Below are 56,623 nucleotides of genomic sequence, written 5' to 3'. Positions count from 1 at the left end.
CTGCTCGCAGGCATGGAGGGCCGCGGCCGAGAAGAAGGCAAAGCGCTCGCCATTATCCGGATAGGCCTGATTGTGCTCGGCGTAGAGCTGGGGACGATCGAAATATTGTGGGCAGTCGAGCAGATAGACGCAGACGCCATCCAGCTCCATCTGGTAGATGCGATAACCGATATCCGGCAGCCCGGGGTGGGTTGGCAACCAGCGTGATGCCACCAGTCTGGCCTCATCCCGTCGCTTTATCGTCTTGTAGAAGGGCAGCATGATCCTGACATCATGTCCCTTCTGGGCCAGGTACATCGGCAGGGCTCTGGCGACATCGGCCAGGCCCCCGGTCTTGACCAGCCCCTCAACTTCCGAGGCAACAAACAGGATTTTCAGTGGGTTAATAGCCAACTCTTGCTCCCTTAGGTACCACCACGATACCGCCTTCGGATACGGTAAATCGCTCTCTATCGTGGTCCAGATTTTCACCGATAACAGTGCCGGGCGCAATTTCAACGTTTTTATCAATGATGGCGCGCCGGATGGAGCACCCCTCACCAATCTTCACATCCCCCAGCAGCACGGATTCACTGATATGGCTGCACGCGCCGATATTGCAGCGGAAACCAAGGATGGATCGCTGGATCTGGCTGCCCTGAATGAAGCAACCGGCGGAGATCAGCGAGTTGGCGATCTTCACCTTGCACTCGTCGCTGTCGATGAAGGTGGCCGGTGGCAGCGCCGGATAGTGGGTGTGCAGGGGCCACTTGCGGTTATAGAGGGAGAAGGGGGGATTGTCGGCCACCAGGTCCATGTGCGCTTGCCAATAAGAGTCGAGGGTGCCCACATCCCGCCAGTAGACGTGCGGTTTCTCGCCGGGGATGACGTTGGTGCTGTAGTCGTAGACATAGACGGGGGCGCGCGGGTAGAGGCTCGGGATCACATCCTTGCCAAAGTCGTGGCTGGAGTTCTCCTCGGCGGCATCCCGCTTCAACTCGCGGCAAAGAGCATCGGTCTCGAAGATGTAGTTGCCCATGGAGACCAGCGCCTGGGTCGGATCGCCGGGAATGTGCTTGGGCTGCTTTGGCTTTTCCTGAAAGCCGATCATCCGCCCTTCGGTGTCGACCTCGATCACCCCGAAGGCACTGGCCTCTTCGATGGGCATGCGCAGGGCCGCGACCGTCATGGCGGCGTTCTTCTGCTTGTGGAAGGTGACCATCTGGCTCACATCCATCTTGTAGATGTGGTCGGAGCCGAAGATGCAGACGTGATCCGGTTCGGCCCGCTCGATAAAGCCGAGGTTCTGGTAAATGGCGTCGGCGGTGCCGTCATACCAGCGTTTGCCCATCCGCATCTGGGCCGGGATGGGATCGATAAAGCGGTCGGTGATGCCGACGATATTCCAGCCCTTCTTCATGTGCAGGTAGAGGGACTGGGATTTGAATTGGGTCAGTACATAGATGCGCAGAAAGTCGGCGTTGACGAAGTTGTTGAGGACAAAGTCGATCAGCCGGTAGCTGCCACCGAAGGGGACGGAAGGCTTGCTGCGGGTGGTGGTCAGAGGCTGCAGGCGAGTACCTTCGCCACCAGCCAGGATCATGGTCAATATGCCTGCCATCGTATTTCTCTCCCTGAATTAACAACATGAAAAGGTTTTCAATGTTCGGTATAAAAACACCCCTAAAGGGGTGGTTTTTATCGTGTGCTTAATACCTTATCAGATGCCGGATGGCGCTCTCTAGCTGTTTTATTGTGCTGTTTACACTTATTTACATTTTGCTCAGATAGACCTTGAATTTGGCATCACTGCTGATCACTTCAGTCCGTTTGAAGTGTGTCTCCAGTATAGGCTGGTAGCGCAAGAAGGCGTTGGCAACAATGGTCAGCGAACCATTTGGCAGTAAAAATTCCGGCGCCTTGGCCAGGAACTGCTCGGTTGCCGCATAGAAGGTTTTGAGACCCGCATGGAATGGCGGGTTGGAGACGATGTGCTGGAAACGGGTGGAGACATCCGAATAGACATCGGAAGCGGTGACCTTGCCCTGCAGACCGTTGATCGCCAGGGTGCGGCGGCTCGATTCGAGCGCCAGCGCGCTGATATCCACCATGTTGACCCGCAGATCCGGATTGCGCTTGGCCAGTACAGACCCAATTACCCCGGCGCCGCAGCCAAAATCGAGCAGCTCGCCCTTCATCGGTGGCACAGCAGCCAGCAGCATCTGGGTGCCGAGATCCAGCTCGGCGGCGCTGAAGACGCCGGGCAGTGCCAGCACGGTCAGCTCGGTATCACCGGCCTTGCACTGATAGCGGCCAAACCAGCTATCCAGATCGAACGGGGCGACCGGTTTGCAGAGCTCACCATGATAGAGCGAGCAGCGGCGGGCCGAGTCACGTTTGATCGGCTTTTCGCCATAGGGGGCCAGCAGCTTGTCGGCGCCATTGATGCCGCCGCGGTTTTCACCGGCGAGGAACAGATCGGCACCCGCTTCCAGCAAGGGGGTCATCATGGCCAGCAGATATTGTGCCTCGGCCTTGGCCTTGGGCATCAGCAGCAACAGGGCATCGAAGCGCGGGGCTCCACCGAGCTGGTGGTCGAACAGGATAGCCTCGCCGAGGGCGGCCTGCTGGCTGCGGTAGTAGCAGTAATCGGTGGTAAAGACGGTCAGGGTCCGGGCCAGGCTCGCCAGCTGGCGGGGGTAGTCATCCTCCAGCGCGCCACAGACAAGTAGCCGCTTGCCGACAAAGAGGGCTTGGTTTCGTTCCAGCATCTGGCTGACGGCACTGATTGGGCTGCTCATCGGGTCTCTCCACGCAATTTTGGGCGGCCATTATACATAGCCCCTTTCGCCTTGACATTTATGCCGTGTTCCCGAAATATGCCCAGACACCATTTTTTGACCAGAGATGACGAAATGCGGTTCAACGGGTTGAAACGAAAGCACAAAAAAAGCCTGAAATTCGGGCCTGCCGACGTTCGCGCGTAACCTCTCATCCCTGAGAAGCTTCAAACCCCGGTTGCGCACATCGTACCGGGGTTTTTTATTGCCATATGCGCGTCATTTAGGAGAAGGAGATCCCATGTTTCAAGGTTCAATCGTTGCGTTGATCACCCCGTTCCGACAGGGAAAGCTGGATGAAGAGGCGCTGCTGCGTCTGGTGGAGTGGCATATCGAGCAGGGCACTCACGGCATTGTGCCGGTGGGCACCACGGGGGAAAGTCCGACCCTGACCCATGACGAGCATTGCCGGGTGGTGGAGCTGGTGGTCAAACAGGTCGCTGGCCGTATTCCGGTGATTGCCGGAGCGGGCTCCAACAATCCGGTCGAAGCAATCGAATATACCCTCCATGCAGAGCGGGTGGGCGCTGATGCCACACTGCATGTGGCCGGTTACTACAACCGCCCCAATCAGGAGGGGCTCTACCACCACTTCAAGGCGGTACACGATGCCACCGCCAAGCCGATCATCGTCTACAACATTCCGCCGCGCGCCATCGTCGACGTGCAACCGGCGACCCTGGCCCTTCTGGCCGAGCTGCCGCGCATTGCCGGGGTGAAAGATGCCACCGGCGATCTGGCGCGCCCCTGGACCGAGCGCCAGCTGATCAAAAAGCCCTTCGCCTGGCTCTCCGGTGAGGATGCCACTGCGGTTGCTTACAACATCGGCGGCGGTCAGGGCTGTATCTCGGTGACCGCCAACGTGGCGCCCAAGCTGGTGGCCGAGGTGCAGAACCTCACGCTGGCGGGCAAGTGGCAAGAAGCGCGTGAGCTGCAAGACAAGCTCATTCCGCTCCATCAGGCGATGTTTGCCGAGCCGAGCCCGGCTGGTGCCAAATATGCCGCTTCCCTGCTCGGTTTCTGTAGCGAGGAGTGCCGCCTGCCGGTGATGCCGCTGTCGGAAGCGACCCGCGAGCGCATTCGCAGCGCCATGCAGCAGCTCAACCTGCTGTAATGCAAAACGGGTGAGCCAAGGCTCACCCGTTTTGTTTTCGGCTTTTGTTTCTGGCCTTTGTATTTACGACATCGCCCTACTCAGATTGCGTGATGCAGCCAGGCGGCGATGGCCAGCTGCAACTCGACATATGCCGGATAGAGGAAGAGATCGGCCAGCTCGGCAGGCCACTCGTCATGCTCGTCCGACTGGGCTTGCAGATGGGCTTGCAGGTTGGTCAGGGCGGGTAGCCAGAGCACTGGTTGTGGCAGCGCGGCCGCACTGCGGGTGACCAGATCGATTCCCTGGTACAGGGCCGCGAGTGCCTGCTGTTGAATGCCTTCATCCTGCGGATGCTCCAGCCAGAGCTGCTCGTGATGCTGCCAGTGGCGCAGCCCTTCGCTTACCCCCGTTATGCCATCCATACCTTCATGTTCGACCAGCGCCTGCAGGGCCAGCGGTTTGCCAAGACCAGCCAGTCGATAGCCGCGCTGGGCCTTGGATTGGGCGCCGAGGCGCAGCCCGCCGATCCTGGCGAGGCGTTGGGCCAGCGCAAACAGCGCCGCGGTCGCGCCTGATTTGAGCTCCAGTTCCAGCTCGTTGATGGTGGTGCTGCCTTGACTGCCGACTATCTCTCCCTGATCCCAGGCCAGTTCAATCTCGGCCCCCTCGAAGGCGATCAGCCAATGGCGGCGTAGGAAGTCGGTACGAAACTGGGGGACCAGCTGCTGCTGAATGTGGTCACGCTCGGTCAGGGTCGGCCAAATTTCATCGGGAAAGGCCGAGAGGGTCGGCAGATCGCCGCTTACGGGAGCGTTGTACTCGGGTCTGGCATGCAGGCCGCCCACCACCTGGCCACGGCATTTGATGGTCTGCTCGGCGAAGGCGTCGCAGCGGCGAATGCGCAACCCCATATCCAGTTGGCGAAGAGCCAAGGTCGGCGTATCGAAATAGACGTTGCCGAGCTGCTGTTGTGACGATTCTTTAATCTCAAGAGAATTCAGCAGGTTGGATAACTCGGGTTGAATGTCGCGGGCGACAAAAAACTTTATCTCGATCTCAGTTTGCATAGTCATTCCGGGCTGGCAGACAACTTTGGGGGGGCAGGATTCGGGTCGCGGGGATATAATGCCCGCGAGACGACTAGATTAATTCGCGGTTTAATTGAGGGCGCAGTTCGGTTACCATGCGCGCCTCATAAAATCGTATCGAGTGTTTTTTCACCGACACAGGTTTGGCCATGCCAGTAAATACTATTTTGGGGCTTTTTGCCAAGTCCCCCATCAAGCCGCTGCAGAAGCATATCGTCAAGGTTCACCAGTGCTCCCAGCAGTTGGTTCCCTTCTTTGACGCCGTTGCCGAAGACCGTTGGGAAGATGCCGAGAAGATCCGGCAGCAGATCGCCCAACTGGAAAAAGAGGCAGATACCCTCAAGCGTGAAATCCGTCTGAAACTGCCTCGCGGCCTGTTCCTGCCGGTTGCACGTACCGACCTGCTGGAGCTGTTGACCCAGCAAGACAAGATTGCCAACCGTGCCAAGGATATCTCCGGCCGCATGCTTGGCCGCCGCATGGAGTTCCCCGCCGAAATGCGGACGGATTTCATGGCTTACCTCAAACGTTGTATTGATGCGACCGCTCAGGCCGAGAAAGCGATCGGGGAGCTCGACGAGCTGCTCGAGACCGGCTTCAAAGGACGGGAAGTGGAAATGGTTGCCGAGATGATCCACCAGCTGGATCTGATCGAGGACGATACAGACACCATGCAGATCGGACTGCGCCAACAGCTGCAAGCGGTTGAGCACAATTACAATCCGATCGATGTGATGTTCCTTTACAAGATCCTCGAATGGGTAGGTGACCTGGCAGATCAGGCTGAGCGCGTAGGCGCCCGTCTGGAACTGATGCTGGCTCGTTCGTAATCGACTGACTGGGTAAACACTACTAATGGACATTATCGCGAATTACGGCACCACTCTGGTGCTCGTGGCGGCCTTGTTCGGCTTTTTGATGGCTTGGGGCATTGGCGCGAATGACGTGGCCAACGCCATGGGGACATCGGTCGGCACCAAATCCCTGACCATTCGTCAGGCGATCATCATTGCCATGATCTTCGAATTTGCCGGTGCCTATCTGGCCGGTGGCGAAGTGACGGCCACCATCCGTAACGGCATCATCGACAGCAATGCGTTTGTCGATAGCCCGGACCTGCTGGTGCTCGGCATGATCGCCTCCCTGCTGGCGGCCGGCGCCTGGTTGATCCTCGCCTCCTACTTCGGCTGGCCTGTTTCCACCACTCACTCCATCATCGGCGCCATCGTCGGTTTTGCGGTGGTGAGCATTGGCCCGGAAGCGGTGCAGTGGAGCAAGTTTGGCGGCATCGTCGGCTCCTGGGTCATCACCCCGGCCATCTCAGGTGTTATCGCCTACTTCATGTTCATCAGCGTGCAGAAGCTTATCTTCAACACCGATGATCCCCTGAACAACGCCAAGCGCTATGTACCGTTCTACATGTTCCTGACTGCGCTGGTGATCTGTCTGGTGACCATCAAGAAGGGGCTGACCCACGTCGGTCTGCACCTGAGCGATGGCGAGGGCATTCTGCTCTCCATCGCCATCTCCATCGCAGTGGCGTTTGCCGGCTGGATCTACATTCGCGGCCAGAAGTACAACCCGCAGGATGACAGCAAGATGCACTTCGCCAACGTGGAGAAGGTGTTCGGTATCCTGATGGTGATCACTGCCTGTGCCATGGCCTTTGCCCACGGCTCCAACGATGTGGCCAACGCCATTGGCCCGCTCTCTGCGGTGGCCTCTATCGTGGCTTCCGGTGGCGAGATTTCCAGTCAGGCTGCCATTGCCTGGTGGATACTGCCGCTGGGCGGCATCGGTATCGTGATCGGTCTGGCGACCATGGGCGAGAAGGTGATGGCAACGGTCGGTACCGGCATCACTCACCTGACCCCGAGCCGCGGCTTCGCCGCCCAGCTGGCGACTGCCGCGACCGTGGTGATTGCTTCCGGCACTGGTCTGCCCATCTCCACCACCCAGACCCTGGTCGGTGCGGTCATGGGTGTTGGTCTGGCGCGCGGTATTGCGGCGTTGAATCTGGGGGTTCTGCGCAACATCGTGGTCTCCTGGATCATCACCCTGCCTGCCGGTGCCATTTTGGCTATCGCGATCTTCTATGTGCTGCAGGCCTGCTTCTCCTAATCGAAGCGCCATTCAGCAAAAAGCCCGAGTCATCGACTCGGGCTTTTTTATTGTGCGCGGAAGCTGAGCTGCTCCCTTTGCATTATCTGCCTTAGAGGCTGGCGCAGATCTGCCACAGATCGTACTGGATAGCAGCTGCGGTCACTTCGCGACCCGCCCCCGGCCCCTGGATCACCAGCGGGTTGGTGCGGTAGCTGTCGCTCTCGATGGCGAAGATGTTGTCGCACGGCAAGAGGTTGGCGAACGGGTGGTGGGGCTCCAGCGCCTCCAGTCCGACCCGCGCCTTGCCGTCATGTTCAAAACGGGCCACGTAGCGCAGCACCTTGCCGAGCCGCCTGGCCCCTTCGAAGGCGGTCTGGATCGGGCCATCCAGCTCTTTCAGCCGGTCCATGAACTGATCGGCGCTCACCTTGCGCAGCGGGACGGGCACCAGATTCTCCAGCTCGATATCGGCGGAGTCGAGCTCGAAGCCCGCCTCCCGCGCCAGAATGAGCAGCTTGCGGCGCACATCCTGACCGGAGAGATCTTCGCGGGGATCCGGCTCGGTCAGGCCATGCTGCCACGCCTCGTCCACCAGTTCGGAGAAGGGGCGGCTGCCGTCATACTGCTGGAACAGCCAGGAGAGGGTGCCGGAGAAGATGCCGGAGACACCCTGAATGCGGTCGCCGCTCTGGCGCAGCATCTGGATGCTGGACTGGATCGGCAGCCCGGCGCCCACGGTGGCGTTGTAGCGCCACTGCACCTGATGGTCGCGGCAGGTCTGCTTGATGCGCTGGTAGAACTCGCTGTCGGCGGCACCGGCAAACTTGTTGGCGGCGATGATGTGAATGCCGAGCTGGGCAAAGTCCGGGTAGTAGCGGCTCACCGTCTCGCTGGCGGTCATGTCCAGTGCAATCAGCGCATCGAAGCCGTGTTGCTCAAGCTGGGAGAGCAACTCCGGCCAGATCAGCGGTTTGGGGGCGAAGTTGTCCTGTACCTTGAGGGGGTTGAGCCCCTCTTCATCCAGCAGGCCGCCTTCCGAGCTGAACACCCCGTAGAGGGTGAGCGCCAGATTGAGTTCATGTTCCAGCCGTGACTTTTCCCGGGCGTAGAGGCTGAGCCAGTGGCCACCGATATTGCCCTTGCCGAACAGCACCAGACCGACCCGGGTCGGGCGACTGAACAGGGCGCTGTGCAGGGCGATCAGCAGCGGCTCCAGCACCACCTGACGCAGCACCGCCACCAGACTCAGGCCATCTCGGGCCACCTGGACGAACTCCAGCGGCTGATCCGCCAGCAGCTGATAGAAGCGGTGACACTGCTCGGCGTTGTCGGTGACACCGGCCCCCACCAGCGCCACCAGACTGTACCCCTCTTTCTGGATGAGACCGGTGAAGCTCCCTTGCAGCTGGAAGTCGCGCAGCAGCTCGAAGGCCCCCTGTGCCACCTCGAGGGTGTAGGCAAGGCGCAGGATCCGGCGATCCGGCTGGCGCTGCAGGGTGAGCGGGTTGAGGCGGTGACGAGCGAGATAAGCCTCAATGGTGGCCACGGTTTGCTCGTAGTTGGTCTGCGGTAGTACTTTCAGCTCGATGAGCGCAATTTGATCCACCGAGGAGACGATGCGGGCGCCGCCGGAGCGCGGTGCGCGGCGCAGAATATGGGTACAGCCCTCATCCGGGTTGTAGCTGCAGCGCAGAGTGAGGCGCTGGCGGCTGTCGGCCACCGGTTGCAGAGTTCGCGAGTGGAGTACCGAGGAGCCAAGGCGGGCCAGCTCGTTCGCTTCGGCGAGGCTCAGGCGCTCCAGCAGACGCGCCTCTTTCACCCGGCGCGGGTCGGCGCTGTACACACCGGCCACGTCGCTCCAGATGGTGGTGGATTCACCGTCCGCCAGCAGCGCCAACAGGCTGGCGCTGTAGTCGGAGCCGTTGCGGCCGAGCAGCAGGGAACGTCCCTCCATGTCGGCGGCGATAAAGCCGGTTACCACGATACGACCGGCATGCTCCGCCAGTCGCGCCTTGAGCAGCTCGCTGGAGAGGGCGGTATCCACCTTGACCAGAGCGCCATCCTCGGCGCGCAGGAAACTGCGGGCATCGAGCCAGATAGCCTTGTCGCTGCGGCTGGTGAGCAGGGCAGCCAGCAGGCGCGCCGACCACACCTCGCCAAAGGCGAGCAGGCCGTTGCGGGCGAAGCGATCAAACTGCCCCTCAAGCGTCTTGGCGATCAGCTGCATATCGTCGGCCAGCTGCTTGCTCAGATCGAGCTGCAGTTCACCCTCCAGCAAGCCGTCGATCAGGCTCTGCTGATAGGCCTGCAGGGCAGAGATGGCTTCACCGGCGGCTTCGTCCCCCGCTTCGGCCAGCTCCACCAGCTGGATCAGCCGGTTGGTGGTCTTGCCGGCGGCGGAGACTACGATCAGTTCATCCCCGCCCACCTGTTGTTCAACGATACTGGCGACCCGGCGATAACAGACCGGATCCGCCAGACTGCTGCCACCAAATTTGTGGACGTGACGTCGCTTCAATCCTGCTTCTGCTGCCACCGCGATCTCTCCTTGTTGCTGCTGTTCCATTACTTCGCTACCTGTTCTGCCTGCTGCGCCTGTTCAAAAGCCTGAGCCAGATCGGCCACCAGGTCTTCACCGTGTTCAATACCGACCGACAACCGCAGCAGCTGGGCGCTGATGCCTGCTGCCTGCGCCGCCGCCGGGGTCATGGCCCTGTGGGTCATGCTGGCCGGATGGGCCACCAGACTCTCCACCCCGCCGAGGGACTCGGCCACCGAGAAGAGGGTGAGGGCCGCGAGGAAGGCGCGAATGCCTGTCTCGCTGCAATCGAGTTCAAAACTTAGCATGGCGCCGAAGCCGGACTGTTGACGGCGCGCAATATCATGGCCCGGATGGCTCGGCAGGCTGGGGTGATAGATGCGTTTCACCAGCGGCTGCTGTTGCAGGAAGGCGAGGATGCGGTCGGTGTTCTCCTGATGGGTGCGCAATCTGGGGGCCAGAGTGCGCAGGCCGCGCAGGGTGAGGTAGGAGTCGAACGCCCCGGAGGTGAGCCCCAGACAGTTGGCCCACCACACCAGCGACTCGGCCAGTGCTGCCTCCTTGGCAATCGCCACTCCGCCCACCACGTCTGAGTGACCGTTGATGTACTTGGTGGTGGAGTGCACCACCACGTCGGCACCGAGGGCCAGCGGCTGTTGCAGCAGAGGGGAGAGGAAGGTGTTGTCCACCACCACCTGCGCACCCACCTCGTGGGCGGCGCTGGCAATGGCGCGGATATCCACCACCCGCAGCAACGGGTTGGAGGGGGTCTCGACCCATACCAGTGCAGGCTTTTGCGCCAGCGCGGCGGCCAGAGCGGCCTCGTCTCCCTGATCGACAAATTGCACCCGGTAGTGGCCCTTGGCCGCCAGATACTCGAACAGGCGCCAGGTGCCGCCGTAGCAGTCGTGGGGGGCGATCAGCAGATCCCCCGCCTTGAGCAGTGCTGTGGTGACCAGATGGATGGCGCCCATGCCGGTGCCGGTAACCACGGCGCCTGCGCCCCCTTCCAGCGCCGCCAGCGCGTCCGCCAGATTGGTGCGGGTCGGATTGCCGGAGCGGGCATAATCGTATTGACGGGGCTCGCCAAAGTCGGCAAAGGTGTAGTTGCTGGAGAGGTAGATGGGGGGCACCACGGCACCGTGTTGCTGGTCTGTCTCAATCCCGGTGCGAACCGCCAGGGTGGCCTTGTGGGTCATATCACTCTCCTTGATGTCTCTTTACACGCTGGCATCTTGCTGCCACGCGCTATCCCGCCATTGCGGGCTCATGGTCAACCACACTACGCCAGCTTAAAAAAGCCGTCAACACTTCCAGACGTCTAAATGGCTTTGCTGTTGGATTGCCATTAATTTCCTTAAGGGTTAAAATCCGCGCTCACGGCTAAATGAGAACAGGTGAGTCATGGGAACAGAGTGGAACGGCGACTACGTCAGCCCCTACGCGGAACACGGTAAGAAGAGCGAACAGGTCAAGAAGATTACCGTCTCGATCCCGCTCAAGGTGTTGAAAGTGTTGACCGATGAGCGCACCCGCCGTCAGGTGAACAATCTGCGTCATGCGACCAACAGCGAGCTGCTCTGTGAAGCCTTCCTGCACGCTTTCACTGGCCAGCCGCTCCCTTGCGACGAAGATTTGCGCAAGGATCAACCGGACAGTGTCCCGGCCGAAGCGCGCGCCATCATGGAAGCGCTGGGCAAAGAAATCGAAGATTTCGACAAGGAATAACCCCCAATGACGCGGCCCTGGCCGCGTCATTGCTATCTGCCATGTCCCGCTTCAGCCTGCGCCACTATCACCACCACGTCTGCAGCCATAGCCACGACTTTGCCCAGCTGGTGATCCCCCTCGACGGCCCCCTCGAGATCGAGGTGCAGGGCCATGGGCGCCGGCTTGCCCCCGGTTCTGCCTGCGTCATCGCCCCCGGCGAGCGACACGACTACGCCGCCGATCCTGCGCTTTCGTTTTTGGTGCAGGAGAGCGACTGGTTACCCGGCGATTTGGCGGCCCGCCCCTTTATCGAGCTGGATGAGCCCCAGCGCCACTACTTCGCTTTTCTGCACCGCATGGTGGCCGAAGGGCGGCAGGTGGCGGGCATGGAGCAGGTGTGGCTCTCCCTGCTGGCTGAAGGGCAGGGGATGCAGAGCGCTGTCACGCCGCGTCTTGCCGCCCGCATCCTCAAGGTGCAACGCCATATCGATGCCAACCTCGCCGCCCCGCTGACCAATCAGCAACTCGCCGCCATCGCCTGCCTTGGCCAGAGCCAGTTCAAGCTCGCCTTTCGCCAGCAGTTGGGGGTGAGCGTCTCCCACTACATTCGCAGTCGGCGCATGGCGCTGGCGCGCACCCTGCTTGCCGGTACGCAACTGCCCGTCGGCGAGATTGCCAGCCGCTGCGGTTACCAGAATCAGGGGGCTTTCGGCGAGCGCTTCCTGAGTGAGACCGGGCTCACTCCGTCCCTCTGGCGCCAGCAAAACGGCCGCCTGCCGCAACGAAACGGCTGATCGCCGAAGACGAGATGCTCTCTTTGGGCCATGCTGTGGGTCATGCAAGGTGCACGATAAACAGGAGCAGAAATGGAGACGATTAGCTGGCAGGATTTCGAGATGGTGGAGCTCCGGGTGGGCACCCTGGTGCGGGTCGAGCCGTTCCCCGAGGCGCGTAAACCGGCCTACAAGGTGTGGGCGGATTTTGGCCCTGAACTGGGGGTTCGCAAGAGCAGTGCCCAGATCACCGCTCTCTACCAGCCAGAGCAGCTGGTGGGCCGCCAGATCATCGCCGTAGTCAACTTCCCGACCAAGCAGATCGGCCCGTTTCAGTCTGAATTTCTGCTGACCGGTTTCTATCGGCCGGATGGCGCTGTAGTGATGGCTATCCCCGAGCAGGCGGTGGAGAACGGCGCCAGGCTGGGCTGAGCGCACACCCGAACAAAGAGAAGAGAGGCGACCCCGGGGTCGCCTCTCTTTTTGTTATCTGCTGCGAGTCGTTACTTCAACAGGCTGAAGATCAGCGCCGATACCGCCAGCGACCCGGTCAGCAGGATAAAGCCGTTGGTCCAGCCGTGACGGAAGCGGGCCAGCGCCTCTACCTTGTAGATGGCAATCACCGGCATGATGAACAGGATCATGGCGATGACCGGGCCGGAGAGGGTCTCCATCAGTCCCAGAATGCCCGGGTTGATGACGGCGGCACCCCAGATGGCGAAGAACATCAGGGCGATACCCAGCTTGTCCGCCTTGGCCAACGGCAGACCGGTGGGCTTGGCGATCAGGCTTTTCAGGCTTTCGCGGGCACCGAGGAAGTGGCCGAGGAAGGAGGAGCTGATGGCGATAAAGGCGATGAGCGGCCCCAGAGTCACGATCACCGGGTTGTCGGTGATGTTGGCGAGATAGGAGAGCACAGAGACGTTCTGGGCCTTGGCTTCAGCCAGCTGGGCTGGCGAGAGGCTCAGCACGCAGGAGAAGACGAAGAAGAGCACGAAGCCCACCAGCATTACTGTGGTGTTGCGCAGGATCAGGCCGCTCTTGGCTTCTGCCTGCTCGCCATATTCACGGCGCTGCACGTTGGCAAAGCCGGAGATGGCGGCGGCGTGGCTGAAGGCGAACACGGTCACCGGCAGCGCCAGCCAGACAGTGTTGAGGAAGCTGACTCCTTCAAACGCGGTCACTTCCGGCCATTGCCACTGGGTAATGAGGTAGCAGGAGAGGGCCGCCAGAATGGCCGCCAGCGGATAGACCATAAAGGCGAAGGCGCGCAGCATCGCTTTCTCACCCGCCAGCATCACGGCGATCATGGCGAACACCAGCACGCCGGAGAGCATCACCCGATCCGGGGTCGCCATGCCGAGCTGGTTGACCATGAAGCTCTCTACCGTATTGGTCAGCCCGACCCCGTAGATGAGCAGGATCGGGAAGATGGAGAGGAAATAGAGCGCCGAGATAAGGCGGCCGGCCATTTTGCCGAAGTGCTCCTCCGCAACTTCGGTGAAGTCGGCGTGGGGGCGTGACGAGGAAAGCACGAAGCGCGCCAGCCCGCGGTGGGCGAGGAAGGTCATGGGACCCGCCAGTACCGCGACGATGACGAGGGGCCAGATCCCGCCCAGACCCAGATTGATGGGCAGGAACAGGATGCCTGCGCCAACGGCGGTGCCAAACAGGCTGATGACCCAGTGGGTGTCGTGACGGCGCCAGCGAGTGGTGCTGGCCGTGGTGGAGCAGGAACCGGATAGCTCCTTGGTAGCCTCTACAGATAAACTCATTACTAATTCACTTTTTGTCAGTGTTTTAATCTGAGTTTATTGTGGTTTATCGGGATTTAATTCTCAAAAAGCGAGACTGAAACATATCACTGCCATTGCGGGGTTTAGCCAGCGAGATTGGGAATGGAATCTGGGTCACAGAATGCAACAAAACTGATAATGATGATTTTTGTGAAATATAAAACCAAAATTTGATCTTCACTCGTTTTTTTATTTTGGCTAATCAGGCGTTTTCAGAATTACGTGAAAAATCGCACCATTTCTCGCCGACCGATTGTGATGTTTCACTATCATTTTGCCGCTTTGCCAGCGTATCACGCTGTTCAAGAGTGCCTTGACCAGCGGATCACGCCGGCCATCACTCGGGGAAACTTCCCTGAAAAAGCAGGCGGCCATCGGGCCGCCTGCTTGTCTGGTGTGATGACATCGCTATCCGCCTAGTGGGCCAGAATGCTACCCCAGGCGAGATCCGGATCCCCCATCACGATAAAGTCCGGGTTCTCCAGCGACTCGGTTTCGTTGTAACTGAGCGGCTGCAACGCCAGGCTGAGGATGCGGCCACCGGCTGCTTCGACGATGCACTGGGCGGCGGCGGTATCCCACTCGCCGGTGGGGCCGAGCCGCACGTAGCAATCGGCCGCACCTTCCGCCACCAGACAGGATTTGAGGGAGCTGGAACCGAGCGGGATCAGCTCGTAGTTGATGGCCGGGTTGAGGCGGCGGGTGAGGTTCTCCAGCTTCTGGCGGCGGCTGATGGCTACCACCAGCGAGTCGGGCTGGTCATGCTCGTGGTGCATGGCACTGATGGGCAGTACCTCGCCATTCACCTCCTTGAAGGCGCCGTAGCCGCGTACCGCCCAGTAGAGTACGTTGGACTCGGGGGCGTAGATGACCCCGAGCACCGGCACATTGTCCCGCACCAGGGCGATCAGGGTGGCGAAATCGCCGCTACCGGCGATAAATTCGCCGGTGCCATCGAGGGGATCCACCAGCCAGTACTGGCGCCAGTTGGCGCGCTGACTGAAGGGGATGTCGGCCGCCTCTTCGGTCAGCACCGGCACATGGGGGGTGAGCGCCGAGAGCGCCTGTTTGAGGTAGGCATCGGCAGCAAGATCGGCACTGGTGACCGGGGTCGCATCCTCCTTCAGCTGACGCTCGAACTGACCGCCGTGATAGATGTCGTGAAGGATCCTTCCGGCTTCGCGGGCAATCTCCTTGACCCCCGGCACCCAGGCCAACAACTCCTGCATCTCGTTATCCTCTGTCTGTTAACTGCCCGTCTGCGGGCTACTCTGCCTGCTCCGCGAGCCACTTTTGGGCCAGGAGCAGGGCACTGATGCTGCGCGACTCGGTGAAGTCGGGTCGCGCCAGCAATTCGTCGATCCGGTTGAGTGGCCAGGGGATCACCTCCAGCGGTTCGGGTTCATCGCCGATCCGCTGTTCGGGGAAGAGATCCCGCGCCAGTAAAATGTCCATCCGGCTGGAGAAGTAACCGGGGGCCAGCGACACCTGTTTGAGCAGGGTCAGGCTGTTGGCGCCAAACCCCGCCTCCTCCATCAGCTCCCGGTTGCCCGCCTCGAAGGCATCTTCGCCCGGGTCGATCAGCCCCTTGGGAAAGCCCAGCTCGTAGGAGTGGGTGCCGGCGGCATATTCGCGCACCAGCAGCAGGGTGTGGGCATCGAACAGCGGCACCACCATGACGGCGCCCCGGTTGCCGCCGCGCATCCGCTCGTAGACCCGCTCTTCGCCGTTGGAGAATTTGAGGTGGAGGGACTCCACTCTGAACAGCCGACTCTCGGCCACAATATCGGCCTTGAGGATCTCCGGTTTGCTTTTCTCCTGCTCCAGCTGGTCGATCGAAATCTGTTCGGGGGGGCTTTTGTGGTGCTCACTCATCAGGGGTGACGGCTCGTTAAAAAATCGTGCTTCAAGAGTAAACGACTCCCACACCGAACACCACGGGGCAGGGAGGGGAAAGGGGGAGGAAAAATCCGTTATACTGCCGCCCCGTTTTCCGAGATCCGCGATCAAGAGGCCCGATGCCACACTCCCGCTCCACCACCTTGCCATGGCACCAGATAGATACCGTCTTGCTCGATATGGATGGCACCCTGATCGATCTGCATTTTGACAACCACCTCTGGCAGCAGCTGGTGCCGGAGCGTTACGCCGAGCGGCTCGGTCTGCCGCTGGATGAAGCCAACGCGCAGATCGATGTCCACTATCACGCCGTCAACGGCACCCTCAACTGGTACTGCGTGGATTACTGGAGCGAGACCCTGGGGCTCGACATCCGTGCCCTCAAGCAGGAGCTGCTGGCGAAGATCCAGTGGCGTCCCCACGCCATCCCCTTTCTGGCCGCGCTGCGCGCCGCGGGCAAGCAGCTGGTGCTTTTCACCAATGCCCACCCTGCCAGTCTGTCGGTGAAGGATGCGCAGCTGGGGCTCCGCGACCATCTGGATCTGATGGTGAGTACCCACGAGCTGGGCTGGTCGAAGGAGAGCCAACACTGCTGGCAGGCACTGGCCGAGCGGCTGGCGTTCGATCCTGCCCGCACCCTGTTTGTGGATGATAGCGAGCGGATCCTGCGGGCTGCCGCCGACTATGGCATCGGCTATCAGCTGGCGATCCAGAATCCGGATAGCTGCAAGCCGGAGCAGAGCATTACCGCTTTTCCGACGATTCGCGACTATGCCGAGTTGCTGCCGCTGGCAATCTGAATCAGTTCAAACAAGAGAGGGCTGCATCATGCAGCCCTCTCTGTATCTGAAACCTGGCGGTGAAACATCACAGCTCCCGGAACGGGCGCCGTTTCTCCTCTTCGATGACGATCGCCTCCAGATTGGCGATCCGCTCCTGCAACTCTCTGATGATCATATCTTGCCTGCCGAGGCGGTCGGTGATGCGGGCATCCCCCATCTGATAGCGGGCCCGCTTGCCGAGATATCCGAACAATACGCTGATAAATACGATCAGGACTATGCCTGTCCACATGGTCATGTCACGACTCCTTGTCGTCTATAGACGGCGAAAACGCTGATGAGATCTGCTCTGTTTTCTCACAGCCGCCGGGCGGCCGCAATGGGGCCCATTGTCCCTTTGTGACGCAGACAGCTATTGCTGCCAGAGGGGCCGCCCGACCCAGAGCGCCCATAGGGTGAGGTGCAGCAGCACGATAAACCAGAAGACTAGCCGGTAGCTGCGCTTCTGGGTCTTGTGACGTAGCCACTGGCGGGCCACCAGTGCCCCCGGCCAGCCGCCGCACAGCTCCAGCAGGTGCAGGCGGGATTCGGGAATGCGCCACTCGCCCCGCACCGCCTGCCGCTTGTCCCAGGCGTATGCCGCCAGCGTCAGCAGACTCATGGTCAGCAGTGCGGCCAGTGGCCACCACTGCTGGCTGTCGAGGCCGAGCCAGAGGGTCCAGCCCAGTGGCAGCAGCGCCAGCGCCATCATTGGGCCAGCTCCCAGCAGCGCTCCTCATCCTGCTTGAGAGTGCGGATCACCCTGGCCGGATTGCCCACCGCCACCGAGTCGGCCGGGATGTCGCGGGTGACCACGGCACCGGCGCCAATGATGGAGCGCGGCCCTATGGTGACGCCGGGGCAGATGATGGCGCCGCCGCCAATCCAGCAGTCATCGCCGATCCGCACCGGCTTGTTGTAGGCAGTCCAGTTGCGTCGTTCCAGATAGTTCATGGTGTGGGTGGCGGTGTAGATCTGCACGTTGGGGGCCAGCAGCACATGGCTGCCGATGTGTACCTCGCCCACGTCGAGAATGGTGACGTTGAAGTTGAAGAAGGTCTTCTCGCCGATATGAATGTTGCGACCAAACTCGCAGGTGAACGGCGTGCTGATCCAGCAGGAGTCGGGGCAGTGGCCGAACAGCTCGCGGCAGATCTGCTGGCGCAGAGGGCCATCGCCCGCCGGTGAACCATTGAGCTGGGCCAGCAGCGCCTGACCGCGGATCCGGTCGTTGGCTATCTCCTCGCTCTGGCCATCCAGCGCCCCGCCTGCCAGTACCTTGTCCCAGTCGCTCGCCATTGCTACCTCCTCATGCTGCAAGAGGGGGCAGTATACGTGACAAGCGCGAGAGGCGTCAGTCTGTCACTTCTGGCAGGTGATCCCCGTTATCCTGCCGGCCAGACGAGGGGCAGGATCAACAGGGCGGAGACGAAGTAGGGGAGCAGCACCCGCAGCCCCAGACTGCGACCGCCGATGCCGAGGGCCAGCAACCCCTTCACCAGCGAGTTGATCAAACCGGCGAGCAGGATGCCGCGGGCCGCCACCTCCAGCGCCAGCTCTTTATGGGAGAGTTGGGAGAGCGACAGCGTGATGGCGTCCACGTCGGTGATCCCCGACACCAGCGACAGCAGATAGACCCCGGAGTTGCCTACCTTGTCTTGCAGCAAAGTTGCCATAAAGCCGATCAGCGCCAGCAGCAGGCCGAACTTGATAGCGGTGGCAAGATCGAGCGGGTTGCTGGTTTCCGGTTGCACCGGGCCGTCGGTCAGCTCCTCGCGCTGACGCCAGAACCAGAAGGCAAAGCCGTAGACTGTGGTGGCCAGCAGCAACAGGGGGGCGATGAGGCGCATCGCCAGCTCGCTGTGAATGAGCAGCACCAGCACCAGCAGCCGCAGCCACATGGTGGCCCCCGCCAGCAGGATGCCGGTGGCCAGCAGCCGTTCCAGCCCCCCCTGCTCCTTGTTGAGACGGGCGAACTGCAGGGTAAGGGCGGTGGAGGAGGCCAATCCCGCCAGTATGCTGGTGAGCACCAGCCCGGCGCGGGTGCCGAGCAGCCGCACCGCGAAGTGGCCACAAAACGAGATGCCGGCGATCACCACCACCATCAGCCAGATCTTGAAGGGGTTAAAGGCATCGAGGGGGCCCATCTCCTCGTTGGGCAGCACCGGCAGCAGCACCAGCGAGATGAGCAGAAAACGCAGGGTGGCGTGGAATTCGGTTTCGCTCAGAAACAGCATCCCCTGCTGGATCTTGCCCTTGAGCCCCATCAGCAGGGCCGCCAGCACGGCGCAGGCGACCGCCTCGCTCGGGCTCAGCAGTACCGACATCAGCCCCAGCAGATAGGTGAGCAGCATAGCCACCGAGCTGGTGAGGCCGAACTCTCCCTGCCAGCGCTGGGCCAGCCAGACCGAGAGGCCGCAGCCGGTCACCACCGCCAGCAGGCCGAGCAGCGGCAGCCAGGGGCCAAGAGTCGGTAGCAGCAAACCGCACACCCCGCCGAGCAGGCCGATGAGGCCGTAGGTCCGCATTCCGGCGATGCGCTGGTTGTCCCCCAGCTGGCGCACCTGCCAGCCCCGCTCCAGTCCGATGATAAGGCCGATGGCCAGCGAGACCAGGGCTCCGTTGACGGGTTCGGCATTGATCCACATGGCGGCTTCCTTTTCGCGTTGTTGCTGCCTGATCCCATGATGGCACAGGGCGTAAGGAGGCAGAGGGGCATGGCTCACAGAGTCTGCGTCCGGCTCCCGGTGCGCGGGTGGCTGAGCTGATATGAGCAAAAGAGATAAGCAAAGAGTTATTTCTTTCTTCTGGGCATAACAACTCCACGGCATGCTGTTCTCAACCCAACAAGATATGGAGTATCACCATGAAATGCGAATGACCGCCCTGACCCTGCTCTCTCTGTTGGCATTGGGCCAGGCCAATGCCGCCGAGATCCGCCTGCTCAACGTCTCTTACGATCCGACCCGCGAGCTGTTTCAGGAGTACAACGCCGCCTTTGCCAAGGAGTGGAAGGCCAAAACCGGCGACGACGTGGTGGTGAGCCAGTCTCACGGTGGCTCCGGCAAGCAGGCCCGCGCTGTGGTGGATGGACTGGAGGCCGACGTGGTATCGCTGGCGCTCGCCTACGATGTCAACGCCATCGCCAAGGCGGGGCTGACCGCTGCCGACTGGCAGAGTCGCCTCGGCAACAACGCCTCGCCCTATACCTCCACCATTGTCTTCCTGGTGCGCAAGGGCAATCCCAAGCAGATCAAGGATTGGGATGATCTGGTGCGCAAGGATGTCGCCATCGTGACTCCCAACCCCAAGACCTCTGGTGGGGCACGCTGGAACTATCTGGCCGCCTGGGGCTATGCCCTGAAGAAGAGCGGCAGTGAAGAGGGGGCCAAGCAGTTTGTTGGCGATCTATTCAAGAACGTGAAGGTGCTGGACTCAGGCGCCCGCGGTGCCACCACAAGCTTTACCGAGCGCGGTCTTGGTGACGTGCTGCTGGCGTGGGAGAACGAAGCCCTGCTGGTGCTTGGTCAGGCGGGTGCCAGCGACAAGTTCGAGTTGGTGGTGCCTTCGGTCTCCATTCTGGCGGAGCCGCCGGTCGCGGTGGTGGACAAGGTGGCCAGGAAGCACGGTACCGACGCGGTGGCCAAGGCCTATCTCGATTATCTCTACTCTGACGAGGGGCAGCATATCGTCGCCAAACATCACTATCGCCCCAGCAACCCGGCGATCCTGAAGGAGACGGCAGCCCAGTTCCCACAGCTTGCCTTCTTTACCGTCAAGGATCTGGAAGGGGATTGGGAGAAAGCCCAGAAGAAACACTTCGCCCAGGGCGGTCTGTTTGACCAGATCTATCAGCCGGGTCGTTGATAGCTTCGTTATCCATCACTGAACTGGCCCCTGTGCCAGCCGATAGGAGCACCAAGATGAACAAGATCCTCCTGGTTCCCGGTCTGCACAACAGTGGGCCGGATCACTGGCAGAGCCGCTGGCACGATCATTTTCCCCAATGGCAGCGGATGACCGGGCTACCGTGGGACAAGCCGGACCTCAGGGTCTGGAGTGCCAAGCTGGCGAGCAAGCTGAAACGTCGCCGCAGCCGGGTCCATCTGGTGGCTCACTCCTTCGGCGCCCTGACCGCCATCGCGGCGGCCCGCTTGCAGCCGGAGAAGGTGGCCTCGATCTTTCTGGTGGCGCCCGCCGATCCGGCCCGTTTTGGCATTGCGGATGAGGCCTTGGCCGGGCCGCTGCAGGTATCGGCCCAGCTGGTGGCCAGCCGCAATGATCCCTGGATGAGCTTTGAACGGGCTGAGTACTGGAGCCGCCTGTGGCAGGTACCGCTGTTCGATGCCGGTGAGGCGGGCCATATCAATGCCCAGTCCGGTCATGGGGATTGGCATCAAGGGCTGCATTTGCTGGGGGCTCTCTATCGCCGTGGTGAGCTGGTGGTGGCACCGGTCAAGATCGCATCGCCCCGGCCGGTCGTATTGGGCTTTCGCTAGGTATCTGTGAAGTGGTTGGAGGGTTGGCGAGCGCGCTGTTCGCTGGCTACTCCATGCCCCCGTTCTTTGAATGCTCCGCTCCGTATTGCTCCATTTCTTAGGTCTTTTATTTATATAAAAGACCTTTTTTTATTTGGAGTGCGCCAAGAGCCTTGTGACTCTGCGGTTAGACAAAAAAGTGATTAGCAAAGTCGCAATTGATGTTTGTTGCCGATGAGGGGAGTGCGCAGAATCACCATATCGAAAATTCTTCATAACAGATGGATGTGTTATGCGATTTGGTTCTTATTCTGTCCTGCCCGGTTTTGGCCCCACCCTGGGGTTCAGCCTGCTCTATCTGGGCCTGCTGGTGCTGTTGCCGCTCTCGGCCCTGGTGCTGTTTGCGATCAACAACCTGACCGCCGCCGAGTTCTGGCAGGTGATCGGTTCACCCCGGGTGCTCGCCTCCTTTCGCCTGAGCTTCGGTGCGGCCTTTGTCGCGGCGCTGCTCAACAGCCTGTTTGGCCTGATCCTGGCCTGGATCCTGGTGCGTTACACCTTCCCCGGTCGTCGTCTGGTGGATGCGCTGATCGACCTGCCATTTGCCATGCCGACCGCCGTGTCCGGCATCGCCCTGTGCGCCATCTTCGCCCCCAACGGCTGGATCGGCCAGTTGCTGGCGCCGCTCGGCATTCAGCTCGCCTACAACCCTATCGGGGTGGTCATCGCACTCACCTTTATCGGATTGCCGTTTGTGGTGCGTACCCTGCAGCCGGTGCTGCGGGAGGCTGAAACCGAGCAAGAGGAGGCGGCCGCCAGCCTCGGCGCCGATCGCTGGCAGACCTTTCTGCGGGTGCTCTGGCCGACCCTGGTGCCTGCCCTGCTCACCGGTTTTGCGCTGGCGTTTGCCCGTGGGGTGGGGGAGTACGGCTCCGTCATCTTCATCGCCGGCAACCTGCCGATGGTCTCGGAAATCGCGCCGCTGATGATCATGAGCCACCTGGAAGAGTATGACTACGCAGGTGCCTCCGCCATCGCCGTGGTGATGCTGCTGATTTCGTTCATTTTGTTACTGCTAATCAACAAGTTGCAGGCCTGGAGCTGGTCTCGCATCGGAGGGAGCCGGATATGAGTTCATCTGCTATCGCCATTGAGGCGGCCTCTGTGGAGGCGACCCCCGCTCGCAAGGCACCGGTCGTGATCCGTGAACCCCAGTGGGTCAAGTGGCTGCTCATCACGGTCGGTTTGGGCTGGTTTGCCGCCCTGTTGCTGCTGCCGTTGGCCACCGTCTTTATTCAGGCGCTGACGCCGGGGCTCGCCTTCTTCTGGCACGCCATCAGCGAGCCGGATGCCTTGAGCGCCCTCGGTCTCACCGCGTTGGTGACCCTCTGTGCGGTTCCACTCAATCTGCTGTTCGGGATTGCGGCGGCCTGGGCTATCGCCCGTTTCCGCTTCCCCGGTCGGCAGCTGCTCATCACCATCATCGATCTGCCCTTCTCGGTGTCGCCGGTGATCGCCGGTCTGATGCTGGTGTTGATGTTCGGCAGCCGCGGCTGGTTTGGTGACTGGCTGAGCGAGCACGACATCAAGATCATCTTCGCCACCCCGGGGATCATCCTGGCCACCACCTTCATTACCGTGCCCTTCGTGGTGCGCGAGCTGCTGCCCCAGATGGAGGCGCGCGGCCCGGAAGAGGAAGAGGCGGCCATCATGCTGGGGGCGAGCGGTCTGCAGATGTTCTGGCGCGTCACCCTGCCCGGCATTCGCTGGAGCCTGATGTATGGCCTGCTGCTCTGTACCGCCCGCGCGGTCGGGGAGTTTGGCGCGGTGTCGGTGGTTTCCGGTCATATTCGCGGCCAAACCAATACCCTGCCGCTGCATATCGAGATCCTCTACAACGAGTACCAGACCGGCGCCGCCTTTGCGGTGGCAAGCCTCTTGGCTCTGTTCGGGATCTTTACCCTGCTGGGTGAAACCCTGTTGGCCCGGCTGCGTGCCCAGCCCACCAAATCTCACTGATCACCGTTTTAAAGAGGCAGCCATGAGCATTCAGGTTCAACAACTCAACAAGCATTTCAATCAGTACGCGGCGCTGGCAGACATCAACCTCGACTTTCACGACGGTGAGCTGGTGGCGCTGCTCGGCCCCTCCGGTTGCGGCAAGACCACTCTGCTGCGGATCATCGCCGGGCTGGAGCAGGCCGACAGTGGCAGCGTCATCATCCGTGGCGAGGACGCCTCGGATCTCCATGTGCGCGAGCGCAACGTCGGCTTCGTGTTCCAGCACTATGCCCTGTTTCGCCATATGACAGTCTTCGAGAACGTGGCGTTTGGCCTGCGGGTCAAACCGCGCAGCGAGCGCCCGGCCGAGGCGGCCATTCGCGCCCGGGTCAAGGAGCTGCTGGATCTGGTGCAACTCAGCCACGTGGCCGAGCGCTATCCGACCCAGCTCTCCGGCGGTCAGCGTCAGCGGGTTGCGTTGGCCCGCGCGCTGGCGGTGCAGCCCAAGGTGTTGCTCTTGGACGAGCCCTTCGGCGCCCTCGATGCGCAGGTGCGCAAGGAGCTGCGCCGCTGGCTGCGCGAGTTGCACGACGAGCTGCACGTCACCAGCCTGTTCGTCACCCACGATCAGGAGGAGGCGCTGGAGGTAGCAGATCGGGTGGTGCTGATGAACGCCGGACGGGTCGAGCAGATTGGCACCCCGGCCGAGGTCTATGACCAGCCCGCCAGCTCCTTCGTCCACAGCTTCCTTGGCAGCGTGAACCAGTTCCGCGGTCGGGTGGCGGAGCAGGGATTCGGTGTCGGCGAGCAGCTGCTCGGCGGGCCGTCGGCTTCTCATCTGGCCCACGGCAGTGCCGCCATCGCCTATGTTCGTCCCCATGAACTGGAGATTCTGCCAGCCGATGCGCCGGGCGGGATCCGTGCCACCATCACCCGTCTGCTGCCCATGGGGCCACGCATTCGGGTGGAGCTGCGTGGCGATGGCGAAACCAAAGGGGCCCACTATGAGGCGGAGCTGAGCAAGGAGGCGGCCAAGCAGTTTGCCCCGGGACAGGGGGTGCGGCTGGTGGCCAGACAGGCGCAGTTCTATCCCGATTACCAGATTTGATGTTGTGTTGCGGGTGGCATGGCTACCCGGGTTCAGGCGCTCTGCCGGGGCATGATCCGGCCAAATAACAAAAATGAGGGGGTGACCAGCTTGTGTCACCCACTCTTCGCAGGAGGCGACAAGGTGAATTTTCAGCAGTTACGCATTATCCGGGAGGCGGCGCGGCGGGATTACAACCTGACCGAGGTGGCCAACGCCCTTTTTACCTCGCAATCCGGGGTGAGTCGCCATATCCGCGAGCTGGAAGAGGAGCTGGGGATCGAGTTGTTCATCCGCTACGGCAAGCGGCTGCTCGGTATGACCGAGCCTGGCAAGGAACTGCTGGTGATTGCCGAGCGCATTCTCAATGACGCCAACAACATCCGCAAACTGGCCAGTACCTTTGCCAACCGCGACTCGGGCCGTTTGCTGGTGGCGACCACCCATACCCAGGCGCGCTATGCCCTGCCGCGGGTGGTGAAGGCGTTTCGCGAGCAGTTCCCGCTGGTGCAGCTGGAGTTGCGTCAGGGCAGCCCGGAGGAGATAGTGCGGCTGGTGCAGACCGGCGAGGTGGATATCGGCATCAGCAGCGAGCAGCTCGACAAGAGCGAAGGGGTGGTGGCATTCCCCTACTACCGTTGGCACCACAACATCGTGGTGCCCGGGCAACATCCGCTGACAGGCGAGCGGGATCTGACGCTGGCGGCGCTGGCCAACTGGCCCATCGTCACCTATCAAGCCGGGTTGACCGGGCGGGTGCGGGTGGATGAGGCGTTTGCTGCGGCTGGCATCGAGCCGCAGATCCTGCTGACGGCGCAGGACTCCGATGTCATCAAGACCTATGTCGAGCTGGAGATGGGGGTCGGCATACTGGCCGACATGGCGTTCGACGCACAGCGCGATCAGGGGCTGGTACAGCTTGATGGCAGCCATCTGTTTGCCCCCCATACCGCCTGGATTGGCCTCAAGCAGGGGCAGTTCCAGCACAACTTTGCCTGGCAGTTTATCCAGCTCTGCAACCCCGAACTGGCGCTGGCGGATATTCAGGCCCGCGCCATGGGCAGCGAGCCTGCCATCGACTTCCAGATTTGAATGAGAAGAGATAGCAAAAGGGGAGCAAATGGCCCCCCTTTTGCTATCCGGTGGCGAGTTACTTCACTTCATCCCACGCCATCTGCCAGTGGGAGCCGATGCCCGGCTCGTACTGGGTGGTGGTGGTGGTCCACTGCTGGCAGTAGCCGCTGTAGGGGAAGGGCTTGCACTGATAGACCTTGCCATTTTTCGGCTGCTGCACCTTGGTATCGGCGGCATAGGATTTGAGCGAGTCCGGGAAGACGAAGTCGTATTCGCCGCTGCTCTGCTCCTTGAACATCAGATCCATGGTCTGCTGGATGGTCTCGCCGCCCGCTTTCGGGGTGGCCTTGATCACCAGCTGGTGGTGACCTGCCTTGAGACCTTCCAGCGCCATGGTGAAGGTGTGGCTGCTGTCCTTGATGTCGGCACTGCTTTCCCCCTTGGCGACGCCGCCGTGGTCATAGAGGGTGTTGGTGACGGCCAGATCGCCCTGTGCGGTGACGGTGAAATCGAGGGTTGCCTTGCCGTTGTCCAGCACATAGTCGCTGGCCAGACCGCTGACGCTGATACTGTCCACCACCGGCGGTTGCTGCTGTTGCAGGTCAATCTCGACTCGCTTCAACTCGCTGTTTCGCTTCAGATAAATGGGGTTCATACCGTAGACCGGATTGAACTGGCCATCGGCTCCTTGCTGGCCGGCGCGGATCAGGCTCTGCTCGGCGTTGATCTTGCTGGCGAGGGCATGAGCCCAGTTGTTCTTCTGGCCCTGCTCGGCAGTGGTGATGGTCAGCACGGTCTGCAGATCGGGGCGCTCGCCGTTGGCATCGAATACCCGGGTCATTGCCTTGTCACCTGCCGCGAGGTCGATGGAGGGGTAGATGGTGCCGGCCTGACTCCACTCCAGCGGCGGCTGGCTGCCATCTTTGAACTTGGCGTCGATGATGTTGTAGAAGCTGTTGCTGGTGTCGCCCACTTCCCACACGCCGAGGATCAACTGATAACCGGTGCGCTCCGGCAGGATGCAGTTGTGGGTTACCTGCTTGGGCGGCTGCACCATGTTGCCGTCGATGACGCAGAAGGGGGTCAGATCGAACGAGGCGCGGGTGAGCGGCTGGTTGGGGTTCCAGTCCTGCTTGGTGAGGTAGTAGCGCCAGTTGCGGGTGACGTGGTTTGCGGTGAAGGTCCAGCTGATGGCGAAGGGGCCGGGCTGTACTTCACGCTTGGTCCAGCGGTCGCTGGTCTGGATGTTCAGCTCGCTCCAGCGCGGGCTGCCCGCCGAGGCGATTTGACCATCCTGCGGGCCGCTCTGCGGGAAGCCGGAAGGGCCCTCCACGCTCTGGGGTTCCCACTGCACGCCACCACACTGGCTGTTGCCGCCGGTTTTGCACAGATAGTTGCGGCTCTCTGGCTGGCTGATGTAGCCATGAGCCAGGGCGCTGCCGCTGGCCAGCAGAGCCAGCACCGCTGCGATGTGATTGAGTTGGATTTTTGCTGCCATACATTCCTCTGTTCGACAGATGTGGGCAGTCAGTTGGCCTGGGAATTCCCCGATACACACTTGCGTGTGGCGACCCCGCTATCCTGGACAAAACGTCTGTAGACCGGAGGCTTTGCGTCCCGACCTTTCGGTCAGTTTGCCAAATGACTAGATGATTAGTGATGGGCCAAATGTTCGGCCATCAGCATTGTGCACTGCATTGATTCGTTATTTGAAGTTGAATGTTTAAACGCATCATCCAATGGCGTGCAAATCATTCTAACTGGCTGTTTTTAAATTGTTCTCTTATTTGTGAACGGTGTCGAATGCCGTTGAATATGCCAATAAGATGCATGCTTGCTGCGTGTTTTGCTGCGTAAAAAAACCTGCCAGCTGAGCTGGCAGGTCGGGTGACAAGGCGACACAGATTGACGCCATCAATGGCGGGCGTGCTGCTCGCCGGAGGGGGGAGATTGGGGCGCCATCATCGGCGCCGCGGCGGACTCTTTGCCCAGTTTGAATACCGCAAGCCGCTCATCCAGACTGCGGGAGAGACCGGCCAGCAGCTCGCTCTCCTGCGCCAGTTGCGAGGCGGACTGGGACATCTCCAGCGCCGAGTCGTTGATGCCGCTGACATTGCGGTTCATATCCTCGGCCACCATGCTCTGCTGCTCGGCGGCGGTAGCGATCTGGGTTGCCATGTCGCTTACATGCTGGATGTGGTTGACGATCAGGGTGAGATCCTGCCCCGCCTGTTGGGATTGATTGACGCTGCTCTCTGCCAGTTTGCGGCTGGTGTCCATGGCATTGGCGGCGGTGACGGCCCGTTGCTGTAGTTGGGCAATGGTGCTCTGGATCTCTTCGGTGGATTGGCGAGTCCGGCTGGCCAGCTGGCGCACCTCGTCGGCCACCACGGCAAAGCCGCGGCCCTGCTCGCCAGCCCGTGCTGCCTCGATGGCGGCGTTGAGGGCCAGCAGGTTGGTCTGCTCCGAAATGGCGCTGATGACGGCGGTCACTTCGCTGATCTGCATCACTCCCTCTTTGAGCTGGTTGACCTGCTGGGTGGCCTGCTCCACCTCGGTGGCCAGCGCCTTGATGCCGTGCACGCTGGCATGAACGTCACGGTTGCCGAGGCCCGCTTCACCGGTCGCTTCCTGGGTATCCCGCGCGGTATTTTCGGCATGACCAGCCACATCGGAGATGGTGGCGCTCATCTCGTTCATGGCGGTAGCGAGCTGGGCCAGCTGATCCCGCTGGCTGGTGACTGCCTGATTGGTCTGCTCGGCAGAGGCGGCGATGCGCAGGGCGGCATCCGCCACGTTGCGGGCCCCTTGGCTGGCTTCCAGCAGGGCGTGACGGATGGCATCGAGACTCTGGTTGGTGCAGCGGGCGACCACTCCCAGCTCATCCTTGCCCTGTACCGGGATGCTCACCACCAGATCCCCCTTGGCGACCCGTTGCATGGCGTGGTTGATCTGGCTGAGGGGGGAGACGATGGAGTGGGTGATGCGCCAGCCCAGCAGCCCCATCAGCAGGATCACGATGGCGGTGGCGGTGGCGGTACCCATCTTCATGTACTGGGCCCAGATGGTCTGCTGAATATCTTGCAGCAGCATGCCGGAACCGAGGATCCAGCCCCAGGGCTGATAGCCGGAGACCATGGATAGCTTGTCGGCGGTCTCACCCGACGGGCCGACCCACACATATTGCAGAGTGCCCTGTTTGCCCCCTTTGGCGATATCCACCATCTGATACCAGAACTGCCCGGCGGTGGCGGCACCTCCTTCACCCATCTTCTGGCCGACCAGTTCGGGACGGATGGGGTGAACCACCATGGTGCGGTTCTCGTCGATGACGAATAAATAGTTGTTGCCATCAAAGCGGGTGTTGGTCAGCAGCTTGCGAGCCTCCTGCTGAGCCTGCTCTGCTGGCAGGGTGCTGGCCAGAAACTGGATCTGGCTCATGGCCTGCTCCAATACCGCATTGAGCCGCGCCTCTCGCTCGCTCATCAGATTGCGCTGGAGCGCGTTGGCCGAGATAAGCAGCAGCGAGACAAAACCGACAAACGCCAGTGCGAGCAGCAAGATCAATTTGCGGCTCACGGTAATATCACCGAGCTTGAACATGACTAAACCCTCATTTCCCTGTTGATTTTATGTGGCTCTGTACCGCGGCAGCCAGTTCGTAAGAGTTAACAACTCATTTACTTTCAGTCTCTTGCTGAGCTTTCTCAAATGAGCGTTTTAACATCAGTATAGTCAGCAGACAGCAACCCCCACTTTTTGGTAGCGTGTTGATGCGCATCCCTGCGCAATTTTTGCCAAAGAGTGTGAATGGTTTGGCATTTCTTCAAAAAAAGGAGTGGGCCCCGCTGCGGGTGACCCCATAACAAGAGGGAATTTATGAGTTCCATTGCCAGGAATTACTTCAACCAGCTCAACGCCGACTACCTGCAGGTGCACAGGCGCAAGGAGGATCTCTTCTGGTCCACCTATATGGGCACCAGCGATGATCAGGCCGGTTTCACCGCTGCCGAGCAGGCCTACAAGGCCTTTTGTGCCAATCCGGCCCGTCTGCCCGAATTGCGGGAGATGTTGGTGCAGGCCGACGAGGATGATCTCAAGCGCGGTCTGCAAGGCTGGATCGCCTTCTTCGAGTGCAATGTGATTGAAGATCCCGCTGCGGCCGCCCTGATGGATGAGCTGGTGGCTGTCGAGGCGGAGCTGTTCGCCCGCCGCAAGGGGCTGAAACTGACCCTGCTGGATGAGCAGGGCCAGCAGGTCGCAGGCAGCCTGCCCGCCGCCAGTACCTCGCTCGCCGCCAGCCCGAACGAGGCGGTGCGCCAGAGCGCGCTCGCCATGTTCCACACCCTGGAGCAGTGGGTGGTCGGCAACGGTTTTCTCGAGGTGGTAGCGATCCGCAACCGCTTTGCCCGCGCTATGGGCTATCGCGACTACTTCGACTACAAGGTGTGCAAGAACGAGCAGATGAGCCCGGAGCAGCTGTTCGCCATCCTCGACGACTTTATCGCCCGCACCGACGCCCGGTTGCAGCAGAGTCTGGAAGAGCTGAAGGTTGCCAAGGGCGAGGCGGCCCTGCTGCCCCACAACCTGCGTTACAGCGTGAGCGGCGATGTGACCCGCCAGCTAGATCCTTATGTGCCCTTCTCGCGGGCACTGCGGGATTGGGTCGAGAGCTTCCGCCGGCTCGGCATCCAGTATCGCGGGGCGACCCTGACCCTGGATTTGCTGACCCGGGAGGGGAAATACGAGAACGGCTTCTGCCACGGTCCGGTACCGAGCTTCTTCCAGCAGGGGGAGTGGGTGCCAGCTGTGGTCAATTTCACCAGCTTGGCCGACCCGGCGCAGGTGGGCAGCGGCTGGAACGGCCTCAACACCCTGTTCCACGAGGGTGGGCATGCCGCGCATTTTGCCAATGTCACCGGCAATGCCCCCTGCTTCTCACAGGAGTTTCCGCCCACCTCCATGGCCTATGCCGAAACCCAGTCGATGTTCTGCGACAGCCTGCTGGACGATGCCGACTGGCTCAAACGCTACGCCAGAAATGCGGCAGGAGAGGCTGTTCCCGATGCCCTCATCAAGGAGATGATCGCCGCCCGCCAGCCGTTTCGTGCCTTCAACGAGCGCCAGATCGCGTTGGTGGCCTACTTCGAGCGGGATCTTTACGCCATGGCCGACGGCGATCGCACCCCGGCCGCCGTGCTGGCGCTGGCCCGCCAGTGGGAGCGCAAGATTGTCGGGGTCGAGAGCCCGCGCCCGCTGCTGGCCATTCCGCACCTCCTTAATCAGGAGTCGGCCTGCGCCTATCACGGCTACCTGCTGGCGCTGATGGCGGTGGAGCAGACCCGCGCCTATTTCCTCAAGCGTGATGGCTACCTCACCGACAATCCGCGTATCGGGCCGGATCTGGCCGCCCACTACTGGGGGCCTGGCAACGGCATGAGTCACGATGAGACCCTGCGCAGCCTGACCGGCGAGGGATTCAGCGCGGTGCCGCTGGCCGAGGCATGCAACCTGAGCGCCGCCGAAGCCTGGCAACAGGCGCAAGCCTGCATGGCCGCCGCGCAGCAGCGCCCCGCGGCGGGTGAGGGAAGCCCGCTCGATGCTCATATCCGGGTGGTACATGGCGCCGAGCTTATCGCCGACAACAGCGAGTCGGAAACCCGCATGCTGGCCGACTTCGAGGCGTGGATCGTTGATCATTACCGACGAGCGTCAGCCGCGTAAACCACAGTGCTCCCGGTGAGCATGCCGGGAGCACGGCGCCTTATGGCTATCCCTTGTTACAGCTGTAGTGGGGGATACCTCACTAGGGATGGGTACGACACCAAGTGTCGCTTTGGCAATAGTGTCCGCGATTTTTCCATCAAATATGTATTCATATGAAGATTAGCGTGAACAGTGAGCGGCAAGGTAATAGATTCGGTGATTCACGCTGTTATGTCTGTTTTGTTAATAGTGTTTTTTGCACTCACCTTTGTGCATAAAGATTGATCTATTCATCTTTTTGAGAACTATTCCCATCTTGTCGGATTGACTAAATTGTCCACAGCTGCAAAATCGCCCACCTTGCCACTCCCGATGTGAATCGGGTTCGGAAAGCCTCAGATCTCCGCCCGGAGATGGCTGGGCCGCACATAGGAAAGGTGTGGCCGTTGCCCGCCTTTCACCCTCGAAATCAGCACACAAGTCAGGAAGCCCTCTTGCTCATCAGGCAGGAGTGGACGGGTGTGTATATCCGTATGGTCGTGCAGGGACGATATGACCAGCGTTTGTTATGGGTGGTATGTTGCGAATGAATCGCATCTTTTTGATGTTGGCGCTGTTGCCCCTGCTGGTGTGTGCCAGTGAGGTGGACAGAGTGCGTGAAGCCTGGGTGATCAAGGCCCGAGCGGGAGAGCTGGATGCGGCAGCGCACGGGCTGGATGCTCTCTATCGACAAAGTGGTGATGGCAAGGTGCTCGATGATCTGATCGCCGTGCAGCTGTGGCGGGGTGATCGCAAGGGGGCGCTGGCCGCCTGTGAGCCGTGCGAGCTCAGCCCCATCAGCAACAGTACACTGGAAGGGGTGGCCCGTGCCGCCCGCGACGAGAAGCGCTACTCCGAAGCGATCAGCTATTACCGCATCCTGCAGGGACGCGATCCGGCCAACCACAATGGCTGGCTCGGGCTGTTTCTCACTGCCAGTGATCAGGGCAACCGCGAGCTGGCCCGCCGCGCAGCGGCTGATTATGAAGCCCGTTTCGGCCGCGACCAAGTGATCCTCGAAGTCCGCATCTATGCCGCCCGCCAGGGTGAAGATCCCATGGGTGAGCTGCTGGCCCGTCAGCAGTGGCTGGAGCTGGAGCCGGATAATCCCGAGCAGGTGTTGGCGCTCTATCGGGTAGCGGTGAGCCTGGGGGCAGGCCCTGCGGCTGCAGACCTGATGAGCCGTTACCCCAAGCTGTTCAAACCGGTCGACCGGCTCTGGCTCGACTACTACCAGGCGGTTAATCTGCTGCGGATCTCGGCCCAGACCGAGGATCCGGTGCTGGCCCGCCGTTCCCTGACCCGCACTCTTGCGCTGCAAGAACGGATCTTGGCCCGCGCCCCCCACGATCATGTGCTCTATATCAGTGCCCGCCGAGATGTAGTGGTGACGCTGGTGGCCCTCGGCGAGTTTGCCCGGGCCGAACGGGAGTCCGCTACGCTGCAGGCCGAGGGGCCATTGCCTGACTATGTGCTGGAGGCGCGCGCCGATGCACTGGCCGGGCTGGGGCGGGTGGATGAGGCCTCCGTGATTTACCAGCAACTGGCGACCCCTGCACGGGCCAAAGACAAACGCCTGCTGGAGAAGCGCTTCTATGCCTATTCGGATGGAGAGCGCTATGGCGCGGCGCAGGGGCTGCTGGCCGGTTGGCAGGAGCCGCCGACTCGCTGGGATTTCACCGGCAACATGCGGATGGCCAACGACGACTACGAGAAGGTGTTGCAGCTTAAAACGTTGCTGCAGGCCTGGCGTGGTGAGGCGGGCGCGGCAGAGCGGCAGCTGGAAGGATGGCTGAAAACCGCGCCTGCCAATCCCTGGCTCTGGCTGCAACTGGGGGATATCCGCCGCTGGCGGGGTCATCCCGATAAAGCCGAGCAGGCCTATCAGCAGGCTGTGCGCTGGCTGCCAGCAGGACGCACCGCGCTGGCCGAGCCGGGTCGCCTCAACGCCCGGCTCGACAAGGGGGACTGGCAGGGCACGCCGCAGGCCGTGCGCACCCTTGGCAACCTGACCCGGGATCGTCAGGAACTGCAGCAGCGGCTGACTCTGGAGCAGGCCCCGCAATTTGTCACCGACCTGACCCATGGCCGCAACGAAGGGGGCTCGGTGCAGGCCAGTCGTGACTGGAGCTACGACAGCCGCCTCTACAGCGCTCGCACTGATGGCGGTGATCGACTGTTTGTCCGCCGTCAGGGCAGCTTTGGCGAGTTCGACCAGCAGCCCGAGCGCGCCGCCTATACCGGGCTGGGGGCCGAGATCTTTTTCTACCCGCTGCAACTGACGCTGGAGGGGGGCGCCGGCAGCGAGCTCAACCACAAAGGCTATCTCTGGAGTCGCCTCGATTGGCGGCTGGATGATCACTGGACATTGGGTGCAGCCATTAATCTCAACAGTGCCGACACCCCGCTGCGGGCATTGGCGCGCGGCAACTACGCCGATCAATACCAGTTCGATCTGGGCTGGCGTCAGGATGAGACCCGCGAGGGGGCGCTGCGGCTGGAGCGGATGGATATCAGCGACGGCAACCGGCGGCTGACCGCCTCCGGCTGGCTGCGTCAGGATCTCTGGCGTCGGGATCGCTGGTGGTTCGATACCACCTTGCGCGGCGCCACCTCCCGCAACGAGGCGTTGGAGGTCGACTACTTCAACCCCTTGCAGGATCGCAATCTGGAGCTGGAGCTGGCGGGGCGCTACCGGCTGCCGCTGGATGGGCGCCGCTCTTTACTACAGAGCCTGACCATGAGTGGCAACCACTACTGGCAGCAAGGCTATGGCAGCGATCAGGGGTGGCAGCTCAGCTATCGCCACGACTGGATCCTCTCTCCCGCCCTCAGCCTGGGCTATGGCCTTGGCCGCCGTCAGGCCATCTATGACGGCAATCCCGAGTTCGGAAATTTCATCTTCGCCAATCTGCAATGGAGTTTCATGTGATGAGACGCTGGCTTGCTCCTTTCGTTTTGCTGCTTGCACTGCTGCCTTCGCTGACGCAGGCAGCCCGGCAACCCGATGACTATGTGGTGCTCTGCTACCACGATATCGTCGATCTGAAATTGACCCCCAACCTCAAGCTCTATCCCCAGACCATCCGGCGCGACACCCTGATCCGCCACTTCAACTGGATCAAGCAGCAGGGTTATCACCCGGTCAGCTTCCAGCAGATCCTGGATGCCAAAGCGGGCAAAGCACAGCTGCCGGAGAAGGCGATTCTGCTCAGCTTCGACGACGGCTACGAGAGCTTCTACCGGCTGGTCTATCCGCTGCTCAAGCTCTACAACTATCCGGCGGTCTTTGCGTTGGTGGGCAGCTGGCTGGATGTTGCCGATGACAAGATGGTCCCGTACGGCAATGACAAGCTACCACGCAGCTACTTCGTCGGCTGGCCTCAGATCCGCGAGATGCAGGACTCCGGACTGGTGGAGCTGGCCTCCCACACTTTCACCTCCCACTACGGGCTGCTCGCCAACCCGCAGGGCAACGTGCAGCCGGCGGTGACCACCGCAGGCTGGAGCCAGAATGGCTACGAGAGCATGGCCGACTATCGGGCCCGGATAAAAGCGGACTTCGACGCATCAGCCAGCCAGCTCAGGGAGCAGACCGGTCGGGCACCACGGATCCTGGTCTGGCCCTACGGCGCCTTCAACCAGACGGCGCTGGAGCTGGCCAGTGCGGCGGGGATGCCCTACACCTTCACCCTGGCGGAAGGGCTCAACAAGCTGAGTGACTCGGGCAGCACGGTGCGCCGTTATCTGCTGGAGGAGGACACCAGCCTCGAAACCCTGGATGAGATCATGGGGGGCAATACCTGGGAGCGGCAGGTGGAGCGCTTGGTGCACGTGGATCTGGACTATGTCTACGACAAGGATCCGCAGCAGATGAACAAGAACATCGACATGCTGCTGGATCGGATCAAGGGTTACGGCATCACCACCGTCTATCTGCAGGCCTATGCCGATGACAACGGCGACGGGGTGGCGGAGGCCCTCTATTTCCCCAACCGTCATATGCCGGTCAAGGCGGATCTCTTCAACCGGGTGTCCTGGCAGCTCAAGACCCGTGCCGGGGTCAAGGTGTTCGCCTGGATGCCGGTGATGGCCTACGACATGGGGCCGAACCACGCCTATGTCACCGACAGCCGTACCGGCGCCCCCGCCAAGGGGCAGTATCTGCGCCTCTCGCCCTGGGATCCTGCCAGTCGCCAGCTGCTGCTGGATATCTACGAGGATCTCGGTTTTTACACCAAGTTCGATGGTCTGCTGTTCCATGACGATGCGTTCCTCAGCGACTACGAGGGGCCGATGTCGCTGGCTCGCACCCCGAATGCGCTGCAGGCGCAGGGGGAGCAGAAGACCGATCTGCTGATCGACTTCACCATGGCGCTGCGCGATGCCGCCGCCCGCTACCGCCAAGGGGGCGCCGACGGCCTCAAGACCGCCCGCAACATCTATGCGGCGCTGGTGACCGAGCCGCAATCCCAGCAGTGGTTTGCCCAGAGCATGGCGGCGTTTGCCAAGGCCTATGACTTCACCGCCGTAATGGCCATGCCCTATATGGAGCAGGCACAAAACCCCGATGAGTGGCTGGCCAGGCTGGCGGAGGATTCACTGGCACAGGTGCCGGCCAATCGGCTGGTGTTCGAACTGCAGAGCCGCAACTGGCGCACCGATCAGCCCATCCCCGATGCCGAGTTGGCGCGCTGGATGCAGATCATTCAGCGCAAGGGGGTGACCAACTTTGGCTACTACCCGGATGATTTTCACAACAACCAGCCGGATCCGGCGGTGCTCAAGCCGGTCTTCTCGGTGCAGACCCAGCCTCAGCCGACCCAGCTGCCGGTGACGCCGGTCGCAGTCAGTGCAGCTAAAGCCACCCCAGGGGAGGCGATGCGGTGAAGGATCTTCTGGAAGGGATAGCCATCTTTACGTTGGCCTATCCCAGTCTGATGGCCATGGTGTGGGTTTGTGGTGGTCTCTATTACTACTTCCAGTGGGAGCGAAGGGATATCGCGCTGGCCAAGCGGGGGCTGGAGCTCCCCTATTACCCCAGAGTGACCCTGATGGTGCCCTGCTACAACGAGGGGGCCAACGTCGAGGAGACCATCGGCCACCTGCTGCGCCAGCGCTATCCCGATTTCGAGGTGCTGGCCATCAACGACGGCAGCAAGGACGACACAGGCGCGCGGCTGGATCGGCTGGCGCAGCAGGATCCGCGCCTGACCGTGCTCCACCAGCACAACCAGGGCAAGGCGATGGCGCTCAACAACGGGCTGGCCGTGGCCAGCGGGGAGATCCTGGTCGGCATCGACGGGGATGCGGTGCTCGACTATGACGCGGTGCGCTGGATGGTGAAGCTCTTCATCGAGAGCCCGAGAGTCGGGGCGGTCACTGGCAATCCGCGGGTACGCACCCGCTCCACCATCATCGGCAAGATCCAGACCGGCGAGTTCAGCTCCATCATCGGCCTCATCAAGCGGGCCCAGCGGATCTACGGTACTGTCTTTACCGTCTCCGGGGTGGTGGTGGCCTTTCGCAAGCAGGCGGTCGAGGCGGTCGGTGGCTGGAGCAATGACATGGTGACCGAGGATATCGACATCAGCTGGAAGCTGCAGTTGGCCGGCTGGCTCATCCACTATCAGCCCCAGGCGCTCTGCTGGGTGCTGATGCCGGAGACGGTACGCGGTCTCTACAAGCAGCGGTTGCGCTGGGCACAGGGGGGCGCCGAGGTCTTTCTGCGCTACGGCTTGCAGGCGATGCGCTGGCGCAACCGACGCTTCTGGCTGCTGCTGCTGGAGTATCTCTCCAGCGTTGCCTGGTGCTACAGCATGTTGCTGCTGGCACTGATCTGGCTGATTGAGCCTGACGTGAGCGGACTGGCGGTGGGTCATCTGTTCCAGTGGGCCGGGGTGATGATGACCGCGATTTGTCTGGTGCAGTTCGGGGTCAGCATCTTTATCGACAACCACTACGACAAGAGCATGGCCCGCAGCTTTATCTGGTGTGTCTGGTATCCGCTCATCTACTGGCTGCTCAATCTGGTGACCGTGGTGGTGGCGGTGCCCAAGGCGATCCTGCGTCGTCGTGGCCAGTTGGCGGTGTGGGAGAGTCCTGACAGGGGGGAGTCGTTCCGTGACAAAACATAAGTTGGCGAAGGAGATGATCATCAGCAACGGTACCCGGCGCAGCTGGAAGTATCGGCTGCGGGATCTGCTGATCCTGCTTGTGACATGGGTCGGCTGGATTTTTCTGGCCCTGCAACCCTGGCTCAACTATCTGGAGGCGGAGGAGGATGAGAGCTTTATCGGTTCGCTGGATGCCATCGAAGTGGGACAACTGTTTCTTGCCCTGCTGTTCGGCATCTTCCTGCTGATCCACTCCTGGGCAAAATACAACAGGCTGCTGCACCGGTTGGTAGGCAAGCGAACGGCCTCAAAAGCGCCGTAATCATGAGGGGCCGGTCGGCCCCTCACTTTTTATCACCGATCAAGCACTGCAAAGCGGGCAGGGTACCCGGAGCGTTTTTTCCGGGCCGGTTTGCCATCGTGATGTCGCCGACACTCCCAAAACCAGTCGCTTTGCCCCTAATTTTTCATTCATCAATGACTTTATTTCCGCAGTTTTCACAGATGGTGTGGCGTTCAAAGCGATCCATGTTGGCCAGAAAGGGGCCGGCGGCCCAGCCGGTAATGAAGTCTTTGATAAATGCAGTGCGCTTTTGCTCTGGTTTCACCTCTTTTCCATAGGATTTGTCGACCAGCACCACGACATGGTTGGTCTCGCGCTGACAACTCGGGCAGTAGCGTTGTTCGGTGGATGAAAGCAAGGGGGATCTCCTTGTCCGGAAGAGTGGGCAGCAGGTTTTCCGCCGCAGATATGTAACGTCCCCATTTGATTCCTTTTTCTGGCAGGTCGTCAATCACAGCGGAGGTGGATTGTGCGCTATCTCCTGTGAAGAGGGGCGAGCCAACAAGGGTGATCACGAGGGACCAGTCGGCCCCTCTTTTGTTTCCGTTTGTCACACATTGCCACACAAGCTTCCCCCTCTGGCAAAGTCTTGTGACCGGACGGGTGTGTAATGGAGCCATCAGCAGGGAGATGAGGCCCTGCCGCGATGGAACCAGGGAGCATGTTATGACGAACAAATGGATGTGGTGGCTGTTGCCGCTGCTGGCGGTCGGAGTCTGGTGGCTCGGTTATGCGGGGGATGCCAACGGGGTGTGGCCCTGGCGCCATGAGATGTTGCTGCTGACGGGTCTGCTGGGGATGACCTATATGGCCATTTCGCTGTGGCTGGCGTTGCGCCTGCCGAAGCTGGAAGTGTGGTGTGGCGGTCTGGATCGGATGTTGCGATTGCACCGTCAGACGGCCATCGGCGGCGCATTGGCGCTGACCGCCCACTGGCTGCTGGTGGAGGCCCCCAAGTGGGCGGTCTCGGCAGGTTGGTTGAGTCGTCCCGCACGGCGTGGGGCCAGCGGTGCCGAAGTGGGTGCCGGAGCAGGCAATGGCATCTCGCTCCATGCCCTTGGCAATACCCTGGGGGAGTGGAGTTTCTATCTGCTGATCGCGCTGGTGGTGCTGAGTTTGCTGGCGCTGGTGAGTTATGGTCGTTTTCGACTGATCCACCGGCTGGCCCCGCTCATCTATCTGGCGGGCTGGTGTCATGGGCTCTGCCTGTTGCCTCAGGTGGGGGCCATGACCCCGGTGGGGGTATCAGTCTGGCTGGTTGGCGGGATCGGCGCTATCGGGGCCTTCTACTCCCTGCTGGGGCAAGTGGGGGCGCGGGATCGCCATCCGGGCCGGGTCATTGCGGTGCGGGCGCTGGCGGATCAGACCTGCGAGCTGACCATGCAGCTGGAGCGGCCGCTCGCCCATTACCGCCCGGGTCAGTTTGCCTTTTTCGAATTTGACGCCAAGGAGGGGCCGCACCCCTTTACTCTGGTGCGGGTGTCGGCGGATCGGCGCCAGCTGGTGATCGCGGTACGGGCGCTCGGGGATCATACCCGTCAGCTGGTGGCAGAGGCGCGCGTCGGGGGTGAGGTGGTGGTGACCGGCCCCTATGGCGCCTTTGTCGCCCCGCAAGGGGGAGGGCGAGCCCTCTGGCTGGGGGCCGGGATCGGTATCACGCCGTTTGTGGCCTGGCTGGAGGGGCTGGCTGCCCGTGGCGAGCGCGGCGAGGGGATCACCCTGATCCAGTGCGCGCCGGATCTGGCGGGGGCGGTTTACCACCAGCGGTTGGCCGAGCTCTGTCATCGCACCGGTGTGCGTTATCAGCTGCATCTGGACAAGGCGGCTGGGCGGCTGGATCTGGCCCGCATCGCGCAGGATGCACCCGAGCAGGTATGGTTTTGCGGGCCGGAGGGGATGGCAGATGCCCTGACCCGGCGGTTGCCGGGCGGGCATCTGCATCGCGAGCTGTTTCGCTTTCGTTGAGCTCGATGGGCGCCGTTATTTGGCGCTGGCTGGCAACTGCTTGAGGGCGGCTTGTACCGCCGCCTCCAGTTGCGGGTCGCGCCCGGCAATCATGTCAGCGGGAGTGAGGGGCACCTGCAGATCCGGGATCAGCTCCTGATTCTCGTAGAAGGTGCCGTCCGGTTTGCGCAGCCCCAGGGTCGGAATGCCGTAGGAGAGGCCCGGGATCAGCCGGGAGTCGTGGCTGTAGACCATGGTGCCGGTGCCGGGCACCGGATCGCCGACGATGGGGCCGACCTTGAGGGCGCGGTAGTACTCGGGGAAGGCGGAGCCTTCCGAGTAGCTGGCGGCGTTCACCAGCACCACCGAGGGCTTGGTCCACTGGCGAGTGGCGGCGTCGGTTTCACCCTTGCCCTGACGAGGCCAACTGCTGGCCATTCCTTTGGTGCTGCCGCTGCCGGTCAGAAACTCCACCAGGGTATTGGCGAGATAGCCGCCGCTGTTGAAGCGGACATCGACGATCAGCGCATCGCGATTGCGCTGTCTGCCGAGGGCATCCGCCACCACCGCATCGTAGACCTCGCTGTTCATTGCCGGCAGATAGACGTAGCCGACCCGTCCTCCACTCAGCCTGGCCACCAGCTCCCGCCGTTTCTCAATCCAGCGATCCTGTTGCAGCTGGTACTCCTGCTGTTTGTCGATGGCGGTGAGCACCACCTCGTCAGTTTGCTTGTTGCCCTCCTGCTGGAAGATGAGGGCGAGCCGGGCACCGGCCTGATGGTTAAGGGCTTGATCCAGCTCGGCCAGATTGGCAATCGGGACGCCGTTGATGGCGAGCAGGCGGGCGCCCGGGGCGATATCGCTCTCCTGATCCAGCGGGCCGCCAGAGAGCAGAGCGGTGAGCATCACCCCTTGCTCGCCATCCTGCCAGTAGCCGCCCAGGCTGGCGGTCTCGTCCGCCATGCGCGGGAAGGGGGCGGGGCCGTTGCCCCAGGTGTGGGAGACATTGAGCTCGCCAGCCAGCTCCGCCAGCAGGTTGCCAAAGTCCCGCGGGTTGCCGATGCCCGGCAGCAGGCGGCGGTAAGCGGCGACATAGCTATCCCAGCTCACCCCGTTCATATCGTCCAGATAGAATTCGTCCCGGGTGAGCCGGGCGATCTGATCGAAGGCGGCGGTCATGCGTTCCTGCCAGCGGCTGGTGGGCTGCAAGGTGAAGGGGGCGCTGGTGGCCTCGCCGGAGTCGAGGTGGATCCGGGTGATCTCCCCATCCCGCACCAGGGTAGCCAGGGTGCCCTGCTGGTTGAGGCTTGCCAGCGCAGGGCCGGGCTGCTCGCCAAACAGTTCGCTGGTTTTGCCCTTGCGCAGATCCTGGCTGTAGCCCTTGATCTCGCTCTCGCTGTTGACCCCCATCTCCTCCACCAGATAGATCAGCTGGTCGCCGATGATGCGGCTGGCGAGCAGGGTGCCGGTGGGTTGCAACAGCAGCGCTTCCCGATGGTTGAGGCGATCGCTCTCAAAGCCGTATCCCCCTTTCGGCGGCTCCAGCTCGGCAATCGCATCGGCTCTGGCGGCGCGGCTGCTGTAAATGCCGAGCAGGTTGGTGACGAGGGGCTCGCCATCGGGCCCCAGTGCGCCAAACCGGGTCGATTGCCAGTAGAGGATGGCACCATCCTGACTCCAGCCCGGTTGCCCATCCTGATAGCCGTTGAGGCTGACATTGACCGGTTTGGCCTTGGGATTGGCCGTGTCGATCACTGCGATCTCCTGCTCTGCTGCATCGGGGCGGAAAGTGAGCGCCAGATGGCGGGAGTCGGGGGCAAAGGCGAGATGTACCTCGTGGCGCGACGGGTTGAAGCTGGCAGGCACCAGCTCCCGCTGCTTGTTGCTCGCCAGATCGAGCAGATGGATGGCCTGGCCATCCACCACGAAGGCGAGCTGTTTGCCATCGGGGGAGAGTACCGGACGGCTGATCCCCTTGTCGGGAATCGCCAGCAGCAGACTCTCGGTCAGAGTGCCGGGATCGCTGAACAGCAGATCCGGATCTCCCTTGCGCAGGCGATAGAGGGCGGCGTGCCCCTGTTGCTCCGACAGATAGATGAGGGCGCGCCCCTGCTCGGCGAAGAGAGGGCTGGATTGCTCGCTCGGATCGCGGGTCAGCTGACGCACCCGCTCCCGCTCGGGGTCGACGGCAAACAGGTTGCCCTCGCTCACCAGGATCAGCTCGTCCGCCCCTTCGCTGACCAGCGCTTCGTCTGCCAGGGTCAGGGCCTCGCTCGCCTCATCCGGCGTGCTCGCCACTTGCGGTGTGAGGGTCAGCTTGCGTGGCTCGCTGCTACCGGCATCGAGGCGATAGAGCTCGCCCAGCCATGACCAGACCAGATCGCCACTGCGAGAGGCGCTGAGCCCCCGCACCGGATGGCCCTGATAGTGGGTCAGCTGTTGCTCCTTGCCGCTGGCGAGATCCCGGCGCCAGACGTTGAAATCACCACTGCGCTCGCTCAGGTAAAAGAGGGTATCTCCCTTGTCGCTCCAGACCGGATCGGTGGCCGCCACCCGATCTTTGGTCAGCTGCTTGTGCTGCTTGCCATCAAACAGCCAGAGACGGGGCACCGCGAACGAGTGCTGATGCTTGCGAAAGGGTTGATCCGCCGCGGGCATCTGGTAGACGAGCCGCTCCCCGTGGGGGCGGGCGAGGGTCGCAGGCAGCGGCAGATTGGCCTGCAAGGTGCCGCCGGAGATGGGAGTCCAGTAGAGCTCGCCCCATTGGTAGCCTTCCGCAACAAAATGGTCGGCATCGGGCGCCCCCAAGCGCTGGCTGCTCAGCAGCAGCCGTTTGCCATCGGCGCTGAAGGCTTGCGGCAGATCGGTGCGCGAATCGCGAGTGAGGCGCACCATCTCGCCGCCGTTGGCGGGTACCACGAACACATCCTCGTTGCCGTAGAGATTGGCGGCAAAGGCGAGCTTTTTGCCATCCGGCGACCAGATCGGCCGCTGGCTCAGGTAGTCGCTGCCGGTGAGCGCCGCAGCGGGGCCACCCTCGGCACTGGCGACAAAAATGCGCCCCTGCCAGGTGAATGCAAGCTGCTTGCCATCGGGGGAGAGGGCGGGCTCGCGCAGCCAGAGTGCATCGGCGGCGACACTGGCGGGCAGCCAGAGCAGGAGTGGCGAGAACAGCAGGGTGGCGAGGCGGCACGAAGAGCGCATGGCATGATCCTGTCGGGGAGTGGAGTGTTATCTTCGCCGATCATTGCCCCGGGTGCCAGCGCGATAATTTTTTGTATCTTGTTGTTTTAACTGTTAATTACCAATGCAAAATGACAGCGTTCAAGGAAGATGGCCTGGCTGCGGCAAGATATGTTTTGCCGGGCATATTGAGTATTGATGGCGATCCAATATCATGGCGCTCGCTCGCCGCTCGGCGGGCATCGTTCAGATGACCTGGTAACAAGAAAAGCCCGCACCAGAGGCTTGTCGAGGGATGGAATGAGAGCCGTATTACTGTGTTTGTTGGGGCTTTGGCCCGCATTGAGTTTTGCCTTGACCGAAAAAGCCGATTTGGTGGTGGTCAAGAAGTCGACCTATAGCCTGACCCTGATGAAGGATGGCAAAGAGCTGAAGCGCTACTGGATTGCTCTGGGCCCGGCGCCCAAGGGGCACAAGCAGCAGGAAGGGGATCAGCGTACGCCGGAAGGGCGCTACACCCTCGACTACAAGAAGACCAATTCCGGCTACTACAAAGCCATCCATATCAACTATCCGAACCTAGATGACATCAAGCGCGCCAATGAGCTGGGTGTTCGTCCGGGTGGCATGATCATGATCCACGGCCAGCGCAACAGTATTGGCAACCGCAGGGTTCAGCCTTCCAACTGGACCAACGGCTGTATCGCCATGCTCAACCACGAGCTGGATGAAGTGTGGGACGCTATTGACCCGGGTACGCCCATCGTCATCGAGCCCTGATCCCCTTGTGCACGCCCGCGACTCCGCGGGCGTTTTATTTCCCGCCAGTGATGACGTGACAGCGCTTGCTGTCCCGTGCTAGTTTTTTCGGCTCGCTTTGGCTGTGACAAGGAAGATCACATGATGTCAGTAACGAGCGTGCCCGAGCGAACGGGGATGCTCTGGTGGCGTGCCACACTGGATATGCTCCCGCTCTCCATTTCGGTGATCCCCTGGGGGATCCTGTGTGGCGCTTTGGCGTTGCAGGCCGGGCTGAGTCCGCTTCAGGCTCAGCTGATGTCGTTGCTGGTCTACGCCGGAGCCGCCCAGCTCTTGGCCACGACCCTGTTCGGGGCGGGCACGCCCCTGCTGCCCATCATGGGCTCCACCATGGTGATCACTTCCCAGCATCTGCTATACGGCTTCACCTTCCGCCGTGACGTATTGCCGCTCTCCCTGCGCTGGCGGGCCAGCCTTGCTTTTTTCCTGACTGATGAGATGTTCGCTGTGGCGCTGAAAGACCGGGAGCGCAGCGGCCACTTTGATCCGGCCTACGCGCTCATCGCGGGATTCGTCTTCTATCTGTTCTGGAATCTGGCGACCCTGCTCGGCATCGCGGCCGGCCAGTACATCGATGGACTGGACAGCATGGGGCTGGATTTTGCCATCGCGGCCACCTTCATCGCCATGACCATTCCCGCCATGAAAAACTTGCCCATGGTGGCGGCCACTCTGGTGAGCGGCGGCACAGCGTTGCTTACCAAGCCGCTGCTGGCGGAGATCCACATCATCGTCTCGGCTCTGGCTGGCATGGTGGTGGGCTATGTGCTGCACCGGATGAGGAGGTAGCGTGAGCTGGCTGATGATTGGCCTGCTGGCCCTGATCACCTTTTTCAACCGCTTCGCCTTCTTTTCTCGGTTGACCCGATATCAGCCGGGTGCCGAGATGGGGGCGTTTCTCGGCTTTTCGGCCCAGTCGGTGCTGACTGCAATCTGGTTGCCCATCGTCTTTAGCTACGAGCCGGGGATAGGTCTTGACTGGGATCCTGACTACCTGACTGCCACCCTGTGGGTAATGCTCTTGACCCTGTTGCGGCTGCCGACTCTGGTTGTGGTGGTGGGTGGAATGGGGGGCTTCTTTCTGCTGCGCTGGCTGGGAGGCATAGCCGAGCTCTTGCCTTGGTGAAGCGCGAGCCGTGATCTTGTGTAATGGATGTCATTATTCGACATCCGTCATGTCATGAATGTCACTTCAAAAAAAGCCTGCAAATGGTAAGGATATGGGTTCTATCCGTGAAGGAGTGTCCCATGTCTTTGATCGAAACCTGTCAGCGCATCGTGCGCGATCCCCATCTCTCCGCTGCCCAGAAGAGCCACGCGCTGGCGCTGGCCGCCGAGAATGCGTTGCCCTACCCCGACCTGCCTGCCGCAGTCGCCGAGGCGATGGAGCAGGGTTTTATCTGCGACATGTTCGAAGGGCACGCCCCCTACAAGCCGCGTTATGTGCTGCCGGACTATGAAAAATTCCTGACTCAGGGCTCTGCCTGGCTGGAGCTGGCGGCGCCGCAGGATTTCGACGAGGCGCTCAACGCCCTGCGCATCCTCTATCACCATGTCCCCTCCGTCACCGGTATGCCGGTCTGGCTGGGGCGGCTCGACCATCTGCTGTTGCCGTTTGTCGGCGAACTGGATGACGAGACCCTCTATCGCAAGCTGAAGGGGTTCTGGGTCTATCTGGATCGGGTGCTGCCGGACGCCTTCATGCACGTCAACATCGGGCCGGATGACAACCGCATCTGCCGCCTGATCCTGCGCATCGACAACGAGCTCAAGCAGGTGGCGCCGAACCTCACCTTCTTCCACGATCCGGAGCAGACCCCGGACAGCCTGCTGCTGCTGGCGGTGAAGAACATCGCCGAGTGCAGCAAGCCGCACATCGCCAACTACCCGATCCACCGCGACACCTTCGACACTCGTGGTTTTGGTATCGTCAGCTGCTACAACGCCCTGCCGCAGGCCGGTGGCGCCAATACCCTGGTGCGCATCTCCCTCAAGCGGGTCGCCGAGCAGTGTCAGGGGATCGATGACTTCCTCGGCTGCCTGCTGCCCCACTACTGCCGTTTGGCTTCTCAGCTGATCGAAGCGCGGGCTGCTTTCTTGCATAAGGAGTCCGGCTTCTTCGACAGCTTCCTGGTCAAGGAGGGGCTGCTGGATGAGGATCGTTTCGTTCCCATGTTTGGCATCTACGGCATGGCGGAAGCGGTCAATATCCTGATGGATAAAGAGAATCTGCCGGATCGCTATGGTTATGGCGAGGAGGCGAACCAGCTTGGCTATCGCATCTCGGCCCAGCTCTCCGCCTATGTGACCACGACCCCGCAGACCCATGCTTGGGGTGGCCGCGCTTTGTTGCATTCGCAAGGTGGCCTCAGCATCGATGTGGCTGTTACCCCCGGGGTGCGCATTCCCTACGGGCATGAGCCGGATCCGGCAAGCCATGTGCTGGCACTGGCACCGCACCACACTTATTACCATTCGGGGATCAGCGAGATCCTGACGCTGGATCCCACCATCCGCCAGAACCCGCAGGCGCTGTTGCAGCTCTGCAAAGGGGCGCTCGCCATCGGCATGCGCGAGTTCACCGCCAACGTGGCCGACAGCGATCTGGTGCGGGTGACCGGCTACATGATCCGCAAGAGCGACGTAGCTCGTTTTGCAGAAGAAGGCTCGCGGTTGCAGACCACTTGTCTCGGTGCCGAGGCGAGTGAAGTGACCGCCATTCGTCAGCGGGCACCGCGAGTGGTCGCCCACGAATCGACTATCGGCGAGTATTGAGTTCGCACCGATGGCTGATGTCTTGCCAACACGCAGCGCCCTGGTAAGCAGGGTGCTGCCGTTCTCCTGTGTCGACGGGCCGGGCAACCGGCTGGTGCTGTTTCTGCAAGGGTGCAACTTTCGCTGCCCCGGCTGCCACAACCCGCACACCATCGGGCTGTGCGACGATTGCGGCGACTGCCTTGCGGTCTGCCCGAGTGGCGCCCTCACCATGAGCGAGGGCAAGGTTCATTGGCAGGAGGCGCTCTGTACCGATTGCGATGCCTGTCTGGAGGCCTGCCCGCGCAGTGCCAATCCCAAGACTGCCACCATGACGGTGGACGACGTGCTGGCCCTGCTGCGCCGCTACGGCCCAATGCTGAGCGGGATAACCGTCTCCGGCGGCGAGGCGACCACCCAGCTCCCCTTTGTGGTAGCGCTGTTTGCCGCCATCAAGGCTGCGCCGGATCTGACCCATCTCAGTTGCCTGCTCGACAGCAACGGTTCTCTGGCCGAAACCGGCTGGCAGCGGCTGCTGCCGGTGCTCGACGGCGCCATGCTCGATCTCAAGGGGTGGCGTGACTCGGTGCATCACACCCTGACCGGCTATGGCCGCGAGCGGGTGCTGGCTTCGCTCAGGTTGCTGGCACGCCACGGCAAGCTGACCGAACTGCGGCTGCTCCATGTGCCGGGCAAGAGCGATTTTCTGGATGCGAGTGGTGAGCTGGACGCGGATCTCGCCGCCTTCTTGCAGCAGCTTGGGCCTGTGCCCATTCGCATCAACGGCTTTCGCCACCATGGGGTACGGGGTGAGGCTGCGCAATGGCCAGCTAGGCTAGCCAAACCGAGCTGGAACAGCTGGCCAGCCGTTTGCGTGCAGCGGGATTGGGGCCGGTCTCACTGCCTGCCTTGATGGGCTGAGTGGCTGCGTCATCCGGTGACCGTCATGGCGTGAGGTGCGGCATGGAAAGGCCGCAACTGTGATTTCTGTCTATTGGAGGGGGCGAGAACGGCGGCTAGAATAATGGCCATCTTCTTACCCCTCAATGACAGATAATCATGAGTGAAAGCAAGGCGTTATATCGGGTTCAGTTTATTTGCCACAGCGAGCGCTACGAAGTGTATGTGCGCGAAGTCAATCAGGGCCAGCTGTTCGGTTTTATCGAGATTGCCGACTTTGTCTGGGACAACCATACGGCGCTTATCGTCGATCCCAGTCACGAGAAGCTCAAGAGCGAATTTGCCGATGTGCGCCAGACCCTTATTCCCATGCATCAGGTGCTGCGCATCGATCAGGTGAAAAAGCAGGGGGCTGCCCGCATCACGGATCTGGGCAGCAACGTCGCCTCCTTCCCCAGCCCCATCTATACCAAACGTCCCTAGTCCCTACTTGCCATTGATGTTTCGCCGCGGTGAAACATCAATCTCTTCTCCTTGTCGCCCGGCTCAGGGCTCAATCAATTCGCGACCCAGTTGCAGGATCCGCTGGCGGAACCAGTGACGGGCCGAGCCATCACCGGCCGGGCCATACCAGACCAGACTGTGACTCACCTTGCCGTAATCGAACGGTGCCGGACGCATCACCAGATCCGGCTGACTGGCCATGCAGGCCGCCCAGCCACCGATGGCGGTGAGGATCAGGTCAGTCTGGGGTAGCAGGGCCGCCGCGCTGGCAAAATCGGGCAGGGTGGCGCCAATCTGGCGACGCACCTGCTGCTGGGCCAGGCTCTGCTCGAAGAAGGGGTTGGCCAGCTCCTGATCCCGGATGGCGATATGGCGCCAGCTCAGATAAGCATCGAGATCCCAGGGCTTGGCCAGCGCGGGGTGGTCTTTGCGCAGCAGGCAGACCAGTTTTTCTTCCCGTAGGGTCTCCCACACCAGCCCGGGCTGGCGCGGCAACGGCTGGCTCTGGTCATGGGGCAGGATCACGAAGTCGAGTTTGCCCGCTGCCAGCGCCTCCAGCCCCTGCTCATCTTTGTTCCAGATCTCCGGCACCATGCCCGGCACCTCTTTCATCAGCTGACCCAGAATGGGGCCCACCGGCCAGGTCATCACGCTCTCGCGCAATCCCAGCCGCAAGCTGCCCTGCCACTGCTGCGGGTTGAAGGCGTTCTGGCGAGTGAGGCCGTTCAGCTCCCCCAGCAGCCGGTGCAGGGTGGGGGCCAGTCGCTCGGCCATGGGGGTGAGCAACAGCTGGTTTCCCTGACGGTAGAGCAGTTGATCCCCCAGCAGATCCCGCAGCTGGTTGAGGGTCTTGCTGACGGTGGAAGGCGTGGTGCAGAGCCGTTCGGCGGTGCGGGTGACGCTCTGGTTGTCGAGCAGCAGGTGCAGGGTGACCAGATGGCGACCTCCCAGCCTAGAGAGAGCGATCAGATCCATAGTGGCTCCTGAAATTGATGAAGATAAACAGGCTTGGAATCAGAAAGATTCAAGGTGACCTGCTGGCATTCTCTCACAGCAAGGGGAGGGTGAGCAGACTCCTCAAGAGGTGACCGCGAACGCAACAGACAAAAAGCCCCGCCAAAGCGGGGCTGATGCGGATTAGCCCTTGAGCACCGCCGCCATGGCGTCAGCCACATAGTCGACGTTGCGGCTGTTGAGGCCCGCCACGCACATGCGGCCGGAGCGCACCAGATAGACGGCGAACTCTTCGCGCAGGCGATCTACCTGCTCCGGGGTGAAGCCGGTGTAGCTGAACATGCCACGCTGGTTGATGAAGTAGCTGAAATCACGGCCCGGCACCTTGGCGCTCAGCACCTCGAACAACTTCTGGCGCATCCCCTTGATGCGGGTGCGCATCTCGGTCACTTCATCGACCCACAGGGCGCGCAGTTCGGGCTGGCTCATCACTGCCGCAGTGATCTGGCCACCGTGAGTAGGAGGGCTGGAGTAGTTGCGGCGCACGGTGGCCTTCATCTGGCCCAGTACGCGGCTCGCCTCTTCGGCATCCTGACAGATGACCGACAGGCCGCCGCAGCGCTCGCCGTAGAAGGAGAGGTTCTTGGAAAACGAGTTGCTGACGAAGAAGCTGACACCGGCGGCCACCATGGCGCGGATGGCGTAGGCATCCTCTTCCAGTCCGTCACCGAAGCCCTGATAGGCGATATCCATAAAGGGGATCAGGTTCTTCTCGACCACCAGTGCGATCACCCGATCCCACTGGGCGCGGGAGAGATCCACCCCGGTCGGGTTGTGGCAGCAGGGGTGCAGCAGCACGATGCTCTTGGCCGGCAGGGTGCTCAGGCAGTCGATCATCGCATCAAACTGCACGCCGCCAGTGGCCGCATCGTAGTAGGGGTAGTCATGCACCTTGATGCCGGCCCCCTCGAACATCGCCTTGTGGTTGTCCCAGGTCGGATTGCTGACCCACACCTCGGAGGTCGGGAAGTAGCGCTTGAGCAGATCGGCGCCGATCTTCAGCGCGCCGGAGCCGCCGATGGTCTGGATGGTGGCGATACGTCCCGCCTTGACCGCTTCATGGTCGGTACCAAACAGCAGGTGTTGCACTGCGGTGCGGTAGTTGGCGGCGCCTTCCATCGGCTGGTAGGGGCGTGGGGCCGGGGCGGCGGCGCGCTGGGCTTCGGCCTGCTGCACCGACGGCAGCAGCGGAATGCGCCCCTGCTCGTCGTAATAGAGGCCAATCCCCAGGTTCACCTTCTGCTCGCGGGTGTCTCTGTGGAAGGTCTCGACTAGCGTCAGGATGGGGTCGCCAGCGTAGGCATCGACGTGTTCAAACATGGGGGATCCTTGAAATTGACTGTCCAGTAAAACCGGCGGTCAGCCGGGCTGGACATCATGGCGCAAAGCTGGCGGTGGCTCAAGCCCGATGCTGGTCGAGCCTGAAGGGATGGCGCCGCGATCCTGCTTACTTCAAATAGGATCGCAGGACGCTGACCACCTGATCCAGATCCTCCAGCCGCTCGGCCGGGGTGGCATCGGGGGCGCCGAGATGCTCGCGCATATGCCCCTCCAGCACCTCCAGCATCAGGCCGTTGACGGCGCCGCGGATGGCGGCAATCTGCTGCAAAATGGCGGTGCAGTCGCTCTCCTGCTCCAGCGCGCTCTCCAGCGCACCGGCCTGTCCCTTGATGCGGCGCACCCGTGCCAGCAGCTTCTTTTTGTCGTGAATGGTGTGGGACATGACGGATCCTCTCGATCAATAAAACTATACTGGGGTATAGTATATTTCATCATCGCTCTCAGGAGAAATCCATGTCATCCCTCGCTCAATCCCACTGCCATCAACCCGTCATCCACGAGGGCAATCCGCTGGCCGAACAGAAGACCCGCTGGGCCGTATTGCTGACCGTCATCATGATGGTGGCGGAGATCGGTGGCGGCTGGTTCTACAACTCCATGGCGCTGCTGGCCGATGGCTGGCACATGAGCTCCCACGCGCTGGCGCTCGGTCTCTCGGTGCTGGCCTACCGCGCCGCCCGCCATTTCGCCCGCGACCACAGATTCAGCTTTGGCACCTGGAAGATCGAGGTGCTGGGTGGCTTCACCAGTGCCCTGTTGCTGGTGGGAGTGGCTGGGCTGATGCTGTTCGAGTCGGTGTTCCGGCTGCTCGATCCCAGCCCGATCCACTATCAACAGGCGATCGCTATCGCGCTGGTGGGGCTGCTGGTAAACCTCGCCTGTGCCTGGCTGCTCAAGGATGATCACGGCCACCATCACCACGGCCACCATCATGAGCATCACGACCACGATCATCATCATGACCATGGCGATCACCACGGCCATCAGGATCTCAACCTGCGCGCCGCCTATATCCACGTGCTGGCGGATGCGGCCACTTCCGTGCTGGCGATTCTGGCGCTGGTGGGGGGCATGCTGTGGGGGGCTGACTGGCTCGATCCGCTGATGGGCATAGTGGGTGCCGGGCTGGTCGCGGTGTGGGCCTGGGGACTGCTGCGCGACTCCGGTCGGGTGCTGCTGGATGCCGAGATGGATACCCCGCTGGTGGCGGAGATCCGCGAGGTCATCGCCGAACTGCCACAGACCGAGATCCGCGATCTGCACGTCTGGCGGGTAGGGCAGCAGCAGTATGCCTGCGTGCTCTCTTTGCTGATGGTCAATCCGCTACCGGCGCAGCAGATCCGCGAACGGTTGGCGATCCATGAAGAACTGGTGCATGTGACCATCGAGATCGCGACCGAATAAAAGCAAACAGGGGGGTCTTGGTCCCCTTGGTTTCAGTGCCGCTGGCTCTCTGATGTCAGTGCGGCTGCCCGGTGATCTCATCCTGGGGCTTGTGTTGCCACACAGCGCCGAGCAGCAGCTTGAGCAGCAGTCCGGGCGGGTTGTCCAGCAGATTGCCGGACTCCAGCAGCAACTGGCCATCGGCGCGAAATCCGAGGCTGGCATCTATGGTGCCATCCTCCGAGACCACTTGGATCAGGCCATTGAGGGCGGAGCGCTCGCCGGGCTGACAGCGCAGCCGCAGTTCGCGGGGTTCCCCCAGCAGGGTAAAGGCGCGGCTCAGCGGGGGCGAGTCTTCATAATCGGGCCAGTTGAAGAAGTGATACTGCTCGGCCAGGGCGCCCGCCTGCTGGCAGAACTGGTCGAACAGCTGCCCGATCGCCTGATACTCCTGATCGAGTCGTCTTGCCTGCTCTTCAATCCGTTTCATTGTTTACTCCTTGTCTATCCACTTGATCAGACATTGCTTTTCTGACCCCGTGACTGCCGTTTTCCAGATATGAGGCCAAATGGCGGCGAGGTCTGTGAGCCGGATCGAAGTTTCAGTCTGAAAACGTTATCTTGTTGAAACTGGATGGTTTTTTTGCCCTTCCGCTCACATTTGAATCGATTGCCGCTGATTAATATGGCACCACCTGGCAATGACCGGGTGCTCGACTATCGAGACTAACTACAGCGGGAATTATAAAAATATGGATATGAAAAAGACCAAAGTGGCGCTGGTAACAGCCTCACTGCTCGCGCTTTTGTCTGGCTGTCATGACAACACATCACCCTCCAATCCCAAGCCCCCGGCCGAGCCTGTCGCCCGTCTGCCCAAGATGGATCCCCCGAAAGAGTTGCTGGTTGCCGGCGAAAATCAGGTGGTCATTGCGCTGGTGGATACCCAGTCGGCAGCCAAAGGGGCCAAGGCACCGTTTGACAGCCACAGCCTGCACCTTTGGAACAACGATACCTGTAACGCTACCTCTGATAGCGGTCTGAATACCGGGTGGGATGACAAGAGCAAGGCTCCTGCCACTGCCGACAGCTTTGGTCCGGCCTGGGTCGTTCCGCTCAAAAATGTGGAAGGGTGCATCAACTTCATTGCCCGCAACGGCGATCTGGCCAACCTGACCGGCAGCGATATGAAGCTGAGCTTCAGTGAGCATCCGGATCGCACCGTGGCTATCGTCGCGGGCAAGAAAGATCTGTTTGACAGCCGTGCCGAAGCCTTTACCGCCGCCTTTGGCGTGGCGGGGGCCAGCGCTCATCTTATCGATGGCAATACCCTGATTTGGCAAGGGGGCAAGGACAAGCCCCACGTTCGCCTCTATTACACCGACTCGGGCACCATCAAGGCCAATGCCGATGGGGTGTTCGATTTCCCCTATATCAGCCTGACTGCGACCACTCTGACTGCCGAGCAGCAGGCCAAATATCCGCACCTCAAGGAGGCAGCTGCCTTTGCCTTGCCCAGCGGCAAGGATCTCAAGCCGCTGCTCAAGGGGGAGCTGGTGGCTATCGGTACCGATGCGGGCGGCATTTTGCAGGGAGCAACTCTGGTGCAGAGCGCCGGCGCCCTTGATGCCCTCTATGCGACCGAGGCAACCAAGCTCAGCTATGGCGCCGTGGTAGATGGCAACCGGGTCACCTTCCGCCTCTGGGCGCCGACTGCCAAGTCGGTCAAGCTGGCTCTCTACAATGCCAATCACAAGAAACGTCGCAAGGTGGCGATGACCTTCGAGAGCGCCAGCGGCAGCTGGAGTTACGAAGGGGGCAGCGAGCTGATCGGCCAGTTCTACCGCTACGACATGGAGGTCTACCACCCGCTAAGCCGCAAAGTTGAGCACTACGAGGTGACCGATCCCTACTCCCTGAGTCTGGCGATGAACTCCGAGTTCAGTCAGGTGGTGGATCTCGACGATCCGACGCTGAAACCGGAAGGGTGGGACAGCCTCAAGGCACCTCACAGCCAGCAGAACCCTGCCGACATCACCATCTATGAGGCCCATGTTCGTGACCTGACCGGGAACGATGCCTCCACCGATGAAGAGAAGCGCGGCAAGTTTGTCGGCCTGACCCAGCCCGACTCTGTACCGGTTAACCATCTGAAAGCGCTGGCAAAAAGCGGCGTCAGCCACCTGCACCTGCTGCCGGTGTTCGATATCGCTACCGTCAACGAGGATCCGGCCAGGGTGGCCAATCTCGGCGATGACTTCAGCAAGCTCTGTCAGGTTAACCCGGAGGTGAAAAACTCGACGTTTGGCGGTTACTGCGGTGGCGGTCAGACCGTGGGTGATGTGCTGGCCGACCTGCAAGGGGGCGACAGCAAGGATAATCCGCAGGTGCAGGAGCTCTCCGGCTATTTGCGCGGCGTCGACTCCTTCAACTGGGGTTATGATCCCTACCACTACACCACGCCGGAAGGCTCCTACGCCACCAACGCCGAGGGCACCAAACGTATTCTGGAGTTCCGCGAGATGGTCAAGGCCATCAAGCAGAACATCGGCATGAACGTGGTGATGGACGTGGTCTACAACCATACCAACGAATCCGGGCTCGGTCCCAAGTCGGTGCTCGACAAGATAGTGCCCTGGTACTATCAGCGCCTCAATCCGGAGACCGGCTCGGTGGAGAACTCCACCTGTTGCTCCAACACGGCGCCGGAGCACGCCATGTTCGCCAAGCTGATGGATGACTCTCTGGTCACCTGGGCGCGCGACTACAAGATCGACGCCTTCCGCTTCGACCTGATGGGCCACCATCCGAAAGATCAGATGGTGCAGGCGCTGGCCGCGGTGAAGAAGGTCAATCCCGAGATGTACTTCTACGGCGAGGGGTGGAACTTCGGCGAAGTGCAGGATGACAAGCGCTTCGTGCAGGCGACCCAGAAGCATCTGGGGGGTACCGGTATCGGCTCCTTCTCCGACCGCTTGCGCGATGCGGTGCGCGGCGGCAGTCCGTTCGACGGCGGCGATACCATTCGCAAGACCCAGGGCTTTGGCAACGGTGCCTTCGTCGATCCTAACGAAATGAGCAAGGTGGATCTGGCTACGGCCTTGCACCAGTCCGATCTGGTGCGGCTCGGCATGGCGGGCAACCTCAAGGAGTTCGTGCTGACCGACAAGGATGGCATGCCGAAGAAAGGCGCCGAGATCGACTACAACGGCCAGAGCGCCGGTTATGCCCAGGATCCGGTGGAGGTGCAGAACTATGTCGACAAGCACGACAATCAGACCCTGTTCGATAACCTGATCTACAAGGCGCCTGCCGGAGCCGATCTGGTGCGGATGCAGGGGGTATCTCTCGCCACCGCCATGTTGGGTCAGGGCATTCCCTTCACCCACGCCGGTGTCGAGCTGCTGCGTTCCAAATCCATGGAGCGGGACAGCTACGACTCGGGCGACTGGTACAACAAGGTCGACTACACCCTGGGCGACAACAACTTCGACAAGGGGTTGCCGCGCAAGGACAAGGATGGCGACAACTATCCGCTGATCGAGCAGGTGCTCGGCAAGCATGCCAAGCCGGGCTCGGCCGAGATGGCGCAGATGGTGAGCTTCTATCAGGAGTTGGCGGAGCTGCGCAACTCTTCCCGTCTGCTGCGTCTGGGCAGCGGTGCCGAGGTGATCAAGCGGGTCGACTTCCGCAATACCGGCCCGGATCAGGTGCCCGGCCTTATCGTCATGACGGTGGATGATGGCGTCAGTGCCGGGACGGATCTGGATCCGGCCATCGACGGTCTGGTGGTGATGATCAACGCCAGCAACCAGAGCCAGAGCATCGGCGACTTCCGTGACGGCAACGATCAGCCGATCGATCTGAGCGGCATGGTGCTTGGCAGCAAGCATCGCGCAGTCGACAGCATCGCCAGCGGCGCCGCCTATGATAACGGCCAGCTGACGCTGGGGGCCTGGTCTGCCGCCGTGTTCGTCAAGCCGCAGTCTGGTGCACAGGGTGCGGGCCTGCCGGTCAGCAAGAAGACCGACCTGAGCACCCTGCCACCGTTTGGCAACACCGATGTTTATCTGAAGGGGTTCCTCGATGAGTGGGGCAACACCAACCAGATGACCTTCAGCGGCAACTTTATGTACGAGTTCACTACTGAGGTGAGAACCGACAAGCTGGGTACCACCAACGTCAAGATCGCTGACGCCAGCTGGGGGCCGGTCAACTACGGCAGCTGCAACGCCGGTGACAAGCTGGTGGTTGGCACTCCGCTGACTCTTTGCAAGGGGGGAGAAACCGGCAATATCGGTGTCGATCTGGCCAAGGCAGGCAGCTACAAGTTTGTCTTTACCGCCATGAACAAGGACAAACCGACCCTGAGCGTCAGCTTCACCGAGCCGGTGCAGAGCTGCAAGGTGCTGGATACGGTGGCGGGCAATCCGCTCGGCTACAACCTGTTCGTCAAGGGTGAGCTCTCCGGCTGGGGAGCCCAACCTCAGTACCAGCTGAGCTACAAGGGGATGGACGGCGATCTCGCCATCTATCAGGCGGCGTTCAACTACGCCGGCAGCACTGAGTTCAAGGTCGCCAACGAGGACTGGAGCAAGGAGTACCTGCTCAACGGTGGCGGCGCGGTGAACGCTGAAACCGGCTATTCGTTCGCCTTCTCCAAGGGGGGCAGTGCCAATAACAGCATCACCCTGCCGCAGGGGCTGTGGAGTGTGCTGGTGAAGGTTGACCCGGCTGGCGTCAAGGTAGGTACTGCCGTCATTCAGGAGTGCAGCGTCAAGTAAGCAAGCCATTGAGTCCGGGGGATGGCTCGGCGCCCCCGGGTTGAATTCCACCTTGCCAAGGGTGGGATAACTCCGAGAGAGTAAGCAAAGCGCGACTGCCGACCGGCAGGCGCGCTTTTTCTTTTACGGGGTGCCGTGAGAGAAATGAGAGGAAAAAGAAAAGCCGTCCCGGTTGGGGGACGGCTTTTGGCTGGGATGCCATTGGCTGGCTTAACGCTTGCGCAGCAGCCGCAAGGCGTTGGCGGTCACCAGCGCAGTGGCGCCGGTATCGGCCAGCACCGCAATCCACAGGCCGGTGATGCCGAGCAGGCTGGTGACCAGGAAGATGGCCTTCAGCCCCAGCGCCAGCGCGATATTCTGGTGAATATTGGCCAGTGCCGCCCGCGACAGCCGGATCATCGCGGCGATGCCACCGAGCTGGTTGTGGGTCAGCGCCGCATCGGCGGTCTCCAGCGCCACATCGGTGCCGCCCCCCATGGCGATGCCGATACTGGCCCGCTTCATGGCGG

48 protein-coding genes, 1 pseudogene and 1 riboswitch (2 of these 50 cut by a window edge) are annotated in these 56,623 nt (G+C 61.5%); of the genes and pseudogenes, 27 read left to right on the top strand and 22 right to left on the bottom strand.

From position 1 onward, the window contains the following. The 3 genes from glgA to rsmC form a co-directional block, all read right to left on the bottom strand. Window positions 1-393, bottom strand: the 5' end (the start) of a protein-coding gene (gene glgA, locus ACTG2B_RS19735) for a glycogen synthase GlgA (protein ID WP_429202484.1). It extends 1,068 nt beyond the left edge of the window; only the first 393 of its 1,461 coding nucleotides appear in the window; its start codon is at window positions 391-393; its stop codon lies beyond the left edge, outside the window. Further along, a complete protein-coding gene (gene glgC, locus ACTG2B_RS19730; protein ID WP_005340236.1) occupies window positions 383-1,600 on the bottom strand; it encodes a glucose-1-phosphate adenylyltransferase in 1,218 nt (405 codons plus the stop codon). Before glgC ends, glgA begins: the two co-directional genes overlap by 11 nt. Before the next feature lie 151 nt (window positions 1,601-1,751). Further along, window positions 1,752-2,780: a 16S rRNA (guanine(1207)-N(2))-methyltransferase RsmC gene (rsmC, locus tag ACTG2B_RS19725; RefSeq protein WP_368172359.1), complete on the bottom strand. Its 1,029-nt coding sequence runs from the start codon at window positions 2,778-2,780 to the stop codon at window positions 1,752-1,754. Between the two features lie 280 nt (window positions 2,781-3,060). Between rsmC and dapA the strand changes: the two genes are divergently transcribed. Continuing rightward, entirely contained in the window at window positions 3,061-3,933 is an 873-nt protein-coding gene (gene dapA, locus ACTG2B_RS19720; protein ID WP_429202480.1) for a 4-hydroxy-tetrahydrodipicolinate synthase, read from the top strand. A gap of 80 nt (window positions 3,934-4,013) precedes the next feature. Here the strand turns inward: dapA and ACTG2B_RS19715 are convergent, their stop codons facing one another. Further along, window positions 4,014-4,982, bottom strand: coding sequence for a CYTH domain-containing protein (locus ACTG2B_RS19715; RefSeq protein WP_439996715.1), 969 nt, complete (start codon window positions 4,980-4,982; stop codon window positions 4,014-4,016). A gap of 170 nt (window positions 4,983-5,152) precedes the next feature. On the opposite strand from ACTG2B_RS19715, the gene ACTG2B_RS19710 reads away from it, so the two are divergent. Next, on the top strand, window positions 5,153-5,833 hold the full coding sequence (locus ACTG2B_RS19710; protein ID WP_005340244.1) for a TIGR00153 family protein: 681 nt from the start codon (window positions 5,153-5,155) through the stop codon (window positions 5,831-5,833). Between the two features lie 25 nt (window positions 5,834-5,858). Next, entirely contained in the window at window positions 5,859-7,124 is a 1,266-nt protein-coding gene (locus ACTG2B_RS19705) for an inorganic phosphate transporter (RefSeq protein WP_005343043.1), read from the top strand. A 91-nt stretch (window positions 7,125-7,215) separates the two neighbouring features. On the opposite strand, the gene ACTG2B_RS19700 is transcribed toward ACTG2B_RS19705, so the two are convergent. Together ACTG2B_RS19700 and metB are read right to left on the bottom strand one after the other, a co-directional pair. Then, on the bottom strand, window positions 7,216-9,672 hold the full coding sequence (locus tag ACTG2B_RS19700; protein WP_439996714.1) for a bifunctional aspartate kinase/homoserine dehydrogenase II: 2,457 nt from the start codon (window positions 9,670-9,672) through the stop codon (window positions 7,216-7,218). Beyond that, window positions 9,672-10,844 carry a cystathionine gamma-synthase gene (gene metB, locus ACTG2B_RS19695; protein WP_439996713.1) on the bottom strand — a complete coding sequence of 391 codons (1,173 nt, stop codon included), beginning with the start codon at window positions 10,842-10,844 and terminating at the stop codon, window positions 9,672-9,674. Before metB ends, ACTG2B_RS19700 begins: the two co-directional genes overlap by 1 nt. Before the next feature lie 205 nt (window positions 10,845-11,049). Between metB and metJ the strand changes: the two genes are divergently transcribed. From metJ to ACTG2B_RS19680, 3 genes are all read left to right on the top strand, one after another. Further along, window positions 11,050-11,373: a met regulon transcriptional regulator MetJ gene (metJ, locus tag ACTG2B_RS19690; protein ID WP_005340251.1), complete on the top strand. Its 324-nt coding sequence runs from the start codon at window positions 11,050-11,052 to the stop codon at window positions 11,371-11,373. A gap of 41 nt (window positions 11,374-11,414) precedes the next feature. After that, complete coding sequence (locus ACTG2B_RS19685) at window positions 11,415-12,149, top strand: helix-turn-helix domain-containing protein (RefSeq protein WP_439996712.1); 735 nt, start codon at window positions 11,415-11,417, stop codon at window positions 12,147-12,149. A 72-nt stretch (window positions 12,150-12,221) separates the two neighbouring features. Further along, the gene (locus ACTG2B_RS19680; protein WP_201930830.1) at window positions 12,222-12,560 is read left to right on the top strand and encodes a tRNA-binding protein; all 339 of its coding nucleotides are present in this window, start codon (window positions 12,222-12,224) and stop codon (window positions 12,558-12,560) included. A 71-nt stretch (window positions 12,561-12,631) separates the two neighbouring features. Here the strand turns inward: ACTG2B_RS19680 and ACTG2B_RS19675 are convergent, their stop codons facing one another. The 3 genes from ACTG2B_RS19675 to nudE all read right to left on the bottom strand — a co-directional run bounded on the left by ACTG2B_RS19675 (window position 12,632) and on the right by nudE (window position 15,799). Next, window positions 12,632-13,903: an aromatic amino acid transport family protein gene (locus ACTG2B_RS19675; RefSeq protein ID WP_439996711.1), complete on the bottom strand. Its 1,272-nt coding sequence runs from the start codon at window positions 13,901-13,903 to the stop codon at window positions 12,632-12,634. Between the two features lie 437 nt (window positions 13,904-14,340). Next, complete coding sequence (cysQ, locus tag ACTG2B_RS19670; protein ID WP_213391854.1) at window positions 14,341-15,153, bottom strand: 3'(2'),5'-bisphosphate nucleotidase CysQ; 813 nt, start codon at window positions 15,151-15,153, stop codon at window positions 14,341-14,343. 37 nt (window positions 15,154-15,190) lie between these two features. Continuing rightward, window positions 15,191-15,799 (bottom strand): ADP compounds hydrolase NudE, encoded by a 609-nt coding sequence (gene nudE / locus ACTG2B_RS19665; RefSeq protein ID WP_439996710.1) that lies wholly within the window; start codon window positions 15,797-15,799, stop codon window positions 15,191-15,193. 143 nt (window positions 15,800-15,942) lie between these two features. Between nudE and yrfG the strand changes: the two genes are divergently transcribed. Further along, the gene (yrfG, locus tag ACTG2B_RS19660) at window positions 15,943-16,623 is read left to right on the top strand and encodes a GMP/IMP nucleotidase (RefSeq protein WP_439996709.1); all 681 of its coding nucleotides are present in this window, start codon (window positions 15,943-15,945) and stop codon (window positions 16,621-16,623) included. Between the two features lie 67 nt (window positions 16,624-16,690). On the opposite strand, the gene ACTG2B_RS19655 is transcribed toward yrfG, so the two are convergent. The 4 genes from ACTG2B_RS19655 to ACTG2B_RS19640 all read right to left on the bottom strand — a co-directional run bounded on the left by ACTG2B_RS19655 (window position 16,691) and on the right by ACTG2B_RS19640 (window position 19,292). Continuing rightward, complete coding sequence (locus ACTG2B_RS19655; RefSeq protein WP_041209029.1) at window positions 16,691-16,903, bottom strand: hypothetical protein; 213 nt, start codon at window positions 16,901-16,903, stop codon at window positions 16,691-16,693. A gap of 114 nt (window positions 16,904-17,017) precedes the next feature. Then, window positions 17,018-17,356 carry a DUF1294 domain-containing protein gene (locus ACTG2B_RS19650; protein WP_043850033.1) on the bottom strand — a complete coding sequence of 113 codons (339 nt, stop codon included), beginning with the start codon at window positions 17,354-17,356 and terminating at the stop codon, window positions 17,018-17,020. Next, window positions 17,353-17,943, bottom strand: coding sequence for a sugar O-acetyltransferase (locus ACTG2B_RS19645; RefSeq protein WP_263085347.1), 591 nt, complete (start codon window positions 17,941-17,943; stop codon window positions 17,353-17,355). Before ACTG2B_RS19645 ends, ACTG2B_RS19650 begins: the two co-directional genes overlap by 4 nt. A gap of 86 nt (window positions 17,944-18,029) precedes the next feature. Further along, the gene (locus ACTG2B_RS19640) at window positions 18,030-19,292 is read right to left on the bottom strand and encodes an MgtC/SapB family protein (RefSeq protein ID WP_439996708.1); all 1,263 of its coding nucleotides are present in this window, start codon (window positions 19,290-19,292) and stop codon (window positions 18,030-18,032) included. A 229-nt stretch (window positions 19,293-19,521) separates the two neighbouring features. On the opposite strand from ACTG2B_RS19640, the gene ACTG2B_RS19635 reads away from it, so the two are divergent. From ACTG2B_RS19635 to cbl, 6 genes are all read left to right on the top strand, one after another. After that, the gene (locus tag ACTG2B_RS19635) at window positions 19,522-20,511 is read left to right on the top strand and encodes a sulfate ABC transporter substrate-binding protein (protein WP_439996962.1); all 990 of its coding nucleotides are present in this window, start codon (window positions 19,522-19,524) and stop codon (window positions 20,509-20,511) included. 56 nt (window positions 20,512-20,567) lie between these two features. After that, window positions 20,568-21,143, top strand: a complete 576-nt coding sequence (locus tag ACTG2B_RS19630; RefSeq protein ID WP_236320102.1) for an RBBP9/YdeN family alpha/beta hydrolase — start codon at window positions 20,568-20,570, stop codon at window positions 21,141-21,143. Between the two features lie 271 nt (window positions 21,144-21,414). Continuing rightward, window positions 21,415-22,254, top strand: a complete 840-nt coding sequence (gene cysT / locus ACTG2B_RS19625; protein WP_040067348.1) for a sulfate ABC transporter permease subunit CysT — start codon at window positions 21,415-21,417, stop codon at window positions 22,252-22,254. Beyond that, window positions 22,251-23,141, top strand: coding sequence for a sulfate ABC transporter permease subunit CysW (cysW, locus tag ACTG2B_RS19620; protein ID WP_005343065.1), 891 nt, complete (start codon window positions 22,251-22,253; stop codon window positions 23,139-23,141). The genes cysT and cysW overlap by 4 nt, the downstream gene beginning before the upstream one ends. 22 nt (window positions 23,142-23,163) lie before the next feature. Beyond that, window positions 23,164-24,231 (top strand): sulfate/molybdate ABC transporter ATP-binding protein, encoded by a 1,068-nt coding sequence (locus ACTG2B_RS19615; RefSeq protein WP_058058577.1) that lies wholly within the window; start codon window positions 23,164-23,166, stop codon window positions 24,229-24,231. A gap of 123 nt (window positions 24,232-24,354) precedes the next feature. Further along, entirely contained in the window at window positions 24,355-25,302 is a 948-nt protein-coding gene (gene cbl / locus ACTG2B_RS19610) for an HTH-type transcriptional regulator Cbl (protein WP_194495245.1), read from the top strand. Between the two features lie 58 nt (window positions 25,303-25,360). Here cbl and gbpA read toward each other — a convergent pair whose 3' ends face one another. Both gbpA and ACTG2B_RS19600 read right to left on the bottom strand, forming a co-directional pair. Beyond that, the gene (gene gbpA / locus ACTG2B_RS19605) at window positions 25,361-26,782 is read right to left on the bottom strand and encodes an N-acetylglucosamine-binding protein GbpA (protein ID WP_439996707.1); all 1,422 of its coding nucleotides are present in this window, start codon (window positions 26,780-26,782) and stop codon (window positions 25,361-25,363) included. Window positions 26,783-26,847: 65 nt separating this feature from the next. Then, window positions 26,848-26,933: riboswitch (cyclic di-GMP riboswitch) on the bottom strand. Between the two features lie 265 nt (window positions 26,934-27,198). Further along, window positions 27,199-28,887: a methyl-accepting chemotaxis protein gene (locus tag ACTG2B_RS19600; protein ID WP_439996706.1), complete on the bottom strand. Its 1,689-nt coding sequence runs from the start codon at window positions 28,885-28,887 to the stop codon at window positions 27,199-27,201. Window positions 28,888-29,163: 276 nt separating this feature from the next. Here ACTG2B_RS19600 and ACTG2B_RS19595 point away from each other — a divergent pair, with 276 nt between their 5' ends. The 5 genes from ACTG2B_RS19595 to ACTG2B_RS19575 all read left to right on the top strand — a co-directional run bounded on the left by ACTG2B_RS19595 (window position 29,164) and on the right by ACTG2B_RS19575 (window position 37,467). Continuing rightward, a complete protein-coding gene (locus ACTG2B_RS19595; RefSeq protein ID WP_439996705.1) occupies window positions 29,164-31,008 on the top strand; it encodes a M3 family metallopeptidase in 1,845 nt (614 codons plus the stop codon). A 568-nt stretch (window positions 31,009-31,576) separates the two neighbouring features. Then, window positions 31,577-33,961, top strand: coding sequence for a poly-beta-1,6 N-acetyl-D-glucosamine export porin PgaA (gene pgaA, locus ACTG2B_RS19590; RefSeq protein ID WP_439996704.1), 2,385 nt, complete (start codon window positions 31,577-31,579; stop codon window positions 33,959-33,961). Then, entirely contained in the window at window positions 33,961-35,919 is a 1,959-nt protein-coding gene (gene pgaB / locus ACTG2B_RS19585; protein WP_439996703.1) for a poly-beta-1,6-N-acetyl-D-glucosamine N-deacetylase PgaB, read from the top strand. The genes pgaA and pgaB overlap by 1 nt, the downstream gene beginning before the upstream one ends. Beyond that, window positions 35,916-37,166: a poly-beta-1,6-N-acetyl-D-glucosamine synthase gene (gene pgaC, locus ACTG2B_RS19580; protein WP_439996702.1), complete on the top strand. Its 1,251-nt coding sequence runs from the start codon at window positions 35,916-35,918 to the stop codon at window positions 37,164-37,166. The genes pgaB and pgaC overlap by 4 nt, the downstream gene beginning before the upstream one ends. After that, window positions 37,153-37,467, top strand: a complete 315-nt coding sequence (locus ACTG2B_RS19575; RefSeq protein ID WP_128834913.1) for a hypothetical protein — start codon at window positions 37,153-37,155, stop codon at window positions 37,465-37,467. The genes pgaC and ACTG2B_RS19575 overlap by 14 nt, the downstream gene beginning before the upstream one ends. Before the next feature lie 145 nt (window positions 37,468-37,612). On the opposite strand, the gene ACTG2B_RS19570 is transcribed toward ACTG2B_RS19575, so the two are convergent. Further along, window positions 37,613-37,846, bottom strand: a complete 234-nt coding sequence (locus ACTG2B_RS19570; RefSeq protein WP_139735262.1) for a hypothetical protein — start codon at window positions 37,844-37,846, stop codon at window positions 37,613-37,615. Between the two features lie 308 nt (window positions 37,847-38,154). Between ACTG2B_RS19570 and ACTG2B_RS19565 the strand changes: the two genes are divergently transcribed. Then, on the top strand, window positions 38,155-39,453 hold the full coding sequence (locus tag ACTG2B_RS19565; protein WP_439996701.1) for a ferredoxin reductase family protein: 1,299 nt from the start codon (window positions 38,155-38,157) through the stop codon (window positions 39,451-39,453). 15 nt (window positions 39,454-39,468) lie between these two features. On the opposite strand, the gene ACTG2B_RS19560 is transcribed toward ACTG2B_RS19565, so the two are convergent. After that, a complete protein-coding gene (locus ACTG2B_RS19560) occupies window positions 39,469-42,636 on the bottom strand; it encodes a S41 family peptidase (RefSeq protein WP_439996700.1) in 3,168 nt (1,055 codons plus the stop codon). Between the two features lie 279 nt (window positions 42,637-42,915). Between ACTG2B_RS19560 and ACTG2B_RS19555 the strand changes: the two genes are divergently transcribed. The 6 genes and pseudogenes from ACTG2B_RS19555 to ACTG2B_RS19530 all read left to right on the top strand — a co-directional run bounded on the left by ACTG2B_RS19555 (window position 42,916) and on the right by ACTG2B_RS19530 (window position 47,571). Further along, window positions 42,916-43,395, top strand: a complete 480-nt coding sequence (locus ACTG2B_RS19555) for a L,D-transpeptidase family protein (RefSeq protein ID WP_005340284.1) — start codon at window positions 42,916-42,918, stop codon at window positions 43,393-43,395. 120 nt (window positions 43,396-43,515) lie between these two features. Further along, the gene (locus tag ACTG2B_RS19550; RefSeq protein ID WP_342401095.1) at window positions 43,516-44,223 is read left to right on the top strand and encodes an AzlC family ABC transporter permease; all 708 of its coding nucleotides are present in this window, start codon (window positions 43,516-43,518) and stop codon (window positions 44,221-44,223) included. 1 nt (window position 44,224) lies between these two features. Then, window positions 44,225-44,560 (top strand): AzlD domain-containing protein, encoded by a 336-nt coding sequence (locus tag ACTG2B_RS19545; protein ID WP_005340292.1) that lies wholly within the window; start codon window positions 44,225-44,227, stop codon window positions 44,558-44,560. A 122-nt stretch (window positions 44,561-44,682) separates the two neighbouring features. Next, the gene (locus ACTG2B_RS19540) at window positions 44,683-46,209 is read left to right on the top strand and encodes a YjjI family glycine radical enzyme (RefSeq protein WP_439996699.1); all 1,527 of its coding nucleotides are present in this window, start codon (window positions 44,683-44,685) and stop codon (window positions 46,207-46,209) included. A 10-nt stretch (window positions 46,210-46,219) separates the two neighbouring features. Then, window positions 46,220-47,109: pseudogene (locus ACTG2B_RS19535) on the top strand (YjjW family glycine radical enzyme activase). 138 nt (window positions 47,110-47,247) lie between these two features. After that, the gene (locus tag ACTG2B_RS19530) at window positions 47,248-47,571 is read left to right on the top strand and encodes a DUF1820 family protein (protein WP_005340296.1); all 324 of its coding nucleotides are present in this window, start codon (window positions 47,248-47,250) and stop codon (window positions 47,569-47,571) included. A gap of 63 nt (window positions 47,572-47,634) precedes the next feature. On the opposite strand, the gene ACTG2B_RS19525 is transcribed toward ACTG2B_RS19530, so the two are convergent. The 3 genes from ACTG2B_RS19525 to ACTG2B_RS19515 form a co-directional block, all read right to left on the bottom strand. Continuing rightward, window positions 47,635-48,567, bottom strand: a complete 933-nt coding sequence (locus ACTG2B_RS19525) for a LysR family transcriptional regulator (RefSeq protein WP_047434445.1) — start codon at window positions 48,565-48,567, stop codon at window positions 47,635-47,637. A gap of 162 nt (window positions 48,568-48,729) precedes the next feature. Further along, window positions 48,730-49,926: an amino acid aminotransferase gene (locus tag ACTG2B_RS19520; RefSeq protein ID WP_439996698.1), complete on the bottom strand. Its 1,197-nt coding sequence runs from the start codon at window positions 49,924-49,926 to the stop codon at window positions 48,730-48,732. A 127-nt stretch (window positions 49,927-50,053) separates the two neighbouring features. Next, window positions 50,054-50,329, bottom strand: coding sequence for a metal/formaldehyde-sensitive transcriptional repressor (locus ACTG2B_RS19515; protein WP_005340299.1), 276 nt, complete (start codon window positions 50,327-50,329; stop codon window positions 50,054-50,056). Between the two features lie 71 nt (window positions 50,330-50,400). On the opposite strand from ACTG2B_RS19515, the gene dmeF reads away from it, so the two are divergent. After that, a complete protein-coding gene (gene dmeF, locus ACTG2B_RS19510) occupies window positions 50,401-51,351 on the top strand; it encodes a CDF family Co(II)/Ni(II) efflux transporter DmeF (protein ID WP_439996697.1) in 951 nt (316 codons plus the stop codon). 55 nt (window positions 51,352-51,406) lie between these two features. On the opposite strand, the gene ACTG2B_RS19505 is transcribed toward dmeF, so the two are convergent. Beyond that, window positions 51,407-51,820, bottom strand: coding sequence for a hypothetical protein (locus ACTG2B_RS19505; RefSeq protein WP_043820541.1), 414 nt, complete (start codon window positions 51,818-51,820; stop codon window positions 51,407-51,409). A gap of 262 nt (window positions 51,821-52,082) precedes the next feature. Here ACTG2B_RS19505 and pulA point away from each other — a divergent pair, with 262 nt between their 5' ends. After that, window positions 52,083-56,114, top strand: coding sequence for a pullulanase-type alpha-1,6-glucosidase (gene pulA, locus ACTG2B_RS19500; RefSeq protein ID WP_439996696.1), 4,032 nt, complete (start codon window positions 52,083-52,085; stop codon window positions 56,112-56,114). 210 nt (window positions 56,115-56,324) lie between these two features. Here the strand turns inward: pulA and ACTG2B_RS19495 are convergent, their stop codons facing one another. Then, on the bottom strand, window positions 56,325-56,623 hold the final stretch of the coding sequence (locus ACTG2B_RS19495) for a zinc/cadmium/mercury/lead-transporting ATPase (protein WP_429202430.1). The gene runs 2,149 nt beyond the window's last position; 299 of the gene's 2,448 nt are visible here — the last part of the coding sequence; the start codon falls outside the window, past its right edge — the gene reads right to left on this strand; its stop codon occupies window positions 56,325-56,327.

It is taken from the genome of Aeromonas sp. 30P (assembly GCF_051919805.1).
Classification (GTDB): Bacteria; Pseudomonadota; Gammaproteobacteria; order Enterobacterales; family Aeromonadaceae; genus Aeromonas; species Aeromonas veronii.
The sequence above is the reverse complement of the archived record's forward strand: the minus strand, read 5'-3'. Positions and strand labels throughout refer to the sequence as shown.

What these genes read in the sequence shown, in the direction of transcription:
- ACTG2B_RS19675 (WP_439996711.1), bottom strand. Translation starts at nt 13,903, where the DNA reads ATGAGTTTATCTGTAGAGGCTACCAAGGAGCTATCCGGTTCCTGCTCC.
- dapA (WP_429202480.1), top strand. Translation starts at nt 3,061, where the DNA reads ATGTTTCAAGGTTCAATCGTTGCGTTGATCACCCCGTTCCGACAGGGA.
- ACTG2B_RS19705 (WP_005343043.1), top strand. Translation starts at nt 5,859, where the DNA reads ATGGACATTATCGCGAATTACGGCACCACTCTGGTGCTCGTGGCGGCC.
- metJ (WP_005340251.1), top strand. Translation starts at nt 11,050, where the DNA reads ATGGGAACAGAGTGGAACGGCGACTACGTCAGCCCCTACGCGGAACAC.
- ACTG2B_RS19560 (WP_439996700.1), bottom strand. Translation starts at nt 42,636, where the DNA reads ATGCGCTCTTCGTGCCGCCTCGCCACCCTGCTGTTCTCGCCACTCCTG.
- ACTG2B_RS19630 (WP_236320102.1), top strand. Translation starts at nt 20,568, where the DNA reads ATGAACAAGATCCTCCTGGTTCCCGGTCTGCACAACAGTGGGCCGGAT.
- ACTG2B_RS19550 (WP_342401095.1), top strand. Translation starts at nt 43,516, where the DNA reads ATGATGTCAGTAACGAGCGTGCCCGAGCGAACGGGGATGCTCTGGTGG.
- ACTG2B_RS19600 (WP_439996706.1), bottom strand. Translation starts at nt 28,887, where the DNA reads ATGTTCAAGCTCGGTGATATTACCGTGAGCCGCAAATTGATCTTGCTG.
- pgaB (WP_439996703.1), top strand. Translation starts at nt 33,961, where the DNA reads ATGAGACGCTGGCTTGCTCCTTTCGTTTTGCTGCTTGCACTGCTGCCT.
- ACTG2B_RS19530 (WP_005340296.1), top strand. Translation starts at nt 47,248, where the DNA reads ATGAGTGAAAGCAAGGCGTTATATCGGGTTCAGTTTATTTGCCACAGC.
- ACTG2B_RS19715 (WP_439996715.1), bottom strand. Translation starts at nt 4,982, where the DNA reads ATGCAAACTGAGATCGAGATAAAGTTTTTTGTCGCCCGCGACATTCAA.
- pulA (WP_439996696.1), top strand. Translation starts at nt 52,083, where the DNA reads ATGGATATGAAAAAGACCAAAGTGGCGCTGGTAACAGCCTCACTGCTC.
- ACTG2B_RS19710 (WP_005340244.1), top strand. Translation starts at nt 5,153, where the DNA reads ATGCCAGTAAATACTATTTTGGGGCTTTTTGCCAAGTCCCCCATCAAG.
- nudE (WP_439996710.1), bottom strand. Translation starts at nt 15,799, where the DNA reads ATGAGTGAGCACCACAAAAGCCCCCCCGAACAGATTTCGATCGACCAG.
- ACTG2B_RS19615 (WP_058058577.1), top strand. Translation starts at nt 23,164, where the DNA reads ATGAGCATTCAGGTTCAACAACTCAACAAGCATTTCAATCAGTACGCG.
- cysW (WP_005343065.1), top strand. Translation starts at nt 22,251, where the DNA reads ATGAGTTCATCTGCTATCGCCATTGAGGCGGCCTCTGTGGAGGCGACC.
- ACTG2B_RS19645 (WP_263085347.1), bottom strand. Translation starts at nt 17,943, where the DNA reads ATGGCGAGCGACTGGGACAAGGTACTGGCAGGCGGGGCGCTGGATGGC.
- ACTG2B_RS19655 (WP_041209029.1), bottom strand. Translation starts at nt 16,903, where the DNA reads ATGACCATGTGGACAGGCATAGTCCTGATCGTATTTATCAGCGTATTG.
- metB (WP_439996713.1), bottom strand. Translation starts at nt 10,844, where the DNA reads ATGACCCACAAGGCCACCCTGGCGGTTCGCACCGGGATTGAGACAGAC.
- ACTG2B_RS19505 (WP_043820541.1), bottom strand. Translation starts at nt 51,820, where the DNA reads ATGAAACGGATTGAAGAGCAGGCAAGACGACTCGATCAGGAGTATCAG.
- ACTG2B_RS19555 (WP_005340284.1), top strand. Translation starts at nt 42,916, where the DNA reads ATGAGAGCCGTATTACTGTGTTTGTTGGGGCTTTGGCCCGCATTGAGT.
- ACTG2B_RS19525 (WP_047434445.1), bottom strand. Translation starts at nt 48,567, where the DNA reads ATGGATCTGATCGCTCTCTCTAGGCTGGGAGGTCGCCATCTGGTCACC.
- ACTG2B_RS19595 (WP_439996705.1), top strand. Translation starts at nt 29,164, where the DNA reads ATGAGTTCCATTGCCAGGAATTACTTCAACCAGCTCAACGCCGACTAC.
- ACTG2B_RS19700 (WP_439996714.1), bottom strand. Translation starts at nt 9,672, where the DNA reads ATGGAACAGCAGCAACAAGGAGAGATCGCGGTGGCAGCAGAAGCAGGA.
- gbpA (WP_439996707.1), bottom strand. Translation starts at nt 26,782, where the DNA reads ATGGCAGCAAAAATCCAACTCAATCACATCGCAGCGGTGCTGGCTCTG.
- dmeF (WP_439996697.1), top strand. Translation starts at nt 50,401, where the DNA reads ATGTCATCCCTCGCTCAATCCCACTGCCATCAACCCGTCATCCACGAG.
- ACTG2B_RS19520 (WP_439996698.1), bottom strand. Translation starts at nt 49,926, where the DNA reads ATGTTTGAACACGTCGATGCCTACGCTGGCGACCCCATCCTGACGCTA.
- ACTG2B_RS19565 (WP_439996701.1), top strand. Translation starts at nt 38,155, where the DNA reads ATGACGAACAAATGGATGTGGTGGCTGTTGCCGCTGCTGGCGGTCGGA.
- cysQ (WP_213391854.1), bottom strand. Translation starts at nt 15,153, where the DNA reads ATGCAGGAGTTGTTGGCCTGGGTGCCGGGGGTCAAGGAGATTGCCCGC.
- cysT (WP_040067348.1), top strand. Translation starts at nt 21,415, where the DNA reads ATGCGATTTGGTTCTTATTCTGTCCTGCCCGGTTTTGGCCCCACCCTG.
- ACTG2B_RS19635 (WP_439996962.1), top strand. Translation starts at nt 19,522, where the DNA reads ATGACCGCCCTGACCCTGCTCTCTCTGTTGGCATTGGGCCAGGCCAAT.
- ACTG2B_RS19680 (WP_201930830.1), top strand. Translation starts at nt 12,222, where the DNA reads ATGGAGACGATTAGCTGGCAGGATTTCGAGATGGTGGAGCTCCGGGTG.
- glgC (WP_005340236.1), bottom strand. Translation starts at nt 1,600, where the DNA reads ATGGCAGGCATATTGACCATGATCCTGGCTGGTGGCGAAGGTACTCGC.
- ACTG2B_RS19540 (WP_439996699.1), top strand. Translation starts at nt 44,683, where the DNA reads ATGTCTTTGATCGAAACCTGTCAGCGCATCGTGCGCGATCCCCATCTC.
- ACTG2B_RS19515 (WP_005340299.1), bottom strand. Translation starts at nt 50,329, where the DNA reads ATGTCCCACACCATTCACGACAAAAAGAAGCTGCTGGCACGGGTGCGC.
- ACTG2B_RS19640 (WP_439996708.1), bottom strand. Translation starts at nt 19,292, where the DNA reads ATGTGGATCAATGCCGAACCCGTCAACGGAGCCCTGGTCTCGCTGGCC.
- ACTG2B_RS19685 (WP_439996712.1), top strand. Translation starts at nt 11,415, where the DNA reads ATGTCCCGCTTCAGCCTGCGCCACTATCACCACCACGTCTGCAGCCAT.
- pgaA (WP_439996704.1), top strand. Translation starts at nt 31,577, where the DNA reads ATGAATCGCATCTTTTTGATGTTGGCGCTGTTGCCCCTGCTGGTGTGT.
- ACTG2B_RS19650 (WP_043850033.1), bottom strand. Translation starts at nt 17,356, where the DNA reads ATGATGGCGCTGGCGCTGCTGCCACTGGGCTGGACCCTCTGGCTCGGC.
- rsmC (WP_368172359.1), bottom strand. Translation starts at nt 2,780, where the DNA reads ATGAGCAGCCCAATCAGTGCCGTCAGCCAGATGCTGGAACGAAACCAA.
- yrfG (WP_439996709.1), top strand. Translation starts at nt 15,943, where the DNA reads ATGCCACACTCCCGCTCCACCACCTTGCCATGGCACCAGATAGATACC.